Origin of the sequence: Acidocella sp., from assembly GCF_050253495.1 — a bacterium.
Lineage (GTDB): Bacteria > Pseudomonadota > Alphaproteobacteria > Acetobacterales > Acetobacteraceae > Acidocella.
Genome location: NZ_JBFWIX010000008.1, coordinates 1 through 56,549, shown reverse-complemented (window position 1 = coordinate 56,549; position 56,549 = coordinate 1). Strand labels below are relative to the sequence as shown.

The following is a 56,549-nucleotide window of genomic DNA, read 5'->3' as shown; positions in this document are numbered from 1 at the left end:
CGGAAAAGAACATGCCTGGAATCAACTGGAATGTCCGCCAGGCTCTTGCGCCGTGTCAGCCAGAAGCCGAATCGCTTCACCGGGCTCAAAATGTCCAGCATCGAGCCGACGATGAGATGATCGAGCGAACCATCCGCCACGATCGGCGCGAACTTCCGGTACAGCTCCTCCACATCCAGCGTCACCGCGATCCGCGCGCCGCTATCCTGCAAGAAATGCCGCAGCTCGCTTTCCACATAAAGCGGGCTGAGATTCACCACCACGCCGCCAGCACGCAAAATCGCGTAATAGAAAATGACGTAATAAGGCGTGTTCGGCAGACACAAAGCCACGCGCGTGCCTTTCTCCACCCCCAATACCTGCAACCCGGCCGCCGCGCGCGCCACCAACAGGCCCAACTCCGCATAGCTCGTCCGCCTGCCGAAAAAATCCATGACCGGCACAGACGGAAACCGCGCCACCGCATTGGCCAGCAATTCATGCACCGGCAAGGCTGGAATCGCGGCTTTGCTTTCACCCGCGTTCATCGTCATCCCTCCGTGCACGGTGTTAGCTTCGTGGCCGGGCGTGTCCAGACTTCCGAACGGCCCAGCAAGGGAATCCCGATATAACCACGCACATGCAGCGTACCGTCCGCCGCCATGTGCATCACGGATTTATAAGTCTTGCCGCCCTCGGGATCGTAAATCCATCCTCCTTTCCAACCGCCATCTCCGTCCGGTGAAAAATCACCTAGAATCGAAAGCCCGCAGAGCTTCCTGCCGCGCAGTGCCACGTCCTCGTTATGAATATCGGTCTTTGGCTTACCAGTCGATGAATCCAGCGGCGTTTTCAGCCATTCGATTTTCCCGCATAAATCGGCACCGCATTTGGAAATGAGGATTCCAGCCTTGCCGGTCTGATCCTCCCACCAGCCCAACGGGCTGCTATCCGCCACGGCCGGCGCCGCGAACCCCATGAACGCCACGATGGCCAGGATAAATTTTCCTTGGCGCTTGGAACCATTCCCTTGCATTTTCATCCCTATTTGGTATTTGTCATACACAATACGTTAGGTTACCCCCCTATTCAATAGAAAAGAAGGACAGCAACGTCCGAGGGGACCATAAACCGGCTGAGGAGGAGACCAGGAATTATGAAAAAGACCAATTTATATAAAACCCACCTTCTGGCGGCGACGGCATGCGGCGCCCTGGCGGCGCTCAGCCTCGGGCAGACCGCGCGGGCCTCGGGCTTTGGCCTGCGCGAGGGCGCGGCCGACTGGCTGGGCAACGCCTTCGTCGGCGGGGAAGCCAAGGCTTACGACGCCAGCACCGCCTGGACCAATCCAGCCGGCATGGCGTTGCTCGATCAGAGCCAGGTCGATGACAATATCAGCTTTATCGCGCCATCCGCCAATTTTTCCGGCTACAATACCAACCCGCTCACCGGCGGCACGGTCAGCGGCACACAAGGCGGCAACGCGGTCACGCCAGCCGCGTCCGGCGCCCTGTTCGGCGTTTTCGCCCTCGCGCCGAATTGGCGGCTGGGGTTCAGCGTCACCAACCCCTATGGTGAGCGCACCTCCTATCCGGGCGATTTCGTCGGCCGTTATCAGAGCCTTGTGTCCAGCATCACCGGCATCGATTTCGGCCTTGCCCTGTCATACAAGGTGAACAACCATTTCTCCGTTGGCGGCGGCCCGGTCATTGAATATTTCCAGGCCCGCCTCACCCAGGCGCTGAACGTGCCGGTGCTGAGCGCCGCCACCGGCCAGGACCCGTTCGCGGACGTTCATGGCAGCAATGTCGGTGTCGGCTACAATCTCGGCATGCTCTATAGATTCGACAACGCGACACGCATCGGCGTCGATTATCATTCCCGTATCCGCCACGACATCAACGGCACGCAGCGCATCACCGTACCGGGCATCTATTCGGCCCTCAGCCCCTCCACCGCGGCGCTGCTGAACGAGGGCAACAGCAGCGCCACCACCACCGTCACCATGCCGGATTCGGTGGGCATCGGCATCTATCATCAAATCACCCCGGCCTGGGCGGTCATGGGCAGCCTGCAATGGACCCATTGGGCCCTGTTCAACAGCCTGCACGTCACCCCCACCAACGGCTTCCCCGGCACTGTCCTTAACGAGAATTGGCGCAACACCTGGTTCGCGGGCATCGGCACCAATTACTGGCTCACCGACAAGCTGATGCTGCAAGCCGGTTTCGCCTACGACGAATCCCCCGTGACCGATTCCAACCGCACATCGCGCGTGCCGGATGCAGACCATTACGACCTCGGCGTCGGCATGCAGTACAAGATCACCCCGGCCGCCACGTTCCAGCTTGCCTATGGCCATGTCTTCACACCGGGCGGCAGCGTCAACAGCACCGCCTCCACCTCCTCCCTGACCCCCAGCGGCACGCTCATTGGCAACTACTCCGCCTCGGACAACTCCGTCACGGCGGGCGTGACCATGAAGTTCTGATCCGGCCAGATCCCGCGCCCCCACATGCAAAGGTAAATAAAATGACCTAATAGTGACCCAAGACACAGGCCTCAGGAGTTTCCATGCCGCCCGACGACACACTTTATACCGTCACGCAGCTCGGCGCAGAGCTGGGGATCACCGTGCGGACCTTGCATTTCTATGAAGCGCAGGGCCTCATCACCCCCCGCCGCGCGGGCAACACGCGGGTCTATTCCCAGCGTGACCGCGCCCGGATGATCCTGATTTTGCGTGGCAAGAGGCTCGGCTTCTCCATTAAGGAGATCAAGGAATATCTTGAGCTTTACGACACAGACCCCACCCACGGGCAGCAGACGCGCGCGCTGCTGAAAGCGGCGCGCAACCGCATCCACAAGCTGGAGGAACAACGCTTGGCCGTGGAACAGACCCTCACCGAACTGCGCAGCATCGCGGTGCAGTGCGAGGAAGCACTTAAAAACCTGGCGTCCTCACCGGCTCCAGCATCCAACCCCAAAACCGGCCAGGCGAAAAAAGCCGCCGCCAAACCGATCGGGAGATCACCGTGACCCAAGCCGTTATCGCGGGCTATGCCCGTTCCCCCTTCACCCTCGCCAGCAAGGGCGCTCTCGCCCGCACCCGTCCCGACGATATCGCCGCCGAGCTGATTGCCGCCCTCCTCGCCCGCACCGGCGTCAACCCGTCCGATCTTGAAGCCGTCATTCTCGGCTGCGCCTTCCCCGAGGGTGAGCAGGGCCTCAACCTCGCCCGCCTCGTCGCCCTTCATGCCGGGCTGCCGCAATCCGTCGGCGGCTACACCGTGAATCATTTCTGCGGCTCCTCCATGCAGTCCATCCACATCGCCGCCGGGCATATCGCCACCGGCTCTGGCGAGGCGTTCATCGCCGCGGGTGTCGAGAGCATGAGCCGCGTGCCGATGATGGGCTTCAACCCGCTGCCCAACCCCGCCCTCTACGCCAAAATTCCCGCCGCCTATATGGGCATGGGCGAAACCGCCGAGAACGTGGCCGCGAAATGGAACATCTCCCGCGCCGCGCAGGAGACCTTCGCCGTGGAAAGCCAGCGCCGCGCCGGCGCCGCCATCAAGGCCGGGCATTTCAAGGATGAAATCGTTCCCATCACCACCAAGTCAGGCAAAGTCGAAGCCGATGGCTGCCCCCGGGCCGAAACCACCGCCGAGGGCCTGGCCGGCCTGAAACCCGCCTTCAGCACCGACGGTTCCGTCACCGCCGGCACCTCCTCCCCGCTCACGGACGGTGCCTCCGCCGTGCTGGTCTGCTCCGAGGATTACGCCACCAGGCACGGCCTGAAGCCGCTGGCCCGCATCGTCGCCTCCGCCACGGCGGGCTGCGCGCCGGAGATCATGGGCATCGGCCCCGTCGCCGCCACCAGAAAAGCCCTCGCCCGCGCCGGGCTCAGCGCGGCCGATCTCGACGTTGTGGAGCTGAACGAAGCTTTCGCCTCCCAGTCCCTCGCCTGCATCCACGATCTCGGGCTGGACGCCGCGAAGGTGAATATCGATGGCGGCGCCATCGCGCTTGGCCATCCGCTGGGCGCCACAGGCGCGCGCATCACCGGCAAGGCCGCCAGCCTGCTGGCCCGCACCGGCGGGCGCTACGCGCTGGCCACCCAATGCATCGGCGGCGGCCAGGGCATCGCCACCATTCTGGAGCGCGTGTGATGGAGACCATCCGCAAGGCTGCCGTCATCGGCGCCGGAACCATGGGGGCGGCCATCGCCGCGCAATTCGCCAATGCGGGCGTGCCGGTACTGTTGCTGGACATCGTGAAGCCCGGGGCCCCCAGCCGCAACGCGCTGGCCGAGGGCGCCATCGCCAAGATGCTCAAAACCGATCCCGCGCCCTTCATGTCCACGCGCGCCGCCAAGCTGGTCACCCCGGGCAATATCGAGGATGACCTCCCCCAGCTCGCCAGTTGCGACTGGGTGGTGGAAGCCATCATCGAGCGTCTGGATCTCAAGCAGGATCTCTACCGCAAGATCGACGCGGTGCGCCGCCCCGGCATGGCGGTGTCCTCCAACACCTCCACCATCCCTCTGGCCAAGCTCACCGAGGGCCTGCCGGAGAGCTTCAAGCGCGACTTCCTGATCACCCATTTCTTCAACCCGCCGCGCTATATGCGCCTGCTGGAGCTGGTGACCGGCCCCGAGACCGACCCGGCCCTCGCCGCCAAGGTGGAAGCCTTCTCCGACATCGCGCTCGGCAAGAGCGTGGTGAAGGCCAAGGACTCACCGGGCTTCATCGCCAACCGCCTCGGCGTGTTCTGGCTGCAAACCGGTGTGATCGAGGCCATGGATGCGGGCCTCACGGTCGAGGAAGCCGACGCCATCATGGGCCGCCCCTTCGGCATCCCCAAAACCGGCGTGTTCGGCCTCATCGACCTCGTGGGGCTGGACCTCATGCCCCACATCAATGCCAGCCTCGCGGGCGCCCTGCCCACCGGCGACGCCTTCCACGCCACCAACCGCGATTTACCGCTCATCGAGAAGATGATCGCGGAGGGCTATACCGGCCGCAAGGGCAAAGGCGGCTTCTACCGCAAAGGCGCCAAGGGCCGCGAGGCCATCGACCTTGTCAGCGGCGATTACCGCCCGGTACGCAAGCCCCCCGCGCCGGATGGGCGCGATATGCGCAAGCTGCTCAGCCAATCCCCCTATGCATGGCGGGTGATGGGCCAGACCCTGGCCTATGCCGCCTCCCTGATACCGGAAGCCGCCGAGGACATCCACGCCATCGATGAAGCGATGCGCCTTGGCTATAACTGGAAATTCGGCCCCTTCGAGCTGATCGACAAAATCGGCGCGGACTGGCTGGCCGAAAAGCTGGCGGCGGATCATCTTCCCGTCCCCGCCTTGCTCGCCGCCGCCAAGGGCAAGAGCTTCTACCGGCTGGAGGGGGCAAACCGCGACTATCTCGGCACGGATGGCGCCTATCATAAGCTCACCCGCCCGGGTGGCGTGCTGATGCTGGAAGACATCAAACGCGCCGCCAAACCGGTGCTGAAAAACGCCTCGGCCGCGGTGTGGGACATTGGCGACGGCGTGCTCTGCTTCGAGCTGACCTCCAAGAGCAATAGCTGGGACCAGCAAAATCTCGAACTCCTCGCCAAAACCATCGAACTGGTGCCGCAGAACCACAAGGCGCTTGTCATCTATAACGAAGGCTCGCATTTCTCCGTCGGCGCCAATCTCGGCCTCGCCCTCTTCGCCGCCAACATCGCGGCCTGGAGCGAGATTGAGAAACTCGTCGCCTCCGGCCAGCAGATTTTCAAGAAGCTGAAATACGCGCCCTTCCCCAGCATCGCCGCGCCGTTCGGCATGGCGCTTGGCGGCGGCTGCGAAATTCTGCTGCACAGCTCCGCCATCCAGGCCCATGCGGAAGCCTATATCGGGCTGGTGGAATGCGGTGTCGGCCTCGTGCCCGCCTGGGGCGGCTGCTCGGAAATGCTCCTCCGCTGGGCCGCCAACAAATCCATGCCGCGCGGCCCCATGCCCGCCGCATCAAAAGTGTTCGAGATGGTCAGCACCGCCACGGTCAGCAAATCCGCCGCCAACGCCAAGGAACTTCTCTTCCTGCGTGAACCCGACGGCATCACCATGAACCGCTACCGCCTGCTGGCGGATGCCAAAGCCAAGGCCCTGTCCCTGGCCGAATCCTACGCCCCACCCGAGGCCCCCACATACCAGCTTCCCGGCGAGGATGGGCGCGTGGGCTTTGCCATGGCGGTGAAGGACTTCCGCAAGAAAGGCCTGGCCACACCGTACGATGAAGTCGTGGCGGGTGAACTCGCCACCGTCCTGTCCGGCGGCGCGGCGGACATCATCGACCGCCCGACCGAGCAGGACATCCTCACCCTCGAACGCGCCGCCTTCACGCGGCTCATCAAACAGGACGGCACGCTGGCGCGCATCGAAACAATGCTCACCACCGGCAAGCCGCTTCGCAATTAAGGAGAAAAGCCATGCAAACCTATACCGCGCCCCTGCGGGACATGCGCTTTGTTCTACACGAGCTGCACCAAAGCCCCCCCTTGCCCGGCACCGAGGAGTTCACCCCCGAATTGCTGGACACCGTGCTGGAGGAAGCCGGCAAATTCTGCACGGAAGTTCTGCTGCCCATCAACGCCAGCGGCGATGAGGAAGGCTGCCATTACGAGAACGGCATCGTACGCACCCCGAAAGGCTTCAAGGAGGCTTACAAGGCCTTCTCCGAAGCCGGCTGGGGCGCGCTGAACGCCGACCCGAAATATGGCGGCCAGGGCCTGCCGGAAACCGTGGCGAAGCTGGTGGAGGAAATGATCTGCGCCAGCAACATCTCCTTCGGGCTATATCCCGGCCTCTCTCACGGCGCTTATGTGGCCCTGAAGAGCCATGGCTCGGAGGAGTTGAAGGATTTCTACCTGCCCAAGCTCGTCTCCGGCGAATGGTCCGGCACCATGTGCCTCACCGAGCCCCATTGCGGCACGGATCTCGGCCTGCTCCGCACCAAGGCGGTGCCGCAGGGCGATGGCAGCTACAAACTCACCGGCTCGAAAATCTTCATCTCCGCCGGCGAGCACGACATGTCCGAGAACATCATCCACCTCGTGCTCGCCCGCTTGCCGGACGCACCGGCGGGCGTGAAGGGCATCTCCCTCTTCCTGGTGCCGAAATTCCTGCCGGATGAAAACGGCCGGCCCGGGGCGGGCAACGGTGTCTCCTGTGCCGCCATCGAGCACAAAATGGGCATCAAGGCCTCCGCCACCTGCCAGATGAATTTCGACGACGCGACAGGCTGGCTGGTCGGCGCGCCCCACAAGGGCATGCAGGCCATGTTCGTGATGATGAATTCCGAGCGCCTCTCCGTCGGAACACAAGGTCTGGGCATTGGCGAGGCCGCCTATCAAGGGGCTGTCGCCTATGCCAGGGACCGGCTCCAGGGCCGCTCACTGGCAGGGGCCAAATATCCGGACAAACCAGCCGACCCGATCATCGTCCACCCGGATATCCGCCGCAACCTCATGACCATCCGTGCCTATAACGAGGGCTGCCGTGCCCTTGGCATCTGGGTCGCGGGCATCATGGACGTGGCCGAGCGCAGCGAAAATCCGAAGGAAAAAGCCGAGGCGGAAGAATTCATCGCCGTGCTGACCCCGGTGGTGAAGGCCCTCTTCACCGATCTTGGCTTCGAGAGCGCCAATCTCGCCGTGCAGACCTATGGCGGCCATGGCTATATCCGCGACCACGGCATGGAGCAGCTGGTGCGCGATTCACGCATCGCCATGATCTATGAAGGCACCAACGGTATCCAGGCGCTGGATCTGGTGGGCCGCAAGATACCCGCCAACATGGGGCGCGGCCTGCGCCGCTTCTTCCACCCGGTGGCGGCATTCATCGAGGAAAACCAGAACGACCCGGCCATCGGCAAGCTGGTGCAGGGCTTCGCCCGCGCCTTCGGGGCCTTGCAGCTCGCCACCGGCTTCGTCGCCGAAAAAGCCCTGAAGGACGCCGAGGAAGCCGGCGCCGCCGCCACCGATTATCTGCGCCTGTTCGGGCTGGTGGCGTTGGGTTTCATGTGGATGCGCACCGCCAAGATCGCCGCGCGGAAAGCCATGTTGCCCGGTCCGGACCATGAGTTCTACAAAGCCAAGCTCGCCACCGCGCGCTTCTTTGCCGAGCGTATCCTGCCCCAGGCGGGCGCGCTGCTGTTCACCATCAAGTCCGGCAAGGCCTCGCTGATGGCCCTTGAGGACGACGCCTTCTAAACCTTTCCCCTTGGCTCACCTTCAGGCCCGGTGGCAATGTCCGCCGGGCTTTTTTTGTCGAATAGGCAAAGGGCCCTCATGCGGTTTTGCGGCACCCGCCGGAGCGTCGTTTTGTTATTCGAAAACATGATAACCAGCCCGCTGCCATTCCTTTTTCAGATGACCCTAATATGGCTCGCCATCTTCGTGCCACCCGCCGCGCTTGCCGGGCGGCGTAAAATCCGGCCTTTGAACAGCATGACCACCCCGCCCGCCATTACCCACCGCGCCATTCTCGCCATCGCCGTGCCGATGATGTTTGCCTATCTCAGCACGGCGCTGGAGGGCAGCATCGCCACCTCCGCCATTGGCCAGTTGGGCGTGGCCTCACTGTCGGCGGGTATCGCCATCGCCGCCATTCTGTTCGATATTTTGCTCGTCAGCCTGAATTTTCTGCGCAGCACGGCCTTGGGCCTGTCCGCCATCGCGCTGGGGGCCGGCAAAATTCAGGAAGCCCGCGCTGTCATCCAACGCTCCCTGGTCTTGGCCTTTCTGCTCGGGCTGGTCATTGCCCTTTTTCGTGGGCCGGAGGCGCGATACGGGCTGAGCTGGTTGGGCGGACAGGGACCCGTATTGCAGGCCGCGGTCGATTATGCGCTCATCCGCGCGCTCTCAGCCCCCTTCGCGCTGGGCAATTACGCCATCCTCGGCGCGCTGCTGGGGCATGGCAAGGCCATGGCCGGGCTGGCACTGCAATTGCTGCTCAACGCCGTGAATATCGCCGTCTGCCTGAGCGCCGTGCTGGTGCTGCATTGGGGCATAAAGGGAGCGGCATGGGCATCCGTCGCCGGGGAAAGCACCGCCTTTTTGGCGGGCATCGTCTGGCTGCATTGCCTCGCGGGGCCGCTATATCGGGGATTCTCCGATGCCCTGCGCCATGGATGGGGCTGGCGGCAGATGGGCCGGCTGAACCGGGACACGCTGATCCGCACAGTGGCGCTGCTTTTTTCCTTCGCCTTCTTCACCCGCCAGGGGGCCAGCTTGGGCACGGCGGTACTGGCGGCCAATGCCATTCATCTGCAATTTTTCGCCTTGGCCTCGAACGGGCTGGATGGTTTCGCCGCCGCCGCCGAGCAGTTTGCCGGGCGGATGCTGGGGGCGGGCAACGCACGAGGGTTCAGGCGCGCCGTGCGGCTGACGCTGGGGTGGAGCCTCGCCATGGGGGCGCTGCTGAGCTTGGTCTATTTAAGATTCGGCCGGGATTTCATCGCTTTGCTCTCGCAGGTGCCGCAAATACGCGCCGCCGCCGCCGCCAGCCTGGTCTGGGCGGCTCTGGTGCCGTTGATCGCCGCGCCGGCCTTCCAGCTGGACGGCGTGTTTATCGGCGCCACATGGTCCCGGGACATGCGCAACATGATGCTGCTGTCGCTGGCCATTTTCATCGCGGGCTGGGCCTTGCTGATGCCGCGCCTCGGCAATGCCGGGCTGTGGCTCGCCTTTCTGATCTTCCTTGGCGCGCGGGGGCTCACGCTGGGGGCTGTTCTCCCCGCCCGTCTGCGGCTGCATTTTCAGACCCTGGGCGCATGAAAAAACCCGGAGCACCAAGGATGCTCCGGGTTTTTAAACCAAATCGCGGTCCGGTTACTGCAACAGCGTCGGCTGCTGGAAGGTCGTGGTTTGCAGCATGGTGCGCTGATCGAGCGACTGGAACATCCACACCGTCATTCCGACGGTAATGATGAACAGCGGCACGGTGAGGATGAGCGACACGCTCTTCCAGATCTGCGCCCGGGAAATATCCAGCCCGTAATACAGAACCGCCTGGGAAAGCAACGCCAGAAAGGCCAGCCCACCCACCATTTCCACATAGGACTGGTAGGCCATGTCATGGCGCATGGTCACGATGAGGGCCGCGCCCATGAGCGCCACGGTGCTGATAAAGCCGGCGATATAGCGCAGCGCCCCGCCCATCCTGACTTCCGGATGCGCCAACGGATCGGAATGAGAACCGGCCATCTTCAGGCTCCAATCATGTAAACATAGATATATACGCAGACCCAGACGGTCGCCTGGAACTGCCAGAACATGCGCAGGTTCAAAAGCCGCGCCACCACCATCTCGTTGAAACCGTAGCGCGGGATCTGCACCAGCATCACCAACATCCAGAGAATGCCAAAGAGCATATGAACCGCATGCGTCAGGATCAGCACGAAATAAGCGGAAAGATAGCCTGAGCGGTCCATGCCGTCGCCATGGGCGGCGAGCACGGACAGATCGTTGAACCCGAAGGCCAGGAACACCGCCCCCAGCACGATGGCCCCCACGATTCCCAGCGTCGCGCCGGAGCGATTGCCGTTCTTCATGGCCACGGTCGCGAGGCTGTAGGAGGTCACGGAGGCCAGCACCGCGATGGTCTGCCAGAACCCCTCGACCGGATCGACGATCTGCGAGGCGATCGGCCCGCCCGCCGCGTTCATCGGCGTGTCCAGCACCGCATAGGCGGCGAAGAGAGCCGTGAACAACAGCGCATCGCTGAGCATATAGAGCCAGAAGCCCAGCGTGCGGGCGGAGATCTGGCTATGCCCCTCGAAGCCCGGGTGGAAAAGGCGCGTGCCCGCGCCAGGTGCAGCTTGGTGGGCCATCAATGCGCCTCCGCGTGGGTTGCGTGATTATGAGAACGGTCAGGCTGCTCGGACGTGATCATGCCGATGGCCAGATCGCGCTCCATCGCCTCGACCTCACCCGGCTGGAGATGATAGCCCTCGTTCTTGTCGAAGGAGCGGATGATCACGCACACGACGATCGCCACGATGGAGATGGCGGCGAGCCACCAGATGCGCCAGATCATCGCGAAACCCCACACTGCGGCCAGCCCGCCGATGATCACCGGCAGAGCGGAATTGCTCGGCATGTGAATCGCCTCGTAATGGTCGGGCTTGGCGTTTTCCAGCCCGTATTTGCGCCGCCATGCCAGCTCGTCGCGGGTGTTCACCTGCGGGGTCACCGCGAAGTTGTAGAACGGCACCGGAGACGGGGTGAGCCATTCCAATGTGCGGGCCGTACCCCACGGATCCGCCCCGACACGATTGTGTGCGCGGTTGCGGATGGACACGACCAGCATGATCGCAAAGGCCAGCAGGGAGAAACAATACAGGATCATCCCGAACTCCTCGACCATCAGCATCGGCTTCCAGGCGGGATCGAAGGTCCAGTCCAGACGCCTGGTTTCGCCTTCGAAGCCCAGCGCGAACATGGCGGCGAAGACGATCACCGTGGCCGAGGAGAACAGCCAGAAGAAGACCTTGCCCCAGGCCTCGCTCAGCTTGAAGCCGAACAGCTTGGGGAACCAGTAGGTGACACCGCAGAACGCGGCGGCCACCACCAGCAGCACCATGCAATGGAAATGCGCGATGACGAACACGCTGTCATGCACCGTGTAGTTCACCGCCGGAATGGCCAGCATCATGCCGGTGAGACCGCCCGCCAGCAGCAGGAACAGGCCGAACATCGCCCACAGCATCGGCACCGTGTAGGTGATGCGCGCGCGGTACATGGTGAAGGCCCAGTTGAACACCTTCACGCCGGTGGGAATGCCGACCAACATGGTGGCGACGGAGAAGAAGCCGTTAATGTCCGGCCCGGCCCCCATGGTGAAGAAGTGATGCAGCCACACCGCCCAGGACACGCCGGCAATGGCGAAGGTGGCCGCCACCATGGTCACATAGCCAAATAGCGGTTTCTCGCAGAAGGTCGGCACCACCTCGGAGAGGATGCCAAACACCGGCAGGATCAGGAAGTACACTTCGGGGTGACCCCAGATCCAGAACAGGTTGGTGTAGAGCATCAGGTTGCCGCCCATGCCGGCGGTGAAGAAATGCGTGCCCAGATAACGGTCCGCCCCCAGCAGCCCAAGCGCCACGCCCAGCACCGGAAACGCGGTAAGGCCGATGATGTTGGTGGACAGCGTGGTCCAACTGAAAATCGGCATGCGGAACCAGCTCATGCCGGGCGCGCGCATCTCCACGATGGTCACGATCATGTTGATCGCGTTCAGCGTGGTGCCGATGGAGGAGATCTGAATGGCCCACATCCAGTAATCCACCCCCACGCTCGGAGAGTAGGGCAGCTCGGTGAGCGGGATCAGCCCGACCCAGCCCGCCGCCGAGAAATCGCCGACGAACAGCGAGATCATGACCAGCACGGCCCCGGCCGTGGTCAACCACAGGCTGAGCGCGTTCATATAGGGGAAGGCCATGTCGCGCGCGCCGAGTTGCAGCGGCACCACGATATTCTGGAAGCCCGTGAGGATCGGGGTCGCGGCGAACAAGATCATGATGGTCCCGTGCGCGGAATAGACCTGATCGAAATGGAAGGGCGGCAGGAAGCCGTGCTGGGCGCCCAGCACGCCCGGGGCGTTGGGGCCGTTGGCCATCACCTGCTGCGTGCGCATCATCAGCCCGTCCACGAAACCGCGGAACAGCATCACGAGGCCGACGACGATATACATCACGCCGATCTTCTTGTGATCGACACTGGTCAGCCATTCACGCCAGAAATAGCCGATTTTCTTGAAATAAAGCACGCTGCCGACCACCAGCAGGGCGATGACCGCGGCGCCGACGAACGTGCCCTGAAGAATCGGGTTGGTGTAGGGAATCGCCTCCAGCGTGAGCCTGCCAAGGAGCGGCGACCAGGGCCCGGGAACTTGTAATTGCATGATCTAACCTTCCTTCGCTCTATTTCTCGTCCGAGCCGATGCTCTTGGTCAGTTCCTGAGACACGGGATAGACCACGCCGGCCTGCGCCGCGGCCACGACCTTCTCGAAAAGCTGAGGATCAGGGTTGGAGAAATATGAAACCTTGGCACCGAAATTCACGTAGGGCTGCGCCACTTTCTGGAAAGCCGCGTAGCTGAGCTGAGCCGGGCTGGCGGCGGCGGTCCGCACCCAGGCATCGAAATCGGCCTGCGGAACGATCTTGGTGGCGAACTGCATCCAGGAGAAGCCCGCGCCGGAGAAATCCGCGCCGAAACCGGTATAGGTGCCAAGAGTGGGAACATCGAACGTATCGATGGTGCGCATGCCGGGCATCACGGCGATCATCGGCGCGAGCTGGGGCACATAGAAATCATTGGCGACGGAGGTGGAGGTCATGCGCAGCTTGACCACACTGCCCTGCGGGGCGACCAGCTCGTCGATCGTGGCGATATGCTGATCGGGGTAGACGAACACCCATTGCCAGTCGGTCGCTATGACATCGACATTCAGCACCTTTTGTGGATCGGCCGCCATCTGCTTCTGCAACAGACCGGGATCGTAGGGCTCCACGGCATAGATGGTCTTGATCGAGTAATAGCCAAGCCCCGCCACGACCAGGAACGGCACGCCCCAGACCAGGAGCTCAAGCACCGTATTGTGGGACCAGTCAGGATCGTAGGCGGCGTTGGCCCCCTTGCGGTAGCGCCAGCCGAACAGGGCGATGACCAGCAGCACCGGCAGAATGATCAGCATCATCACGGTCGTGTCGATGATCGTGGCGTGCCATTCCTGGGCGGCGATCATGTTGAGGGGGTGGAAAAGCCGGTAATCTCCGCTTGAACAGGCGGCCAGCGCCAGCATCGGTAGCAGAACGAGATAGGGTTTCAGTCTCAAGGCTGCCTCGCGTCAAAATGCCAGCACCAGGACGCAGCCCAAAACCACCCCCCGGTGCCAATTTCTTATCACGGCCGCGCGACACCAGGGCATCGCGCGATCCGCTTCCAAGAAGCCTTTAGAGGTATTGTGTCCAAACGGAAAGCTATTGTCACATTTTGACATGAACTTATCTGTAATTCGGTCCGTCTGAACCACGCACCATCTTAAAACAAGGCAGAACCGCAACAAACCCATCTAATATCCAGATATAAGGCGCCGATATAGATGCCAGCTCGCATGGCCGAGGATCGGGATCGTCACAGCCAGCCCCAGTAAGCCCGGCAGGGCGCCGACCAACAACCCAGCCACGATCACGCCACCCCATAAGAGGGCGACCCCAGGGTTGGCCAAACTGGCGCGCACAGAAACCAAGACCGCCTCGCGGGCGCTGATTTCACGGTCCAGCGCCAGCTGGAACCCAACTAACCCTACCGCTAAAGCGAACAATGCGAAAACCGCGCCCGCGAGCACGCCAAAAAAGATCATCTCGTGGCCGGCCGGGGTTGCGAACACACGCGAAAAGAAACCGCCCTTCGCGGGGGCCGTGCCCAGCGTGACCGCATGAATATAGGCCGCCGTGACGATCCAGAGCGCGAACAGGCCGATGAGCAGCAGCCCCAAACGCTTGATGGAGCCCCGGCGGGACGAATCGAAAATCGCGCCGGCCGAATCGGCGGTCGCCACCCCGTCTCTCTCACGTTGACGGCTTAGCGCCGCGAACCAGATCGTGGCCAGCGGGCCAAGCAGCGCCAGGCCCGCGCAAACGGGAAACGCGAAAGGCAGCAGGTCTTGATCGATCACGACACCGATCAGCAGCAGGGCGGCCAAGGGATAGATCACCGCCAGCACCAATATGTCGGTCCGGCAGGCGAGCCAGTCCTTGGTGCCTTCGGCCAAGACGGCGAAAACATCGCCAAGCCGCGCATGCCTGATCGTGAACGGACCCGAGACGGGCTCTGGATGGATGATCTGAGGGTAAGGATCGCCGCCTGGATAAATGCGGGCGGACTCACTGAAACTAGTGGTCACGGTTTTTCTCCCACTTTAATCGCGCCCCGTTCCGGCGGGCATCTTGTCGTTTCGCTCAGTTAAGCCGTTTTTCCGGCTCAAAACCAGAAAAAACGCCATATTGTCCCAGAAACCCGGCATAACCGCCCGGCATGAAAACCATGCCTGGACGCCCCGCCCCCGCCGGGCGCAGCCTGCGCCGCGTTCCGCCAAATTTATAGGAGCGTTCAATGTGTAAAATCCGTCTTGCTGGCCTGCTGATGGCGCTTGCCCTTGGACGCGCGGCATGGGCGGCTCCGGCCGTGCCGCCGCCGGCCTACGACCCGCCCGCACCCGGCGCCAGCGAAACCGCCATACTCTCCGGCGGGTGCTTCTGGGGCGTTCAGGGTGTTTATGAGCATGTGAAGGGCGTGCGCCAAGCCATCGCCGGCTATACGGGCGGTGCGCGGGCCAGCGCCCATTATGAAACCGTGAGCACCGGCGCCACCGGCCATGCGGAGTCGGTGAAGATTATTTTCGATCCGCGCGTGATCACCTACGGACAGATCCTGCGGATCTACTTCGCCGTCACCGCCAATCCCACGGAGCTAAATGCTCAGGGCCCCGACCATGGCCCGCAATATCGCGGTGAAATCTGGGCTGTCACACCCAGGCAGAAAGACATCGCCACGCGTTATATCGCCCAACTTGACGCGGCGCGCGTTTTCCCCGCTCCCATCGTGACCCATGTGGACACGGCCATGCCCTTTTACGAGGCGGAGCGCCACCACCAGGATTTTCTGGTCAGGCATCCGGGCAACCCGTACATCGTCTCTAACGACATCCAAAAAATAACGGCGCTGCGGGCCCAATTTCCCGGCCTGTACCGGGCCGAGCCCGTTACCGTCCTGAAAGGTCAGACACCATGAGACGCCGCCTCTTGCTGGCTTGCACCGGCTTTGCCGCCCTAGGCGGGCGCGCTTTCGCCACCCCCTATAAGGTCACCCGCACCGATGCCGAATGGCACGCACTGCTGACCCCGGCGCAATACGAGATATTGCGCCGGGCGGGCACGGAACCGCCCTTTAGCTCGGCCTTGCTGAACGAGCACCGCCAGGGGGTTTTTCATTGTGCGGGCTGTGCCCTGCCTTTGTTCTCCTCCACCACGAAATTCGACAGCTTCACCGGCTGGCCGAGCTTTTATGCGCCCCTGCCCCATGCCGTGAACGAGCAAGCGGATCGTTCATTCGCCATGACGCGCACCGAGGTGCATTGCAGCCAGTGCGGCGGGCATCTGGGCCATGTCTTTCACGATGGCCCGCCGCCAACCGGCCTGCGCTATTGCATGAACGGGCTGGCGCTGCGCTTCGCCCCCGCCTGATGCAGGCCGCCAGGATCAATTGCATAGACAAATCCCTTGACCGGCACCCGCCGCGTTTTTATCACAACGCCATGAAAATGGCGGGTTTCCCCGGACGACGAGACATTGTGCCTGCTCACGCGGCGGCTGGCCGGCCATGCTGCTGACCGTGGCGGACGCCAGAGCCGAGGCACAAAGGCGGCTGCCGAAAATCTTTTTCGATTATATCGATGGCGGCGCCGCCTCGGAGGCGACAATGCGCGCCAACGAGAGCGACTTCGCCCGGTACAGGCTTGAGCAGCGGGTGCTGACCGGCATCACCGCCCCCGCGCTGAAAACAAAATTCCTGGGCAAGACCCATGCCATGCCCTTCATGCTGGGGCCCGTGGGATTTTTGGGGCTGTATGCCGGAAATGGCGAGATCAAGGCCGCCAGCGCCGCCGCCAAGGCGGGGATCCCTTTCTGCCTCTCCAGCTTTTCCATCGCCTCCATCACCCGGCTGGCCAAGCAGGTGGCCGCTCCCCCCATGTTCCAGCTTTACGTGCTGAAGGATCGCGGGTTGGCGCTGGACATGATGGGAGCGGCGCGCGCGGCCGGGGTGGAGACATTGTTCGTGACCGTGGACTGCGCCATTACCGGAATTCGAGAGCGCGATGTGCGCAACGGCTTCCGCGCGCTCACGCGCGTCACACCCGGGCTGGCGCTGAAACTGGCCCGAAGGCCAGGCTGGTGCCTGGACATGCTGCGCCATGGCAAATTGCGGGTGGAAGCCCTGGAGGGACGCAAGGAATTCGGGCGCGGCGTGCTGGCCCAGGCCTCCGCCCTTTCGGCGCGGATCGATGCCGGGCTGGCCTGGAAGGACCTGGCCTGGGTCCGCGCGCAATGGCCCGGCAAGATCGTCCTGAAGGGCATCATGCACCCGGAGGACGCCAATTGGGCTCAGCAACTGGGCATGGACGGCGTCGTGGTTTCCAACCATGGCGGGCGCCAGCTTGACGGGGCGAGTTCCACCATCTCCCGCCTGGCCGAGATCGCGGCGGCGGCGCCCGAGATCGAGGTGCTGGTGGATGGCGGATTCCGGCGCGGCGCGGATATTGTGAAGGCGCTGGCCCTGGGGGCCTCCGGCGTGATGCTGGGACGCGCCACGGCCTATGCGCTGGCCGCCGGCGGAGAAGCCGGGGTGGGCAGCATCATCGCCAATCTGGCCAAGGAGATCGAGATCGCCATGGCGTTGATGGGCTGCCCGGACATTGCGACCCTGCGCGCCGAGGGAGCGCGGTTTGTGACAGCGCTGTGATGGACATCTTTCCCGCCGCCGCGCGGCCCGAGAGCCCCTGGAAGAATGGCGGCGGCATCACCCGGCCGGTGGCCAGCGCGCCGGGCGGGCGCCGGGAATTCGGCTGGCGGCTGAGCCTGGCGGATGTGGAGCAAGCCGGGCCGTTCTCGGTGTTTCCGGGCATTTCACGGCTGATGGGGATTTTGGAGGGACGGCTGCGGCTGGAGGTTGCGGGGCTGGAGATTGTGGAACTCACTCCGGGCGGCCCGGCCTTTGCCTTTCCCGGCGATGCCCCGACCCACGGCGCGCCGCTGGCTGGAAAGGTGCGGGACATCAACCTGATGTTCGACCCGGACTGCTACGAGGCGGCGCTGGATCATGCGCCGGCAGGTTTGGAACGCCCGGCGGGAAAGGCGGCGCATCTGGTGCTGGCTTTGGCGCCGCTGCGGCTGAACGGCACGGCCCTTGGCGCGCTGGATGCGGCGCTGGTTCCCGCGGGCGAGGCGGTGAACGCATATGGCGGCGCGCTATGGATAGCCACGCTGACAAGGATATAATCCGCCGGAACCGGCATCTGAACGAAACGGCCGTCCAAGGGTTCATTCCGCCCATGAATATCATCCCATGTATATCATCCCATGAACTTCACCCCATGAATTTCATCTGGCGGATTGTGGCGGCGCGAACCCGACAAGACCGCTCCCCGGCGGACATCACCCCGCAATGACGCGAGGGCGAATCTGACTGATCCCGCCAGCGCCGCGTGGGTACGAGGGTTAAAAATTCGATTTGAGGATCGGCATCGCGGGCCGCGCCGCAAGCGGAACATGGCGTGGGATGCCTGAATGGAACATCAGGATCTCTCCTTGACCCCGCGCCCACACATGACAAAGCCCCAGAAAAGCCAAATGCTTTCCTGGGGCTTTGCGTTGGTTTTTACCGGCCAAGGCGCGGTTCAAAACCGCGCCAGAGGGCGGGTGTTAGAACGCCAGATTGGTCGCCTGCATCACCAGCGGCAAGGCGCGGACTTTCTCCAGCACCGCCTCGGGGGTTTCCCCGTCGGTGGAAACAAGGCAGATCGCATCCTCGCCCTCGGCGGCGCGGCCCAGATGGAAGGTCGCGATGTTCACGCCCGCATCCGCCAGCGTGATGCCGAACCGGCCGATGAAGCCGGGCTTGTCCTTGTTGGTGACATAGAGCATGTGCGGGGCAAAATCGGCCTCCACCTTGATGCCCTTGATCTCGACCAGGCGCGGCCGGCCATTGCCGATCAAGGTGCCCGCCACGGCGCGCGTGCCTTTCTCCGTCGTCACGGAAATCCGCAGGAGCGTCTGGTAATCCCCCGTGCGGTCGTGCGAAGCCTCGGAAACCTCGATGCCATGATCGCGCGCCAGCACCGGGGCGTTCACCATGTTCACACCCTCCATCACCGGGCCGAGCAGCCCCGCCAGGGCCGCGGCGTTGAGCGGGCGATGATTGAGCGGCGCGGCCGCCCCCTCATACTCGATGAGGATGCGCTGAATGGTGCCATCCTGCGCATGGGTAAGCTGCCCGGCAAACCCGCCCAGCAGGCGGGCCAGCTCCATATAAGGCCGCAGGCGCGGGGCTTCCTCCGCGGAGACGCTCGGCATGTTCAGCGCGTTCACCACGGAGCCTGTCAGCAGGAAATCGGAAATCTGCTCGGCCACCTGCAACGCCACGTTTTCCTGCGCCTCGTTGGTGGAGGCCCCCAGATGCGGCGTGCAGACCACATTTTCCAGCGCGAACAATTTGTTCTCCTTGGCGGGTTCGACCTCGAACACATCCAGGGCCGCTCCGGCCACATGGCCCGCCTCGATGGCATCGTACAAGGCCGCCTCGTCAACCAGCCCGCCGCGCGCGCAATTGATGATGCGCACGCCTTTTTTCATTTTCGCGATCGCCTCACGCGAGATGATGTTGCGTGTCGCCTCGATCAAGGGCGTGTGCAGGGTGATGAAATCGGCCTTGGCGAAGATGGTGTCCAGATCCGCCTTCTCCACCCCCAGCTCCACGGCACGGGCCTCGGTGAGGAAGGGGTCATAGGCCAGCACCTTCATCTTCAGGCCCACGGCGCGGTCCGCCACGATGGAACCGATATTGCCGCAGCCGATCAAACCCAGCGTCTTGGCGTAAAGCTCCACGCCCATGAAGCGGTTCTTCTCCCACTTGCCGGCCTTGGTGGAGGCGGAGGCTTCGGGAATTTGGCGCGCCAGGGCAAACATCATCGCAATTGCGTGCTCGGCGGTGGTGATGGCGTTGCCGTGCGGGGTGTTCATCACCACCACGCCGCGCGAGGTGGCGGATTTCACATCCACATTATCCACGCCGATGCCGGCACGACCGACAACCTTGAGGTTGGTCGCCACATCCAGCAATTCCTTCGTCACCTTGGTGGCGGAACGGATGGCCAGCCCGTCATACTGGCCGATAATCTCGCGCAGCTCAGCCGGGGTGAGACCGGGTTTCACATCGACGTCGACGCCGCGATTTTTGAAAATTTCGATGGCGGCGGGCGACAGCTTGTCGCTAATCAGAACCTTGACCATTTAGGGAATCCTTGTTGGGTTTCTCGCCGCTTTTTGAAAAAAGCGGCACCAAAGCTTTTGGAGGTTTGAGCCGGGGCGCGTGGTGGCGCCCCGGTATGGGCTTTAAGCCTGGGCGAGCGCGTCGATGGCGTAATCGATCCAGGGCAGCAAAGCCGCGATATCGGAGGTTTCGACCGTGGCCCCACCCCAGATGCGCAGGCCCGCGGGCGCGTCGCGGTACGCGCCGGCATCCAACGCCACGGCCTCTTTCTCCAGCAAAGCCGCGACCGCCTTGGCGGCCTTGGCCTGGCCCTCGGCATCCAGCGCCTTGAACCAGGGCGCGTCGATGGCGAGGCAGATGGAAGTGCAGGAACGGGTTTCCTGCGTTTCGGCCAGAAAGCGCACGCGCTCATTCCCCTCGACCCAATCGGCGATCGCCTTCAGATTCGCTTCGGAACGGGCAATGAGCCCCTTCAAGCCGCCCACGCTCTCGGCCCAGCGCAGGCCATCCAGCGCGTCCTCGACACAGAGCATGGAGGGGGTGTTAATCGTCTCGCCGACAAAAATGCCCTCGGTCAGCTTGCCCTTGCCCGTGAGGCGGAAGATCTTCGGCAGTGGCCAGGCGGGGGTGTAGGTGAGCAGACGCTCCACCGCGCGCGGAGAGAGGGCCAGCATGCCATGCCCGGCCTCGCCGCCCAGCACTTTCTGCCAGGACCAGGTGACGACATCCAGCTTGTCCCAGGGCAGGTCCATGGCGAAGGCGGCGGAGGTCGCATCCGCGATCACCAGCCCCTCCCGCTCAGCGGGAATGAAATCGCCATTGGGGAAACGCACGCCGGAAGTGGTGCCATTCCAGGCCAGAACGACATCATGGGTGAAATCGATCTGCGTCAGATCTGGCAGCTTGCCATAGCCGGCCTCGATGACACGGGCATCCTTCAGCTTGAGCTGCTTGACCACGTCGGTCGCCCAGGCGGAGGAGAAGCTTTCATGCGCCAGCACGTCCACCGGGCGGGCCCCCAGCAGGGACCAGAGCGCCATCTCGACCGCACCCGTATCGGAAGCGGGAACAATGCCCAGGCGCCAGCCTTCCGGCATGCCGAGGATCTGCTTGGACAGGGTGATCACCTCGGCCAGCTTGGCCTTGGGGCCCTTGGCGCGGTGGGAACGGCCCAGCAGCGCGCCCTCAAGGGCGGCCAGCGTGAAGCCCGGGCGCTTGGCGCAAGGGCCAGAGGAGAAATTGGGGTTTTGCGGACGCACCGCAGGCTTGGCGGCTGGAGAAAAATCTGCCATAAAAACTCTCCCTTACAGAAGAAAAGCGCTCCGGTGGGGGAGCGTGACCCGGAGAGCCCTCTAACCCTTTTTGCCCGCCGCTGCAATACTCGTTTCGCAACCCTTCCTCGCTGGTGGAATATGACCGACCTGGACCAAATAGACCGTTCCATCCTGCGCCTGCTGGCGGCGGATGCCTCGCTCTCGCTCAACGACATCGCCGAAAAAGTGGGGCTGACGGCCACGCCGTGCTGGAAGCGCATCAAGCGGATGGAGGAAAACGGCATCATCAAGGGCCGGGTGGCGGTGCTGGACGCGGACAGGCTCGGGCTGCCGGTTTCGGTGTTCGTCTCGGTGGAAACCGGGGACCATTCCGCCGCATGGCTCGGCAAATTTCACGAAGCTGTCAAAAATACACCCGAGATCGTGGGGGCGTGGCGAATGAGCGGGGATGTGGATTATCTGCTGCACGTGGTGGTGGCGGACATTGCCGCTTACGATTCGTTCTATCGCAAGCTGATCGAGATGGTGCCGCTGCGGAATGTGTCTTCGCGATTCGCCATGGAGAGGATGAAGGAAGGGGCGTTGCCGATTTGATTTAGATCGGTTTCAATCATGGTAGAAAATAATTACGCCATACCACGCCTCGAGCACCGACCGTACCAGAGATTTCAGAAAGAAACGTGAGAAACAGTGTAAACCCAACACTAGGGTTATCAAAACGCACATAATTGTCGTGAGAGCGCTGTTGCACTAGAAGCCCATGGTTGCGTATCAAAAGCCCTTTTGACAGATCAAAGATTAGGTCGGGACGCTCTGTGTCATCCATTGAAGCCAGGACAGCTAACAACGCGTCAAAACTTGATCCCTTATAAGTTACGACAACACTTAATATTTTATCCGAAGGCCAGCTATGGCTTTTTCCCATTTCTACATTCCCCCAGATTGAGGGAGTCAGGCTTTTTACACTCTTAATTCCATCGCCTATTTGTTTAAGGACAGGAGCGCTTAAGCTACTTTTTACCTCAATCGTGGAAACAACACCTTCAATGAAAATCAGGTCAATACCACTAGCAAATGGCAACCTTGGGACACTTTTAAGTACGAGAACTGCATCTTGCTGTGTTGATCTCCGATCTTTGGAATCAAAAATCTGTCCCGAAACTATATTAACCATCTCAGGCAAATGACTCTGTAGGAAGTCACGAATGATTTGTTCTCGCACAGAACCCAGCGAAGCCCCATGCGTTAAAACGCTCGAAGCTCCATACTGAGCCTCAAAAACCTTTAATGCGTTTTCGCAGTAATTTCTTAGAACTGTTGCCATATTGCCACCCCTATGACTCTAATGCGCCTTCCCCCAATCCTTCCCCACACCAGTCTCAACCACCAGCGGCACTGACAGGGCCGCCGCGTTCTGCATCACCTCTTGCGCCAGCTTCGCGGCTTTCTCGGTCTCGTCGTCTGGCGCCTCGAACAGCAATTCGTCATGCACCTGAAGCAGAAGCCTTGCCGAAAGCCCAGCTTCCTTCAAGGCCTTTGGCAATTTCACCATGGCGCGCTTGATGATGTCCGCCGCTCCGCCTTGCAGCGGCGCGTTGATGGCCTGGCGTTCGGCATAGGCGCGTAAAGCGGGAATTTTATCCTTGATGCGCGGCACCCAGCAGCGCCGCCCGAACGGCGTTAAAACAAACCCGTCCGCGCGGGCCTGTTCCTTCGTGCTGTCCATATAGGCGCGGATTTCCGGGTAGCGCTTGAAATAGGCATCGATATAGCTCTTGGCCTCGCCAGCGGAAATGCCAAGCTGGCGGGCCAGCCCAAAGGCGGAAATGCCGTAGATGATGCCGAAATTAATCGCCTTGGCGCGCCGCCTCGTGGCGCTGTCCATTTCCCGCATCGGCACGCCGAACACTTCGGAGGCGGTGCGGGCGTGAATATCCTCACCCTTCTCAAAACTCTGCTTCAGTGCTGGAATATCCGCCACATGCGCCAAAAGCCGCAGCTCGATCTGCGAATAATCCGCCGAGATCAAACTATGCCCAGCCGCGGCGATGAAGGTTTTTCTGATCCGCCCGCCTTCCTCGGTTCTGATGGGAATATTCTGCAAGTTTGGATCGGTGGAGGAAAGCCGCCCGGTGGTGGTGGCCGCCATCTGGAAGTTGGTATGCACGCGCCCGGTCCTGGGGTCGATCTGCTCGACCAGCGCATCGGCATAGGTGGATTTCAGCTTGGAAAGCTGGCGCCAATCCATCACCCGCGCCGCGATCTCCTCCCCCTGCTCGGCCAGATTTTCCAGCACCGAGGAATCCGTGCCCCAGGCGCCGTTTTTGCCTTTCTTGCCGCCCGGCAGCTTCATTTCCTCAAACAGCACCTCGCCCAACTGCTTCGGGCTGCCGACATTGAAATCATGCCCGGCGAGCTTGTGGATCTGCGCCTCGAACGCGCCCATGCGGCGTTCAAATTCGGTGGACATGGCCAAGAGATCCTCCCTGTCCACCAGCACGCCCTCTTTTTCCATCTCCGCCAGCACGGGAATGAGTTTTTTCTCCAGCAACTCATAGAGCACCAGGGATTTATGCACGCGCAGCGCCGGCTTGAGCTGCCCCCAGAGGCGCAAGCTCACATCCGCCGCCTCGCCCGCATAGGCCGTGGCCTTCTCCACCGGGGCCTCGGCGAAATTCACGCGGTTGCGGCCCGTGCCGGTGACATCGTCGGCGGATTTCACGCTGTGGGAGAGATGCACGCGCGCCAAGGTGGCGAGATCCTGCGCGAAATTTCCAGCATCCTGGGCGTAGGAGATGAGCATGGCATCATCCAGCGGCGCCACGGGCGCGAGACCGGCACGGCCCAGGACCTCCATGGAAAATTTCGCATCGTGGAAGATTTTCAGCACCGAGACATCGGTAAAGACCGCGTTCAGTACCCCAAGCGCATCATCCCAGGAAAGCTGCGGCTCGGCATCCAGCGTGACATGGTGCTTCAGCGGCAGATACGCCCCCTGCCCCGGCTTGGCCGCCAGCCCCAGCCCGACCAGATTGCCATGCAAGCCGTTTGGATCGTCCGTCTGCACGGAGAGGGCGAGCAGCCCGGTCTCGCGCGCCGCGCCGGCGATCTCGCGCAGCTCTTCCAGCTTGTGAATGGGCTTGTAGGGGCCGAAGGGGGCGCTGCTGTGCTCCACCTCCACGCTCTCCTCGGCGGCGCCATCCTCCAGCCCCAGGCGATGGCGGATGGAGCGGAAATTATTCTCGGCCAGGAAGGCACGCAGCACGGCGGCGTCCCACGCCCTCACCCCCAGCTCGCCCACCGGCAGGGGCAAGGGCGCATCCGCGCGCAGCGTGACAAGCTGTTTGGAAAGACGCGCGGCCTCGGCATGCTCGATCAGCGAATCACGGCGCTTGGAGGGTTTCATGGAGGGGGCTGCCTCCAGCACTTTTTCCAACGTGCCATATTCGTTGATCAGCGCCGCCGCCCCCTTGGGGCCGATGCCCGGCACACCCGGCACATTATCCACCGAGTCGCCGATGAGGGACTGCACCTCGATCACCTTGTCCGGCGTGACGCCGAATTTTTTTTCAACCTCATCCAGGCCGATGGGGGTATTCTTCATCGGGTCCAGCATTTCCACGCCGTCGCGCAAAAGCTGCATCAAATCCTTATCGGAGGAGACGATGACAACCTCTCCCCCTTCCTCGCGCGCCTGACGGGCATAAGCGGCGATGAGATCGTCCGCCTCCCAATCCTCAAGCTCGATGGAGGGCACGCCGAAAGCCTTCGTCGCCTCGCGGATGAGCGCGAATTGCGGCACCAGCTCAGGCGGCGGAGGCGGGCGATGGGCCTTGTACTGGTCGTAGATGCGATCCCGAAAGGTCTTTCGCCCGGCATCGAAGATCACCGCCAGATGGGTGCCGGTATGGTCCTTCAGCAACCGCGCCAGCATGTTGCAGAAGCCGAAAACCGCGTTCACATGCACGCCATCCGCGCGCTGCATGTCGGGGATCGCATGAAAGGCCCGGAAGATGAAACCCGAGCCGTCGACCAGGACGAGCTTCAATGGCTCTCGTCCGCGCCGTCGCCGTCCAGGATGAAAATGCGCGAGCAATAGGGGCAAGCGATTTGCTTGTCGAGAATACGCAGGTAAACCTTGGGATGGCCGAGCGTCCCCACGCCGCCATCGCAGGAGACGGAGCGGGTTTTGACATGAATGATTTCGGAATGGTTGATCGAGTCCGTTTGTACGCTCATGGGGCCCTTCTCCGCTGTAAAGCTTTAACCGCTCCCCTCTTAGCTTCATTCCGCGCCATACCCAAGCTGGGGACGGCATTGGTGCTATCCGGTTGCGCCACCGTCCCGTTCGGCGTGCCAAGGGCCACGCCTGGGCACCCGATCGTCACCTCGGGCTATTTTGAGCTGAAGGACGGTGCCCGGCAGCCATACCGGCTCTACCCGGCGCAAGGGAACGTCAAGGAAGTGGTGCTGGCGCTGCATGGCTATACGGACAGCCGGGATGGCTGGGCGATCCTGGCCGGCTATCTGAACCCACGAGGCGTTGAGATTTACGCGCCGGATCTTTCCTCCTTCGGCGCGACGAAAAACCGGGGCATATGGCCCGGCACCGGCGTGCTGGTGGAGGAAGCGCGGGAGGAAGCGGAGCAGTTGCGCGCCCGTTACCCGCATACGCCGCTCTATATCATGGGCGAAAGCATGGGCGGGGCTATTGGCATATTGCTTGGCGCCTCGCCCAATCCGCCGCCGGTGAATGGCTATGTGCTTTCAGCCCCCGCCGTGTGGGGCGGCCCAGCCATGGACCCTCTCTACAAGGCAACGCTGCGCGTGGCGGATTTCTTCGCTCCCGCCAAGCGGCTTTCCGGGCAATCCGTGCATGTCAAGGCCTCCGACAACAAGGCGGCGCTGATCGCCTTCGGGGAGGATCCGCTGACCATCCATGCGCCGCGCATCGACAATATCGCCGGGCTGGTGGAGCTGATGGGCCAGGCCCAGGCCGCGTGCGGGCATTTCGACCAAAAGGCGCTGTTTCTGTATGGCGGGCATGACGAACTGATTCCAAAGGAGGCGATGCGCGCCTGCTGGCGGTCGATTCCCGCCCAGGCGCCCGTGACCCTGGCATATTACCCGCCGGATTATCACCTGATCCCGCGCGACCTGGAGCGGGCGGTACCAAGCGCGGACATGCTGGCGTTTCTGGAAGGGCGCGGCCTGCCCTCCGATGCGCCAAGCCAGGCCACGGTGTTTCTGGCGACAGGCGATTGAAAAAGCGGGTGAAAAAGTCCCGCAAAAAAGTCCGGGGGTGACGCGTTCCACAAACGGCGCCCCCAAACCCACGTAAAATTTTCAGTTACTTCAATCTGATACTTGGCCGCGCTGTGGAAACGGCCGCTCAAACCTTGCCGGGCAACGGGCGCGGCCGGCCGGTGGAGTCGATGGCCACGAACTTGAACACCGCCTTGGTCACCCGCTCGTCATTCTGCTCGGCGCGCTCACGCCGCCAAGCCTCGACGGAAATATTCATCGAGGTCCGGCCGGTGGACAGCAACTCGCAATAGACACTGACCTCATCGCCCACCTTCACCGGGCGAATGAAGCTCATGGCCTCAACGGAAACGGTCACACAACGCCCATGCGCCGCGCGCTGGGCAAGGTTACCCGCCGCCAGATCCATCTGGCTCATGAGCCAGCCGCCGAAAATATCGCCATTGGCGTTCGCGTCGGCTGGCATGGCGATCGTGCGGATCATCGGCATGACATCCGGCGGGGTCTCACGATCGGGCATTAGAGATTCTTTTCGACCCAGGCCTTGAGAACGGATTTTGGCGCGGCCCCCACCTGCTGGGCGGCCACCTTGCCATCCTTGAAGATGAGCAGCGTCGGAATACCGCGCACGCCATACTGGGTGGGGGTCATCGGATTCTCGTCGATATTCACCTTCACCACATCCAGCTTGCCCTCATATTCCTTGGACAGATCCTCCAGGGAGGGGGCGATGGACCTGCACGGACCACACCATTCAGCCCAGAAATCCACCAAAACGGGCTTACCGGATTTCAGCACATCCGTTGCGAAGGTTTCGTCGGTTACGGCTTTACTCATGCGACACCCAATGAAAAAGTTTTCCGTAACATGGCCGCGAATGGCGGGGGGATCAAGCCAGCCCGGCTTTCTCCAGCGCCGCGTCCGGCACGGGCATGGCCGTGGCGGACGCGGTCCAGACCAACAGGCAGCGCACGGGCAGGCCCGGATGGATCTGCCGCAGCACGGCCCGGTAAGCGGCAAGCTGAAGAAGATATTTTTCTGGAATTCCGGCGGGAAGCGCTGGCGGATTTCTATCCGTCTTGTAGTCCGCGACAATGATTTCCGTGGCACCGATAAACACCCGGTCGGCCACGCCGCCCATTTCACGCCCGGCGACAATTCCCGCCAGCGGCATTTCGGCGATGGAGCCGGGGCCAAAAAGCGCTTCAAGGGCGGGATCATGCAGAATTCTCAGCACCGAATCGCAAATTTCCGCCGCCTCGCCGGCCAAGGCGGGTTGCGCCGCCAGATACGCCAGAGCGGCGCGCTCGCGCTCCGCCTCGGCCAAGCCCGGCAGATGCTGCAACAAGGCATGCACGCAAATGCCGCGCGCCATGGCCGCCGCGCGCCGGGCGGCGGGCGCTTGCGGCCCGGCCAGCGGACTGACGGCCAGGACCATGCGGGGATTTTCCTCCGTCACCCGGCTGGGAACGATTCGCTCCAGGCCCGGCGGGTCTTTCGGCGCGGGGACAGCCCGCCAGTCCGGCGCGTGCCCGGCCCAGTCGGGCAATGCGGCGTGGCGCGTCTCGCGCGGCTGGGCCATGCCATCCGGCTTGGCCTCTTGCGGGCACTCATGGACCAGATCGCCATTTTCCTCTTGCCGGGCGGGCAGACGCGCGAACCCGGCCCGCACCGCCTCATACCAGCAATTGGCGGGAAGAGCCCGGCGCCCGGCGGCCCCGCAGATGAGAATTTCATCCTCCGCGCGGGTGAGCGCCACATAAAGCAGGCGGTTATATTCCTCGATCTGCGCGCTGCGCTGGGCCGCCTGCTCCATGGCCAGCAGCTTGGGGCGCAATTCCGCGCGGGGGCAGAAAATGGGCAGTTTTCCACCGCTCTGGGGCACATCCATCCAGAGCAGCCCGGTTTCCGCCTGGGGCAGACCCACCGTATCCGGCAAAATGACGATGGGGGCCTGCAAGCCCTTGGCGCCGTGCACGGTCATGATCCGGACTTCATCGCCGCCCGCCTCGGCCTCGCGTTTGATGGCCATCGCGAGGTGACGCAGGCGATGGACGAAACCTTGCAGGCTGCCCGGCTCGGCGGCGGAGAAATGCAGCGCCTCCGCCAAAAACTCATCCAGAGGCTCCGCCGCTTCCGGGCCGAAGCGCGCAAGCAGACGCGCGCGGCCACCCAGCACGCCCAACGCATCGGAAAGCAGCGCGAAGGGTGTGTCGAAATCCGCCCGGGCGCGCAAAGCCTCGTAGAATTGCTTGGGGGCCCGCCATTCGGCACGCTCCTCCGCCCGGGCGTAAAGCGCTCCCACCAGGGAGCCAGGGCGGTCCATGGCAAGCGCCATCAGGCTCTCATCGGACAGACCGCCCAGCGGGGAGACGAGAAATTGCGCGAAGGCGAGGTCGTCCTCCGGCAGCAGCAGCGCGTCGCATAAAGCCAGCATGTCCGACACCGCCGGCTGTTCGGGCAGCACCATGCGGTCCAGCCCGGCGACATCGATGCCGCGCGATTTCAGTTCCGAGGTGATGGCCCCGACAATGGCGCCGCGAGAGCGCACCAGAATGAGAAAATCCCCCGGCCGTGCCCCCCGGCCCTTGGCGGGCAAGGGCTGGGCGAGACGCGTCTCGATATAATCGCCGAGCTTGCGCGCGAGAAGAACGATGGAGGAGTCCGCGCGCTGATAATCCTCCGGCAGATCCCAGGCTGGGATCTCACCGGCTTGCGCGGCTTCCACCAAGGGCCACAGCGTGGCCCTGCCCGCTTGCCCAGCGCGGCTGACACCATGGCGCAGCGTTTCCCCCGGCGCGACGACACCGCCGCGGGCGGGGCCTTCGGCGAATACGGCATCGGTGAGCGCCAACACCGGCGCGGTGGAGCGAAAGGAAACGGAGAGCGTGCCATCCAGCCAGCCCCGCCCGGCGGACATGGCGGAGGATTTGAATTTATCCTTGTAGAATTCAAAACTTTTCAGATCAGCGCCCTGAAATGAGAAGATGGATTGCTTCGGGTCACCCACCGCGAAGATGCTGCGCGGCTCCTCCCGCGCGCCAAGACCCGCGAAGAATTCCGCGGCGATGGCATTGGCGATTTCCCATTGGGCGGGGGCGGTGTCCTGCACCTCATCCAGCAGCAGATGCTCGATACCGCCATCCAGCTTGTAAAGCACCCAGGCCGCGCCAGGGTCGATGAGAAGTTCCGAGGTCTGGTTGATGAGGTCTCCATAGGACAGTTCCGAAGCGAGGCTTTTGGCCGCGCGCTCCGCCATGGCGACGGGGGTGAGGATTTCCAGCAGCGCTTGATTGATATTCACAAGACGGATGAGCTTCAGCCGGTCCTGGAGAGTCTGGATACGCTCTGCTTCCTTGACGATTTCGGCCTTGATCGCGGCTTCCTCCGCCGCCAGCTTCTTGCCGCAGAAACCGCGCAATGTAAGGGGTTCGCCTTCCTTGGTCAGGCAGGTTTTCGTCCAGACCTCACGCCCGGAAAGACGCCGCCCAAGCGGCAAGGCCAGCCAATCGAGCGCCAAACAGGCCCATTTCTGACCGCTGGCATTGCCGCGCTCGGCAACCAGCCGCAAGACATCGCGCAAGATCGTCTCGCGGGGCGGGGAGACGAAACGATGCAGCAAGATCTCCTCATCCTCATCCGCCGCCGCCAAGACGGCGCGCAGCAGGGCCTCCCTGGCATCCCGTGTCAGGTTGAAAAAATCCTTGTCCACGCCATCGACGAACTTGCCGCTCAGATCAGAGAAACGCGTCTCGTCGATCTCCGCCGCCAGCAACCCCACCGCCGCGCGCGCTTGCGGGCTGGCCAGCACATGCTCGCGCGCCTCGCGCAAGCGTTGACCCGCCGTCTCGTCGTCCGCCACGCTGAAATGCGGAGAGAGCCGGGCTTCCAGCGGGAAGCGTCGCAACAGCGACTGGCAAAAAGCATGGATGGTCTCGATCCGCATGCCGCCTGGAAGATCCAGAACATCGGCAAAGAGCTTGCGCGCGCGCGCAAGCGTCGCCTCGTCCGGTTCCACGTTCAACGCGCTCAGCCTGGCGCGCAAAGTCTCTTGGCGCATCGCCACCCATTCGCCCAGGCGCTTGTTCAGGCGGATGCGCATCTCCGCCGCCGCCGCCTTGGTGTAGGTAAGGCAGAGAATTTTCTCCGGCGCCGTGCCCGCCAGCATCAAACGCAAGAGCCGGTCGGTGAGCAGCTTGGTCTTGCCGCTGCCGGCCGAGGCCGCGACAAAGGCGGAAACATCGGGATCGGAGGCCCGCAATTGCTCCCGGTTGGCATCCTCAATCGCTGGCATCTTCATCCTCCCCGCCCCATTCGGCGCGGCGTGAAATGCCCGCGTAATCGTCATACCGGTTTTCCCGCCCCGGATGCGGGGAGGCCAAAAAAGGTTTGTCTGGATCGGCATATTTCGCCAGCAGACCCGCCACCCCCGCCGCGCGCTCCACCACCTCGCGCAGCTCTTCCGGTTTTTTTAAAATCGTCGTTTCGGCACCCGCTTCCGCGCGGCCGGAGAGAGCGACATAGATCAGTTCCTTCGCCTGAGCGATGAATATATCGCCAAAGGCGCCGTTTTCGGCCATCGCCGCCTCCAGCGGCAATTGCGGCGCCGTGCCCGCCTTCACTTTTGTCTCGGCGGGCACGGTGCCGGTCTTGTAGTCGATGATGCGCAACTTGCCATCCGCGTCGCGCTCGATCCGGTCGGCGCGGCCTTTCAACAGAAACCCTCCGGGAAGCCGCCATTCCCCCTTATGCTCCAGGGCACGGGCGACGGGCACGCCGCTGGCGGCCAGGCGGGCCCGCTCGGTATCCACCAGCCAATCCGCGATGCGCTCCAGCCGCGCGCTCCACCATTGCGCCAAGGCTTCGCGCGGGCGGGAGTCACGCATGGCCACTTCCAACGCAAGGCGCAGACGGGCGGGGGCATCCGGAGCGTTCACCTCCGAACCGGCGAAGAACGCCGCCAGCCCCGCATGCACCACATCGCCGAACTGGCTGGCGTCGCTCTCCTCGTCCAGCGGGTCGAGCGGGGAAAGCTTCAGCACCTTTCGGGCATAAATGGCATAGGGGTCGGCCATCAGGGTGGCGATGTCGGAAATGGAATAAACGCGCGGGCGCTTGTCAGAGGGCGGAGTGGGGCGCGGGCGCGCCCGCCTGGCTCGCGCCACCGGCAGGTCGAGCCGCCCGGCCCAGAGCGCGGCCTCATGCTGGGGCAGCTCCCCCCCCTGCCCCGCCAGCATCGCCGAAAGGCGTGTCAGCCAGCGCGCGGGCACGGCGGGCGCGCGCTCACGCCGCTTCGGCGTGGCCAGGATCACGCCCGGGCAGGCGCTGGCCAAAGAGAAAAACCCATGCGCCGCCTGGCCGATTTTCAATTCCGGACTCGGCAGGCCAGCCTGCTTGCGCATTGGACGGGAAAGCCAGGGGCCAGGCTCCTCCGGCGCGGGCCACACACCTTCCACCAGCCCGCCCAGCACCGCCACATCCACGCTTTGCAGCGCCGCCTCCTGGATACCCCATATGGCGATCCGCGGATGCCCGTCCTTGGCACGGGGGCGGCGCACCACCTGCCCCGCCATCAGCGCGTCCAGAAGCGCGGGTAAGTCGGCGGGGGCCATGTCCGGCATATCCTCCAGGGCCAGGAGACTCTCGGCCAGCAGGCCCGAGAGGGCATTGCCCGCCTCCCCCGCCCAAAGCCGTTCCGGGCCCGGCACGCCAGGCGTGGCGGCGAGGCTTTCCCCAGCCTCGATCAGCGCTGTCAACGCCGCCACCGGCGACACCGCCACCGGCAATGCCAGCGGCGCCAGCATGCGTTCCAATTGGGTGAGAAAATCCGTTTCGGCCTGGTGCTCTTCCCTTAGCCGAAAACGCAACCCCTCCAGCCCCGGTGGCGGGCGCGGCCCGCGCAAGGCGTGTTTTTCCAGCCGTCTGGCCATGTCCCGGAAGGATTGCGGGGGTAGATTCCCCGTGGCGAGCGGGTGCTTCAGCAGGGCGAGCAGCGGCAGCGGCGCATAATTCTCCCGCGCGGCGCGGGCCAGCAACCGCAGGAATATGGCCGGCGGCGTGACGGCCAGATTCTCGCCCGCGCTGTCATCCGCCGTAATGCCAAAACGCTTCAGCGCCGCGCCCACCCGCGCGGCGAGGGCACGGTCCGGCGTGATGAGCGCCGCGCTTTTGCCTGGCGTTTGCAGGGCCTGACGCAAAACCATGGCGATGGCCAGGGCGTTTTGCGCCTCGTCTCCGGTTTCCAGGCGGGTGAGGCCATCGAGGTTCAGGGGCGCGGGGTTTTGCCAGTCCGACAATGCGGCCGCGGGCAGCAAGGCACGGGAGAGCACTTCACTCCGCCCCGCCGGCACAAGGCCGGGCGGCGCGGGCAGCACCTCCACCTCCTCCAGCCGCGCGCCAATATCCGCAAGCAGCCTGGCGATGCCGCCCTGGGCATGGGACTCTTCGATACCGGCCCAGGCCTCCGCGCGAAGATGCGTGTCGAACCCGGGCAGGATCAGCCGGCCGCGCGGCAACCCGGCCACCATCTCCGCCATGCGGGCAATGGCGGGCGTGCCCTCCGCCGCCACCATCCAGACCGGGCCGGGGGGCGGATTGTCTTCCCAGGCCCTGGCCTGCGCCTCGATCAGCAAGGCCAGGCGCCGGGCGGGGTTCATCGCGCCCTCGGCCTGGAGAATATCCGGCCAATGCCTGGTGACGATGGTGAGAAATTCCAGCGTTTTCTGCCAATGCTCAGCGAAATCCTCGCGCACCAGACCTGGCAGGGTTCGCGCCAGATCCACCCCGGCATGGTCCGCCTCGTCCAGCAATGTGGCGAATTCAGCCGCCAGTTCCCAGGCGGCGGGGAGCGTCTGCGGCGCGCCGCTGTCCCGGGGTTTTTGCAGAATCAGCTTGGCCAGCAGCGCTTGCCGCCGCGCGGGCGCCATGGCGGGCGGCAGGGAAAACCCGGCCGAGAGCAGCAACCCCGCCTCGTCGATATTGCCCAGAGCCACGATGCGCGGCAGCAGCAGGGCCTTGCCGCCATTGGCCTCCAGAAACGCCCCCGACAAGGCCTGGGCGGCGCGGCGGCTGGGCAAGACGATCAGCCCTTCATGCGCCCCGCCCTCGGCCAGCCATAGCCGCGCCAGCGCGGGCAGGAACGCGGCTTCCGGCGGGAAGGCGCCAATACGCGGACGGCGCGCCATCAGGTGGAATTGCCCACTTCCCGCGCCCGCAGCAAGGCTTCCGCGCGCACGATATCCGACGGGGTGGAGAGGTGAAACCAGACTCCATCGTGGATCACCGCGTTCAGCCGCGCCGCCGCCAGCGCCTCGTCCCAAAGCCGGTTCAGCGAGAAACGTTCAGGCTGGGCGCCATGCAGCAGCGCCTTGGTGGCGATCTGGATGCCTGAATAAAGATAGGGCGCCACCTCCCGCTCCAGCCGGCGGCGCAATTCGCCATCGCGGGCCCAGATGAAATCGCCATAAAGCGTCTCGGCGATGGTGCCGGCGGAACGGGCGAGCAGCAGCGCCGCATCCTCGCGCGCCGGGTCGAAGGCGGCGGCCAAGCGCGGCAAGGCGGCGGAAGGACCATCCACCCAGTAGGAATCGCCATTGATTATATAAAAAGGCCCATCGGGCAACACGCCCTTGCTGGCCATCGCGGCCAGGGCGCCGCCGGTTTCCAGCAGCTCATCCTCGTGCATGACGCTCACCCCCTCATACTGGGAGAAGAACGTCTCGATCTGATCCGCGAGATGGAAGGCATTGACGATCACGCGTGTCACGCCCGCCGCCCGCAACCTTTCCATCGTGTGCGCCAGGATCGGCTGCCCCGCCAGATACAGCAGCGGCTTGGGGGTGTTGAGACTGAGCGGGCGCATCCTTTCACCCAGCCCCGCGCATAAAATCACCGCCGTGTCAGGTTGCATCGAAACCTCTCAAATCCCCTTCAATCTCAACCATGCGCCCCGTCCCCGCGAATGAGAGTGTGAGCCGCCACGCCGCCCGCGGCGCCAGCGCGCCCAGCCGGTCCGGCCATTCCACCAGCGCGATGCCGGCCAGCGCCTCGTCCCAGCCCAGCTCTTCCATCGCGGCCGCGCCGTCCAGCCGCCATAGATCGTAATGCCAGATCCGCCCGCCATCCGGCGTTTCATAGCATTGAACCAGCGTGAAGCTGGGGCTGGGCACGTTCAAGCGCGCATCGCCCAGCCTGGCGCGGATAAAGGCCCGCGCCAGGCTGCTTTTTCCCGCGCCGAGCGGGCCTTCCAGCAACAGCACGTCGCCTGGCCGGGCAATGGCGGCCAGCCTCTCCCCCAGGCGCTGTGTGTCCGACTCGTCATTCAGGTGAAGGCGCATGGATATGTTTTGGGGCCGGACGCTTGATTGTGAAAGGGGGTCGGGGCAAAGCATGCGGCATGGAAACGCTGTCCGCCGATGTGGCGATCATAGGCGCCGGCCCCGCCGGCATGTTCGCGGTATTCGAATGCGGGATGCTGAAACTGTCCTGCGTGCTGATCGATGCCCTGGATGAGCTGGGCGGCCAATGTGTCGCGCTCTATCCGGAAAAACCGATCTATGACATTCCCGCCCATCCGGCCATCGAGGGCGGCGCGCTGATCGCCCGGCTGGAAGAGCAGATCGCGCCGTTCGACTGCCCCAAGCTGCTCGGGCGGCAGGTGACGGGACTGTCCGGGCGAGCAGGGGATTTTACCCTGGCCACCAGCGCGGGGGATGCCATCAAGGCCAAGACCGTCCTCCTCGCCGCCGGCGCTGGCGCCTTTGGCCCCAACCGCCCGCCCCTGGAAGGGCTGGCGGCCTATGAAGCCAGCGGCGCCGTGCGCTATTATGTCAGGAAGCGCGAGGATCTGCGGGGCAAGCGCGTGGTTATCGCCGGGGGCGGTGATTCGGCGGTGGACTGGGCGCTGGCCCTGCAGGGCATCGCCGCCAGCATCGCCGTGGTGCATCGCCGTCCGAAATTCCGCGCCGCCCCCGAAAGCAGCGCGCAGCTCGACGCGCTGGCGGCGGCGGGAAAGGTGGAGATGGCGATCCCCTACCAGCTTCATGCCCTGCATGGCGCGGGCGGAAAACTGGAAGCCGTGGAAGTGGCCGACCTGGACGGCGCCACCAAAAAGCTCGGCGCCGATGTCCTGCTGCCTTTCTTCGGCTTGGCGATGGATCTGGGGCCGATCGCCGAATGGGGGCTGGATCTGGCACAGGGCCGCGTGACCGTGGACCCGGCCACGATGCAAAGCTCCCTGCCAGGCCTGTTCGCGGTGGGGGACATCGCCGCCTATCCCGGCAAGCTGAAACTGATCCTGCAAGGCTTCGCCGAGGGCGCGGTGGCCGCGCATGCCGCCTATGGGGTCGTGAACCCCGACAAAGCGCTGCATTTCGAATACTCGACCACGAAAGGCGTGCCGGGCTGAGCACCGCCCCCAGCCCATAGCCGATTTGATCCCGGCACGTATATGCCGCGCCGCAACAGCGGGCTATAAGGCCGCCACCCAAACATTACGCATGGAGCGAGTTCATGACAGCCGATGCCACCACGACCCCGAAAACCAAAGTCACAGCTTTGCCGGGGGACGGTATCGGCCCAGAGGTCATGGACGCCACCATCAAGATCCTGACCGCCGCCGAAGCGCCCATCGAATGGGAGTTCGCCGAGGCGGGGGCCAAGGCCTTCGAGCGCGGCGTGGTGACGGGCGTGCCGCGCGAGACGCTTGATTCCATCGGCACCAACAAGCTGGCGCTCAAGTCCCCGCTCGAAACCCCCATCGGCTATGGCGGCAAATCCGCCAATGTGACGATGCGCAAATATTTCGAGCTTTACGCCAACATCCGCCCGGTGCGCGAACTGCCCGGCATCCAGACGCCATTTTCCGGCCGGGGCATCGACATGGTGATCGTCCGTGAAAACGTGGAGGATGTTTATGCCGGCATCGAGCATATGCAGACCACCACCGTCGCGCAGTGCCTGAAACTGATGACCGCCGCCGGGTGCGAACGCATCATCCGCGCCGCTTACGGCGTGGCCCTGGCCGAGGAGCGCCAGGCCGTGACCGTGGCCCACAAGGCGAACATCATGAAACTCACCGAGGGCATGATGAAGCGCATGGGCGAGAAAGTGGCCCGTGAATATCCCGGCATCAAGGCCGGGCAGGTGATCATCGATAATTGCGCCCACCAGCTCGTCATCCGCCCCGAGGCGTATGACGTCATCGTCACCTCCAACATGAACGGCGACATCATTTCCGATCTCGCGGCCGGGCTGGTTGGCGGGCTGGGCATCGCGCCTTCCGCCAACCTCGGCGACCAAGTGGCGATGTTCGAGGCCGTGCATGGTTCCGCCCCGGACATCGCGGGCAAGGACATGGCCAACCCCACCGCCCTGCTCTCCGCCTCCATCATGCTGCTGCGCCATATCGGCGCCTTCGACGTGGCCGAGAAGGTGGAGCAGGCCTTGTTCGTGACCCTGGCCGAGGGCCGCAACCTCACCGGGGACCTCGCCCCGCGCGGCCATGGGGTGGGCACCAAGGCCTATACGGATCAGGTGATCGCCAATCTGGGCCGCAACTCGGCGATGAAGTCCCGCACCTACAAGAAGCTGGAACTCACCGCCTGGCCGAAACTGACCGCGCATATGGAACCCGCCACCCGCGAACTGGTGGGCATCGACGTGTTCCTGGAAACCGATCTGGACGCCGAGACGCTGGGCAAGCAGCTTGAAGCACTGTCCGAATACAGCCCCTTCACCCTCACCGGCATTTCCAACCGCGGTGTCACCGTCTACCCGCCGACGGGCGGCCAGACCTTCCTGGTCGACCATTTCGCCGCGCGCTTCATGCTGAAGCATCCGATCTCCCTGGCGGGCGACACCGCCGAGGGGCAGCCGGAAATTTCCTATCTGGTGCAGCGCATCGGCGCGAAATTCACCTGGATGCATATCGAAAAGCTGCAACGCTTCGATGGCAAGGACGCTTTCGAGCGCCCGCAGGGCGAAGGCTAAGCTCCAAGCCCGAACGAAACACGCCGTTATCCCAGGGCGAAGGCTCCGGGATAACGGCGTGAACGGCTTATCCGGCCAGGGCGCTGAGGGCGCTCAGATCAACTGGGCCGAAAGCAGATCCTCAAGATCCTTGGTGTGCGTCTCCTCATCGGTGAGGATATCCTCCAAGATCGCATGGGTCTGGGGATCGCGCCCCGCGAAATGCCCGGCAAGTTCACGATATAGCTCGATCACCGCCTGCTCCGCGGCGAGGTTTTCCGAGAACAGACGCGGCAGGCATCCTTGCGAGGCTTCCGGGGCCAGGCGGCGCGTGGCGAGATCCGCCGAGAAATAATCCGGCTTGCCGCCCAGCGTGAGAATCCGCTCGGCCAGGCGAATCATGTGGCTGCGCTCATCGGCGGCCTGGGCGGCGCACTCGGTCGCCACCCATTCATTCTCCAGCCCGTCGGCGGAAACGGCGATCATGCTGTAGCGCAGCACACAGGCGATCTCCGCCGACATGGCGGTCTGCAATAGAATCGCGGGCTCGGCCTTCTCGGCCATCATGGCCTGGGCGGTGGCGTGCAAACGCTGTACATCCGCCAGAAAATGATTTTCTCCGACCGCACCTTGCTCAAACATCGCCATCCTCTTTCACCAAACAAATGAGAATCGTTCTCATTTACTGAATCATTGGTAGCGTGATCGACCTTTTCGATCAAGCACGAAAACATCCAGGCGACTCACGACTTCGCGAATTCCGGCCGGCCGGGAGGCTGAAACTTCCGCATGCAGCCTCTCGCGCTGCTTTATCCCGCCGCGTCGCTGCGCTAGAAACGCGGGATGAACGACCTCACCCCCAACAGCCTGCGCGCCTGGCCGGATGCGCGCGGCCGCTTCGGCGAATTTGGCGGCCGCTTTGTCGCCGAAACGCTGATGCCGCTGATTCTGGAGCTGGAAGACGCCTACCGCGCCGCCAAGGCCGACCCGCAATTCCAGTCCGAGCTTGATTATTACCTCAAGCATTATGTCGGGCGGCCGAGTCCGCTCTGGCATGCGCAACGGCTGAGCGATCACCTCGGAGGGGCGAAGATCTATTTCAAGCGCGAGGAGCTGAACCATACCGGCGCGCACAAGATCAATAATTGCGTCGGTCAGATTCTGCTGGCCAAGCGCATGGGCAAGACCCGCATCATCGCGGAAACCGGCGCGGGGCAGCATGGCGTCGCCACCGCCACGGTCTGTGCGCTCTTTGGCCTGCCTTGCACCGTTTACATGGGAGCCACGGACGTTGAGCGGCAGAAGCCGAACGTCTTTCGCATGAAGCTACTGGGCGCGGAGGTGGTGCCCGTCTCCTCGGGTGCCGCCACGCTGAAAGACGCGATGAACGACGCGCTGCGCGACTGGGTGGCGAATGTGCGCGACACATTCTACATCATCGGCACCGCCGCCGGGCCGCACCCCTACCCCGAACTGGTCCGCGATTTCCAATGCGTCATCGGCAATGAGGCGCGCGCCCAACTGATGGAGGCCGAGGGCCGCTTGCCGGACGTGGCCGTGGCGGCCGTCGGCGGCGGCTCCAACGCCATTGGGCTATTTCATCCTTTTCTGGACGAGGCGGCGGTCAAGCTCGTTGGCGTGGAAGCGGCGGGCAAGGGCATGGACACGCATGAGCATGCCGCCAGCCTCAATCGCGGCCGCCCCGGCGTGCTGCATGGCAACCGCACCTATCTGCTACAGGACGACGACGGGCAGATCCTGGAAGCGCATTCCATCTCCGCCGGGCTGGATTATCCCGGCATCGGACCCGAACATAGCTGGCTGCACGACATCAAGCGTGTCGAATATGTCGGGGTGACGGATGACGAGGCGCTGGAGGCGTTCCAGCTTTGCTCGAAACTGGAAGGGATCATCCCGGCGCTGGAATCCGCTCACGCCATCGCGCATGTTCTTAAAATCGCCCCGAAGATGAGCAAGGAAGAGATCATTCTGATGAATCTCTCCGGCCGGGGAGACAAGGATATTTTCTCCGTCGCCAAATATTTGGGAACCGAGCTATGAGCCGCATCGCTGGCGTGTTCGCCACCTTGCGCCGGAAAGGAAACGGCGCGCTGATTCCCTTCGTGGAAGCCTACGACCCCGACCGCGCCACCTCCCTGACCCTGCTGAAGGGCATGGCGGAGAATGGAGCGGACATCATTGAGATCGGCATGCCCTTCACCGACCCGATGGCCGATGGCCCCACGATTCAAGCCGCGGGGCGGCGTGGATTGCTGGCCGGGGCCACGCTGAAGGGGGTGCTGGGGCTGGTGCGCGAATTCCGCGTGGACAATGACCACACCCCGCTGGTGCTGATGGGATATCTGAATCCCATCCTCTCGCACGGTGTGAAAGCCTTCTGCAAGGATGCCGCGGAGGCGGGGGTGGACGGGCTGATCATCGTCGATCTTCCCCCCGAGGAGGCGGATCTGATGCTGCCGGAAGCCACGGCCAACGGTCTGGACATCATCCGTCTCATCGCCCCCACCACCTCGGATGCACGGCTGAAACAGGTGCTCGCGGGGTCTTCCGGCTTTGTCTATTACGTCTCCATCACCGGTATCACGGGCACCCGCACGGCCACGGCCGCGGATCTGGCGCGGGATATTCCACGCATCCGCGCGGCAACGGATCTGCCGATCGCCGTCGGCTTTGGCGTGCGCACCCCCGAACAGGCCGCCACCGTGGTGGCGCACGCGGACGCCGCGATCGTCGCCTCGGCGCTGATCGACACATTGTGCAAGGAAAATGCCGAGGCGGTGCTGCGCGATGTCAGAGCCCTGTCCGAGGGGGTGAAGGGGGCGCCCCAGGCCGCCTAAAACCCCGGCGCGCCCGCACCCGCCAGCTTAGATTTGCCTTGAGCCTGAGTCAGGCTCAAGCTGGCCCTTCATTCCCCGCACGCCTCGCCCAGGTGCTTTTTTCTCAGGTGCTTTTTTCCCAGGCGCCTCTTTCATTGCCCTGGGTTTTGCGCGGGCGGCGGATTCTGTCCCGGCGGCAAGGCAGCCGCGCCATAGCGATAAGGCTGGCCTTCGGGCCCACCCGCCCGGCCATACATGACGCAGCCCGACAGCCCCGTCAGCAGAAGCAACACCGCCACGAAACGCCCGCGGGTCATGATCGATTTCCTTCAAGTAAGGCAGGGCCGCCTTGCGGACGACCCGAGAAGCGCTGCGCGCTGGCACAATGGCGCGGTGTCATCCACAGGGTCAAGGATGCATGCCGGGTCCGCCGCCACCACGGCCGCCGCCACCGGGGGGCGAACCGCCGCCACCACCATGACCGCCGCCACCGGGAGGCGAACCACCTCCACCATGACCGCCGCCACCGGGTGGCGAACCGCCGCCACCATGACCGCCACCACCGGGAGGCGGACCGCCACCACCATGACCGCCACCACCGGGAGGCGGACCGCCACCACCATGACCGCCGCCACCGGGAGGCGGGCCACCGCCACCATGCCAGCCGCCAGGGGGCGGACCGCCGCCACCGCCATGCCAGCCGCCAATCACCAAGGTCGTGCTGGGGGCGCCATAATAATATCCGCCCGCGGGAGCGTAATAGCCGGAAGAATACCCGCCATAGCCATAACCGGACGGGCCGTAGACACAGCCCGTCAGCGTCGCGGCAAGCAGCACGGGAGCAAATAATACAGGTTTCATACAGCCTATATAGGGTCGATGAGGTGGCTGCATTAGGGCGGGATTAAAGCAGCCCCCGGGCAAAGAAATCCGGGTTCTCCCAGCCTGGCTTGCCATAGCGCAAAGGGGTGCCCGCCATGGTCAGCACCGTGCCGCCCGCGGCTTCCAGCACCGCTTGCGGAGCCGCCGTATCCCATTCCATGGTGCGGCCCAGGCGCGGGTAGAAATCCGCGGCCCCTTCCGCCAGCCTCAGGAATTTCAGCGCCGAACCAATATTGACGAGACGCGCCACCCGATATTGCGCGAGGCAGTCCTTCAACTCCGGCGCATCCCGGTAATGGCGGGAGGCAAACACGGTGAGCCCTTCCGGCGGAGCGCGGCGCACGGCGATTTTTTCGTCCATGTTCCCCCGGCGGCGCCAAGCCCCCTGCCCCACCGCGCCGAAATGCAGCTCGTGAAAAGCCGGAGACGCCACCGCGCCCACCACCGGCGCGCCTTTCTCGATGAGCCCGACACAGACGGCGAATTCATCCCGCCCGGCGGCGAATTCCCGTGTGCCATCCAGAGGATCCACCAGCCAGTAACGCCCGCTGGGCGCGGCGATGCGCCCGGCGGCAACCTCTTCCTCCGCCACCACCTGAATATCCGGCATGGCGGCGCGCAGCCCGGCGGTGATCAGCGCCTCGGCCTGACGGTCCGCCAGCGTCACCGGGGTGGAGTCGGATTTGGTCTCGACGGTGAAACCCGCCGCGCGGATGGTTCTGATGGCGCTGGCGGCTTCCTCGGCCAGACGCACGGCGAGGGTAAGAAACTCCTGCATGGCTCGTCTGTAGACCCACCCTTCCGGCTGGCCAAGACGTAAGGCGGTGATATGGTTGTGACCAGCAGATGACGGAGTGAACGCATGGTCGAGATTTTGTTCGGAAAACTGGCGCTGCCGAAGGATGGGGTGCTGGTTCTGCCGGTGGGCGAGGAGCTGCCTTTGACCGGCGAGGCCGCCATGTTGGATGAAACGCTCGGCGGCACGCTGAGCCAGGCAATGCAGGCGGCGGAATTCAAGGGCAAGGCCGGGCAGAGTCTGAACATCTATCATGCCGGCCCCTATAAGCGCGTGGTGCTGACCGGCGCGGGCAAGGAAGACGCCCCCCGCCGCGCGTTATTGCTGGGCGCGGCCATTGTCAGCGCGCTGGGCAAAGAGAGCGAAGCGGCGATTCTCACCCATGGCTTCACCTCGAAAGAGGCGGCGGAAATCGGCCTGGGGGCGCGGCTGCGCGGCTATAAGTTCGACAAATACCGCACCACCCAGAAGCCGGAAGAGAAAGCCAAGCTGAAAAAGCTGAAACTGCTCACCGCCTCGCCGAAAGAGGCCGAAACCGCCTGGGAGAGCGCCGAGGCGGTGGCGAAGGGCGTGGAGTTCACCCGCGATCTGGTGACTGAGCCCGCCAACCAGCTTTACCCGGCGGAGTTCGCCGAAAGGCTGGAAGGGCTCAAAAAGCTGGGCGTGAAGGTCGAGGTGTTCGGCCAGAAAGAGCTGGAGAAGCTGGGCTTTGGCACCATGCTCTCCGTGAGCCAGGGCAGCGTGCGCGAGCCGCGCATGGTGGTGATGCAGTGGCTGGGTGCCTGCGGCCATGGCGATGACAAAAAGGCGAAGAAGCCAAGGGACCCGCTGGTGTTCGTGGGCAAGGGCGTCACCTTCGACACGGGCGGCATCTCGCTGAAGCCCGCCGCGGGCATGGAGGACATGAAGTGGGACATGGCCGGTGCCGGCACGGTCTCGGGCCTGATGGCGGCGCTGGCCGGGCGCAAGGCCAAGGTGGATGCGATCGGCCTGGTGGGGCTGGTGGAGAACATGCCCTCCGGTTCCGCCACCCGCCCTGGCGACGTGGTGAAAAGCTATGCGGGCAAGACCGTTGAAATTCTCAACACCGACGCCGAGGGGCGGCTGGTGCTGGCGGATGTGCTCTATTACGCGCAGGAGCGTTTCGCGCCGAAATTCATGGTGAATTTGGCCACGCTGACCGGCGCCATCATTGTCGGGCTGGGGCATGAATATGCCGGGCTCTTCTCCAACAGCGACGAGCTGGTGGGCAAGCTCGTCGACTCCGGCGAGGCGGTGGGCGAAAAGCTCTGGCGCATGCCGCTCGCCAAGGAAGGCGAGGCTTACGATAAAGAGCTGGATTCCGCCATCGCCGATGTGAAGAATATCGGCGGTGGGCGCGCGGGCGGCTCCATCACCGCCGCGCAATTCCTGCAACGTTTCGTGAATGGCACGCCCTGGGCGCATCTGGACATCGCGGGCATGGCCTGGGGTGCCAAGGATGCGGGGGTGAATCCGAAGGGCGCCACGGCCTTCGGCGTGCGGCTGCTGGACAATTTCGCGCGTGGGTTTGAGGGCTGAAATGTCCGAATTGCTGCTCGACAAAATCCTGGGCGACCGGAACGAAGCCAGCCTGGCCAGGAAACTTCACGATCTTGGCCATCATGGCGGGCATGTGGAAACGCTGGTGGTGAGCGCGGAGGATCTTCCGCGCCGGCGCTTCCACGCACGGACCGACCATGGCACGGCCTGCTTCGTGGCGCTGCCGCGCGATGTTGCCCTGACTGACGGGGCGGTATTGCACCTGACAGACCGCACCGCCGTGGTGCTGAAGGTGGGCGCGCAGGACTGGCTGAAGCTGCAACCGCAAAACGGTGGCGGCCTGGAGCTTGGCTACATGGCGGGCAACCTGCATTGGCGCGTGCGTTTCGAGGAGGATTGCCTGCTGGTGGCGGTGGACCATCCGCGCGAGACCTACCTCGCCCGGCTGCATGAGCTTGAGCACGAGGGCAAGGTGAAGATACTGGGATGAGCGCCAACACCCTGGCCCTGCTGCGCGGGCTGCAATTCGCCGACGGGCAATTCCCCTCTGGCGGGTTCGCCTTTTCCTGGGGGGTGGAGAGCCTCGCGGCGGACGGGCTGCTGACCCGCTCGGACTGGGAAGCCTTTCTGGCCGGGCAGATGGAACATCGCTGGGCGCCGCATGACCGCCCCCTGGTGGCGCACGCGTTTCAATCCTGGCGGGATCATGCGGCATTGATGGAGTTGGATGAGCTGACGGAGGCGCTTGCCATCGCCGCCGCCGCGCGGGAAGGCTCACGCCGCGCCGGGACCGCCTTGCTCGGCACCCATGCGCGGCTCGGCACGCCGGGAGCAGCGCAATACCGGGCATTGGTCATGGCGGGAAAAACCCCCGGCCATCTGCCGGTGGTGACGGGGCTGGTGCTGGCGGGCGCCGGGCTGGACCTGACGACGGCGCTGGCGGTTTGCGCCCATTCCACCGCGCAGTCCCTCGGCTCGGCGGCGGTGCGACTGGGGATCATCGGCGCGCTGGACGCACAGGCCGCGTTGCAAAAAATTCAGCCTCAGCTTGCGGACTTGCTGGCGGCACCGATTCCGCCGGTGGATGATATCGGCAGTTTCACGCCGCTGACGGATATCGCGATGATGCGCCACCCGTTCCAGGAACAGCAGCTTTTTTCGAATTAGGCTTTTTGCCGCTTTTTGAAAAAAGCCGCGCCAAAAACCTTTAGTCATTTTTGGAGGCCGCGATGAACCTCTCTCCCACCGAGCTTGAACGTCTGGTTATTTTCACGGCGGCCGAACATGCGCGAAGATTGAAGGCGCGCGGTGTGAAACTGTCCCACCCGGAGGCGGTGGCGCTGATCGCGGATGAAATGCTCCTCGCCGCGCGGTGCGGACAAGCCTATGAAGACATCGTGAACATGGCGGCGACGCTGCTGACACAAGCCGATGTCGAGCCCGGCGTGCCGACACTTGCTGAATTCGTCGCCGTGGAGGCGAGTTTTCCCGAAGGCACCAAGCTGGTGATCGTCTTCCGCCCCATCTCGGATGGCGCGGAGGATGGAGAGAGTCCCGGTGGCATTATCGCGGCGGACGGCGAGATCGAGCTGAATGAAGGCCGCGAGCGCGTGGAGATCGATGTGTTGAACACGGGCGACCGCGACATCCAGGTGCGCAGCCACGCACATTTCTTTGAAACCAATCCTGCCTTGCAGTTCGACCGGCGTGCCGCCTTCGGGTTCCGGCTGGATGTCGCCTCGGGTTCCGGCGTGCGCTTTGAGCCTGGCATTTCCCGCAAGGTTACGCTGGTGGCAATGGCGGGAGACCGGATCGTTCATGGCCAGGGCGGGCTCACGCGCGGGCGGCTGGATGATCCGGAGATCGCGGCGGCGGCACTCGAAGCGGCCCGTAGACGCGGCTATAAGGGAGCCTGAGCCATGGTGAAGATGACACGCGCCGATTATGCCGCCACCTTCGGCCCCACCAAGGGCGACATGGTGCGCCTGGGCGATACCGGGTTGCTCGCCGAAATTGAGCATGATTACACGGTTTATGGCGACGAGCTGACCACGGGTGCCGGCAAGGCGATGCGCGATGGCGAAGGTTTCCAGACCACCGGCACCCGTGCCAGTGGCGCGCTGGACGCGGTGGTGCAGAACGCCACCATCCTCGACCCCGTGCTCGGCGTCGTGAAGGGCGATATCGGCATCCGCGATGGACGGATTGCCGGCATCGGCAAGGCGGGGAATCCGGACATCATGGCGGGGGTTCATCCGCAGCTTCGCACCGGCCCCAACACCGCCGTGCATCATGCCGAACATTACATCGTCACCGCCGGCGCCATTGAAAGCCACGCGCATTTCCTCTGCCCGCAGCAGAGCGAGCATGCGCTGGCGGGCGGCACCACCACCATGATCGGCATGTCGCCGGGGCCGTATTTCGATGTCTCCTGCTCGGGGCCTGAGATTCTCGGGCAGATCATCCAGGCGGCGGAGTTCTCGCCGTTGAATTTCGGTTTTCTGGGGCGCGGTTGTTCCGACCCCGGAGCGGTGGAGGAGAGCGTGTCCGGCGGCGCGCTGGGCGTGAAGATCCATGAGGATTTCGGCGCGTCGGGCGCGGTGATCGATGGTTGCCTGACCGCCGCCGACCGTCATGATTTCAGCGTGTGCCTGCACACGGACACGATCAACGAATTTGGTTTCTGCGAGGATACGATCCGCGCCATCGATGGCCGCTCCATCCATATGTTCCATACGGAGGGCGCTGGCGGCGGGCACGCGCCGGACCTGCTGCGCGTCAACGGTCTTGCCAACGTGGTGCCCGGTTCCACCAACCCCACCAACCCCTTCACCGCCTATGCGCTGAATGAAGGGCTGCCGATGACCATGCTGGCGCATGCGATGAACTGGCGCCTGGCCGAAGACCTCGCCTTCGCGGAATCGCGCGTGCGCCCGCAAACCATGGCGGCGGAGGATCTGCTGCACGATATGGGGGCGATTTCCATTTTCTCGACCGACAGCCAGGGCATGGGACGCCTGGCGGAAAACGTCGCCAAATGCTGGCAGCTTGCCAGCGTGATGAAAAAACGCCTGGGCCGTTTGCCGGAGGAGGCAACCGCGCGGGCGGATAATGAGCGCATCAAGCGCTATCTCGCCAAGCTCACCATCAACCCGGCCATCGCGGCGGGGATCGATGCGCATGTCGGCTCCATCCAGCCCGGGCGCATGGCGGATCTGGTGTTCTGGCCGCGCGCCAGCTTCGGCATCAAGCCCCGGGGGGTGATGAAGAGCGGCTTCATCGTCTGGGCCACATGCGGCGATGGCAATGGCTCCATGATGGATAGCGAACCGAATATCCAGCGCCCGATGTGGGGCAGCAAGGGAGCTTCGCCCGCGAAGCTCGGCGTCACCTTCGTCTCCCGGCTTGCCATCGAGGCGGACCGGCAACGCAAGCTGGGTGTGCAAAAAGCCTTCCTGCCCATCGGCGTCACCCGCCATCTCGGCAAGACGCACATGCTGCATAATGACGCCTTGCCAAAGATCGAGGTGGATAGTGAAACATTCGAGGTCCGCGCGGATGGAAGATTGCTGGCGGGCGAGCCCGCCAGGCAGGTGCCGCTAAGTCGCAGCTATATGCTGCGATGACACAGCTCGAACTGTGTTTCGCGCCCAATGGGGCGGGGCGCACCCTGCTTGCGCAACGCAGGTCGGCATATCCTTACAGCATCACCGCCCCCATCGCACGGCCCAACGGCACGGCATCGCTCACGCTGCAATCCATCTCGGGCGGGCTGTATGGCGGCGAGCAGGTGGCCCAGCATATTCGCCTGCGCGCCGGTGCCCGCGCCCGGCTGGTGCAGCCCGCCGCCACCACCGTGCGCCGCAAGGTTGAGGCCGGCCCGGCCCGGCAAAGCATCAAGCTCGAAGTCCAGGCCGGTGCCAGCCTGATTTATGAAGCCCGGCCGCTGATCATGCTGCCCGGCGCGGCCTTGATCCAAGATTGGGAGATCAGGCTATCCCCCGGCGCGCGCGTGATAGTCTGGGACGGTTTTCTCAGCCATAGCCCACATGGCGAAGCGCCAGACTGGCGCCTTGCGTCCCGCGTCAGCATCCGCGCTCCCGAAGGGCGCTTGCTGGCGGGCGAGCGCATGAACGCGCAGGGCATGGAACACGCGCCCTTCACCGCTTTCGGCAAAATCTGGTGTCTGGGCTTGCCGCCGGAACAGGAGGGCGGGCAGCCTTCGTTTTCCGGGCAAGGTTGCATCCTGGCCGGGTTCACCCGGCTGCCTGGGGAAACCGGCTTCACCCTCGCACTCGCGGCCAGGAATGGCGGCGCCCTGAGCGAAGCCATGGCACAGACGCAGGCATGGTTGGAGCAGACTTGCCTGAAGGGAGATATGATATGATCCGGTATGTCGTCGCATGTGTGGCGTCCTGTCTGGCATTGGCTCATCCCGCCCTGGCCGCGCCCCTGCCGGTCTGCCAGCAGGCGCAACTCTCCCTGGGCTTCGATTCCGAAAATGGCAATTTCGATGGCATGTCGCATTCCGGCACGCTGCTGGTGCTGCGCAATCTTGGCCCCACCCCTTGCACCCTGCCGGCTTTTCCCAAGCTCGTCTTTTGGACTTCCGGGCAGCAAGTGCTGACGATCGAGACGCGGCCGCAAGGCACATCGCCCTCACCTCGTCTTGCCGTGGGTGCCGAGGCCACCGCCGCGCTCCGCTGGGTTTCCTCTCCGGTTTTCGATGACAGCGCCTGCCCGCGCGTGACCAGCCTCTCGGTCAGTTGGCCTGGCGGGCAGGCGGCGCAGGGGCTGGTGGCGACAATCTGCGGTCCGGCTGGCGAGCCCGCGCGGGTCGCGCAAGCGCCACTGGCCACGGACCCCACGCTTCCGGATTAGACCACGGGGCATAGCGTAATCCGCCGCCCCTCCCCGGCGACGCTGGCGAGGCGCCCCCCTTCGGCGGCGGAGAGCATCACCATGTCCCCTTCCGCCATCAGGTCCGCGGCATCGGCGAAGTAGCCGGGATTCACCGCCTCGGCCAGATGATCCTTACCGGCCTTGTAATGCCAGAGGGTGAAACCGTTGGCATAGGCGAGCACGGAAAGATTGCGCAACGTGAACGACATGGAGTTAAATATCCTTTCATGATTACTTAAAGTTGTGCTTAGGTTTCTATTCCTATTTTAGGAACAAAACAAGAACAAACATGACCCCAAGCAAAATTTTTTGCAGAAAATTCGGACAAAATTCCTATTTTGCCTTTTTTCCGCCAAGAACTCCACATAGGCTTCTGAACTTACGGGATTCACTTGGTCACCCATGCGACATGATGAAATTTGGCGGGCGATCGATACTCTGGCGGCGGAGCGCGGGCTCTCTCCGTCCGCTCTCGCGCGTCAGGCCGGGCTCGACCCAACCAGCTTCAACCCGTCCAAGCGCCATGCCGGGGGCGGTAAACTGCGCTGGCCCTCGACGGAAAGCATTTCGAAAATCCTGACCACGACCGGCACCAAGCTGGAAGATTTCGCGGCTTTGGTGAATGGCGCCCGCGCCATCCCGGAAGCACGGCTGAAAGGCCGGTACAGGCTGCCGCTCATCGGCATGGCGCAGGCCGGCGCTGAGGGTTTTTTCGACGATGGCGGCTACCCCGCCGGAGCCGGCTGGGACGATGTGGAATTGCCCAGCGTGGCCGACGCGAATGCTTATGCCCTCAGCATCACCGGCGATTCGATGCTGCCGGTCTATCGCCCCGGCGACACGGTCATCGTCTCTCCCGCCGCGCCCATCCGCCAGGGCGACAGGGTGGTGACCCGCATCCGGGACGGCGCGGTCATGGCCAAGCAGCTTTTGCGGCGCACGGCGGGGCGGGTGGAACTGGGCAGCCTGAACCCGGAATTTCCGGAATTGCGCTTCCCGGTCAAGGATGTCTTATGGATGCACCGGATCATCTGGGCCAGCCAGTAGTCATCCGCCATCAGCGCCAGTGGCCATGGCCGCCGCCCCAGCCACCACCCCACCCCCACCAGCCACCCACCATGACCGGCGCGGGCTGCACCACCACGGCGGGGGCGGCATAATAACCTGGGCCGTAACCATATCCGTAACCCGACGGATAATAGACACATCCCGCGAGGCTGGTGGCCGCCAGGCTCAGCAGCACAATGACACGCGGCGTTATCCGCGGCTTGAATGAGGTTATTTTCATCATCATGAGGATCCTCTGGCGCGTCCACGGCATATGTCCGGAATGTTGAACCACATGTTCCAACGTCATGTTCCAGTCGGCAAATTGCCCTGATCGCTGGATTTATGCGGGAAGTTTGCGGCGCCATTGCGGCGGCGACCATGCGGCCATGTAATACAAAGCAACATTCGCCACCGCATTTAGGACACAGCTTTCTCCTAAGTCTGATGTCCGGCCCGCCCGGATAGGCAGGCCCGTGAAGTAAAAGAAGGATTCTCAAACATGGTTGCACTCCCCCGCAAAGCCCCGCGCTTACTGACTCTGGGTTGCGCATTGGCCCTCGGCCTTGCAGGCTTTGCTCAGGCTCAGCAGCAAGCCCCCTCCAACCAGCAACAGTCTCACACAGCGCCCACGCATCGGCCGATGACGAAGAAGAGCGAAACCCACCATACACAAACAGAGCATCATACAACGGCGGCGCATAAGAAAACCCCGCCGCACAACACGGCGCAGCATGTTTCCAGCCCGCACAAGGCAACTTCCGGCGGCATGAAACCGGCGCCCAGCAAGCCCCAGACAGCCCCCAAGCCCCAGACGCAGACGGCTCCCAAGCCCTGACACACTTGCCCGCCCGGATGGCGGCTGCGAGAATGAGATATGGACGCTCCCGCCCTGCATCTCGCCAAGGCCGATCCCCATCTGGGCGCCGCGATCAAACGGCTCGGACCGCTCAAACGCGCCCGGCCTGAACATACGGAACTTTATCACGCGCTGCTCTCCGCCATTGCGCACCAGCAGCTCCACGCCAATGCCGCCCTGGCGATTTTAGGGCGGTTGAAAACCATCGGCGGCGGTGAGTTTCCCGCCCCTGAAGCGCTTTTGGCCATGCCGGACGACCCATTGCGCGCCTGCGGCTTTTCCGCGTCCAAAATGGCGGCGATCCGCGATGTGGCGGCCAAGGCGGGCGATGGCACAATTCCCAGCCGAGCGCGGGCACGGCGTTTGTCCGACGACATATTGATAGACCGCCTGACCTCCATTCGCGGCGTTGGCCGCTGGACGGTGGAGATGCTGCTGATCTTCACGCTAGGCCGCCAGGATGTGTTTCCGGTGGATGATTTTGGCGTGCGCGAAGGCTACCGCCTGCTGCATGGGCTGGAGGCGCAGCCAAAGCCGAAAGCCTTCGGGCAGATCGGCGAGGCTTATGCGCCTTACCGTACCCTGGCCTCGCGTTATCTGTGGCGCGTGGCGGATGAAATGAAAACGCCCAGCGCGAGGCTGAGCAAAGCGTAACATCAGCGGCCTGGGCACGGCCCTTTGAAACATGAGCCGGGCCCAGGCAATCTGTAACCGGCCCGCGTTACCTGGGCAGGTGCTTGGCAATGTAAGGCGGCAGCCAGAAGCTCGCCACATGCACGCGCGGACTCCAATATTCGCTCTTTTCCGCGATCCCGCCAGCCGCCTCGGCGCGCTTGGCGATCTCCTCGACGCTCACTTCCGTCTGCTTCGGATCCTTGCCCGCCCAGCCCAGCGTCATATACCCGCCCACATAGGTCGGCACCGCCGCGACATAAGCCGAGACGAAGGGGAAGAATTTCTTCCGCCGCACGGAGGTTTCATACAGCTCATCCGCCTGCATGAAGGGCACGCCACATTGATTCACGATCAACCCGTCATCGCGCAGGATACGCGCGGCGTGCTCATAAAAATCGTCCGTGAACAGAACCTCGCCCACACCGATCGGATCCGTGGAGTCCACGATGATCACATCGAAGGATCCTGTTGGCGCCTTCTTCACGAAATCGATGCCATCGCCCACGATCACCTCGGCGCGCGGGCTGGTCCAGGCATCGCCGCCAATGCCGGGCAGGAACTCCTTGGAGAGACGGATGACCTCACCGTCGATTTCCGCCATCACCGCGCGCTCGACACCTTTATGCATCAGCACGTGCTTCAGCACACCGCCATCGCCCGCGCCGATGATCAGCACATCCTTGGCGTTGCCATGCGCCAGCAGCGGCACATGGACGAGCATTTCCTGATAGACGAACTCGTCGCGCTCGGTGATCTGGATCACGCCATCCAGCGTCAGCACCCGGCCATGGCTGGTGGTTTCAAAAACTCCAATGTCCTGAAACGCGCTTTTCACCCGCGCCAGTTCGCGCGCGGTTTTGAAGCGCTGGCCCCAATCGGGATAAAGTGTCTCGTTCAACCAGGTCTCGGCCATGGGCACACCTCTTCTGTCCGGGCCGAGGCTGGAGGCGCTAGCCCCTCCAGCCAACAGGCCAGATTAAAATATTGCGGGAAAGATCGGGCAAGGCGGCACCGCCGCCGGGCATTACGCGATCAGGCCGCGCTTCTGCTCATTGATCTGAATATGGCTGGGGCTGAACGCTTCCTTCAGGAAGGGGATCAGCTTGTACGGATCACAGCAACCGCACATGAACACATCCAGGGCGGCAAAATCGCGCTCTGGCCAGCTATGGATGGAAATATGGCTTTCCGCCAGCACCACGACGCCGGAAACACCGCCATTCGGCTCGAAATGATGGAAATGGTGGTGCAGAATCGTGGCCCCGGCGGCGCGCGCGCCATCGCACAGCGTCTGGTCGATCAGGTCCGGGCTGTCCAGATTGGACGCGCCCCACAAATCGATGATCAGGTGCATACCGGCATATTTCACGCCGTCTTTCTCGACGTAATAATCCTTCTGCGGCTCCTGGGAGAGCGGAGAAATCGTCTGGTTTTCGCTCGGAGACTCCGAGACCATCCCCAGTCGGGCAAGTGCGTTCATTGCGAACCCCCTCAACTAGTAGACAGCCTGTAGAACACGGCACCGCGCCGCGCCCCCCTGGGCCAGTGGGGGGGGCTTATGAGGCCATCCCCCCCTGGATGCAAGTGATATTTTTGTACAAACCTTGAAATTTTTCAGCGCCGCGCGCCCCCCAAGCGGCCCTCGCCCCCGCCGCCGCTCTTCATGAAAGCTTCAAGATCAGGGCTGGCGATTTTTGTTACCCTGGCGCGTCCTGGTAGGCTTCCAGCGGCGCGCAGGAGCAGACAAGGTTGCGGTCGCCATACACATTGTCCACCCGCTTGACGGGCGGCCAGTATTTTCGCGCCGCCACGTAAGGCAACGGGAAGGCCGCGACCTGGCGCGAATAGGCGTGCGCCCACGCCTCGCCCATCGCCTCGGCGGCGGTATGGGGGGCATTCTTCAGCGGATTGTCGTCCTTGGGCCAGTCGCCGGAGGCGATCAAGGCAATCTCCCCGGCGATGCTCAGCAGCGCGTCGCAAAAGCGATCCAGCTCCCCCTGATCCTCGCTCTCCGTGGGTTCGATCATCAAGGTTCCCGCCACGGGCCAGGACATTGTGGGCGCATGGAAACCATAATCGGCCAGGCGCTTGGCGATATCCTCCACCTGCACGCCGGAACTGGCGGCAAATCCCCGGCAATCGACAATGCATTCATGCGCCACGCGCCCCCGTTCGCCGCGATACAGGATGGGATAAGCCCCCCGCAGCCGCGCGGCGACGTAATTGGCGTTCAAAATGGCGATTTTGGTGGCCTGGGTGATGCCCTCCGGGCCCATCAGCCGGATATAGGCATAGGGAATGGGCAAAATCAGCGCCGAACCGAAAGGCGCCGCCGCAACCGGGCCATAGCCGGTGGCGGGCCCGGCATCGGCGCGGAATGGATGGGTGGGCAGATGCGGCGCCAGATGCGCGGCCACGCCGATGGGCCCCACGCCCGGTCCGCCGCCGCCATGCGGAATGCAGAAGGTCTTATGCAGGTTCAAATGGCAGACATCCGCGCCAATATTGGCAGGGCTGGTCAGCCCCACCTGGGCGTTCATATTGGCGCCATCCATGTAAACTTGCCCGCCCGCCGCGTGCACGGCCTGGCAGATGTCGCGGATCGCCGTCTCATACACGCCATGGGTGCTGGGGTAGGTGATCATCAAGGCCGCCAGGCGCTCGCCATGCTCCTCGATCTTCTTGTGCAGGTCCGCCACGTCCACATTGCCCAGCCTGTCGCAGGCCACCACCACGACCTTGTAGCCCGCCATGGCGGCGGAGGCCGGGTTGGTGCCATGGGCGGAAGCGGGGATCAGGCAGATCGTCCGCTCTCCCTCGCCCCGCGCCTCATGGAAGGCGCGAATGGCCAGCAGCCCGGAATATTCACCCTGCGCGCCAGAATTGGGCTGCAAGGACACCGCCGCGAACCCCGTCACCTCACAAAGCAGGGCCGCCAGCTCGTCGACGAGCTGCTTGAAGCCCCGGGTCTGACTCTCCGGCGCGAAGGGGTGGAGATCGGCGAATTCCGGCCAGGTGATCGCCGCCATCTCCACGGCGGCGTTGAGTTTCATCGTGCAGGAGCCCAGCGGGATCATGGAGCGGTTGAGCGCCACATCCTTATCCTCCAGCCGCTTGAGATAACGCAGCATCAGATGTTCGGAGCGATGGGCGCTGAACACCTCCTCGGCGCAGAACCCGCTCTGGCGGACCAGCGCGGCGGGAATCGACTCCCGCGCCTCGGCCAGACTCACCCCGAAGAGCTTGGCCAGGGCCTCAAGCTCGGCCCGCGTCACGGTTTCGTCCAGCGCGATGCCGATGCCCGTGGCATCGATCCGGCGCAGATTGAACCCTGCTTGTTCCGCCGCCTGGCACAGTGCCCCGGCCTTGGCCCCCGCCTCAATCGCCAGCGTGTCGAAGAACGCCGCGTGACGCAGGCCAAATCCCGCCTTGCGCGCCGCCTCGGCCAGCAGCCGCGCCTGCAAATTCACCCGGCGGGCGATGACCTTCAGCCCCCGCGGCCCATGCCATGCGGCGTAAAGCCCAGCCATCACCGCCAGCAGCACCTGGGCGGTGCAGATATTGCTGGTGGCCTTCTCGCGGCGGATATGCTGCTCGCGCGTCTGCAAGGCGAGCCGCATGGCCGGCCGCCCGGCGGCATCCACGGACACGCCGACAAGCCGCCCAGGCATGGAACGCTTGAAAGCATCCCGCGTGGCGAAGAACCCGGCATGCGGGCCGCCAAACCCCATCGGCACGCCAAAACGCTGGGCGGAGCCCACGGCGATGTCCGCGCCCATCTCACCCGGCGGGGTCAGCAGCGCCAGCGCCAGCAGATCCGCGCAGACAATGCTCATCGCCCCAACCGCCTTGGCGGCTTCGATCTCGGCGGAAAGGTCGCGCACCGCCCCGGTGGAGCCGGGATAATTCAGCACCAGCGCGAAGGGCTTGGCGGCCTCGATGCCGGCCACATCCCCCGGCGCCACGTCGATGATCTCCCAGCCATGCGGCCAGGCACGGGTGGCGATCACGGCGCGGGTCTGCGGATGCACGTCCTGGGCGATGGCGATCAGCTTGCCGCCGCTCTTGCTGAGCGCATGCGCCATGGCCACCCCTTCCGCCGCCGCCGTCGCTTCGTCCAGCAGCGAGGCATTGGCGATTTCCATGCCCGTGAGCGAGGCGATCATGGTCTGAAAGTTCAATATGGCTTCCAGCCGGCCTTGGGAAATCTCCGCCTGATAGGGCGTGTAGGCGGTGTACCAGCCCGGATTCTCCAGCACATTGCGCTGAATGACCGGCGGGGTGACGGTGCCATGATAACCAAGCCCGATGAGCGATTTCTTCACCACATTGCGGCTGGCGAGGCCGCGCAGCCTGGCCAGCACCGCCGCCTCGTCCTCCGCCGCCGGCAAGGCCAGCGCCGCGTTGGTGCGGATGCTCTCGGGGATGGTCTCGGCGACCAGCCCCTCCAGGCTCGGCGCGCCCACCACCTTCAGCATGACCTCGATCTGCGCCTCGTCCGGCCCGACATGACGGGCGACGAAACCATCCGGCTGCTCAAGCGCCGCCAATTCCGCCAATGCGTTCACGCCAATGTCCCCAAAAACGCGTCATAGGCCGCGCGGTCCAGCAATTCGCTCACCGCCGCGGGATTTTCCAGGCGCAGCTTGAAGAACCAGCCATCGCCCTCGGCGGCCTCGTTCACCTTGGCGGGTTCGCCCAGAATGGTCTGGTTCACATCCGCCACCGTGCCTGAAAGCGGCGCATACACATCGGACGCCGCCTTCACGCTTTCCACCACCGCGCAGGCCTCGCCCTTGGCGACATTGCGCCCCATATCCGGCAGTTCCACGAACACGATATCGCCCAGCGCGGCCTGAGCATGATCGGTGATGCCAATGGTGGCCAGCCCGTCCGCGCCGACGCAAACCCATTCGTGATCCTTGGAATAAAAAATCTGGGACATGAAAGCCTTCCTTTCAGCGGACATAATGATGAGGAACGAAGGGCAAGGGCACCACCTGCCCGGAAAGCGGTTTGCCACGCACGATCAGGTCAAGCGCGGTGCCGGGGCTGGCGCAATCATCGCGGACATAACCCAGCGCGATGGGCACGTTCAGCGTCGGGGAAAACACGCCCGAGGTGACACACCCGACCTCGCCGCCCCCCGGCAGACATATTCCCGCGCCCGCGCGGGCCGGCGCGCGGCCTTCCAGCCTGATGCCCACCAGCCTTTGCGCCGGACCCACCGCCAGCGCCTCGTTCACCGCCTTGGCGCCCAGGAAATGCCCCCCGGCCAGGCGTTTCCTGGACAGCGCGAAACCCAGCCCGGCGGCGACGGGATTGGTGGTATCGTCGATATCGTTGCCATAGAGGCAGAGGCCCGCTTCCAGCCGCAATGAATCACGCGCCCCCAGCCCCGCCGGAACAGCCCCCCGGGCCAACAGCGCCTCGGCCAGCGCGGTTCCAT

At 63.9% G+C, this 56,549-nt stretch carries 54 protein-coding genes (1 of these 54 running past the window's edge); 25 read left to right on the top strand and 29 right to left on the bottom strand.

All coding sequences use genetic code 11. From position 1 onward, the window contains the following. A protein-coding gene (locus AB7D48_RS08245) for a long-chain-fatty-acid--CoA ligase (protein ID WP_427977573.1) crosses the window boundary here: on the bottom strand, positions 1–527 show its 5' portion. The gene continues 1,114 nt to the left of window position 1, outside the view; only the first 527 of its 1,641 coding nucleotides appear in the window; it begins with the start codon at positions 525–527; the stop codon falls past the left edge of the window. 2 nt (positions 528–529) lie between these two features. Beyond that, complete coding sequence (locus AB7D48_RS08240; protein WP_427977571.1) at positions 530–1,021, bottom strand: DUF2147 domain-containing protein; 492 nt, start codon at positions 1,019–1,021, stop codon at positions 530–532. A 114-nt stretch (positions 1,022–1,135) separates the two neighbouring features. Between AB7D48_RS08240 and AB7D48_RS08235 the strand changes: the two genes are divergently transcribed. The 6 genes from AB7D48_RS08235 to AB7D48_RS08210 all read left to right on the top strand — a co-directional run bounded on the left by AB7D48_RS08235 (position 1,136) and on the right by AB7D48_RS08210 (position 9,798). Beyond that, on the top strand, positions 1,136–2,470 hold the full coding sequence (locus tag AB7D48_RS08235) for an OmpP1/FadL family transporter (RefSeq protein ID WP_427977568.1): 1,335 nt from the start codon (positions 1,136–1,138) through the stop codon (positions 2,468–2,470). 83 nt (positions 2,471–2,553) lie between these two features. Then, complete coding sequence (locus tag AB7D48_RS08230; protein WP_427977566.1) at positions 2,554–3,018, top strand: MerR family transcriptional regulator; 465 nt, start codon at positions 2,554–2,556, stop codon at positions 3,016–3,018. Continuing rightward, a complete protein-coding gene (locus AB7D48_RS08225; RefSeq protein ID WP_427977563.1) occupies positions 3,015–4,151 on the top strand; it encodes a thiolase family protein in 1,137 nt (378 codons plus the stop codon). Before AB7D48_RS08230 ends, AB7D48_RS08225 begins: the two co-directional genes overlap by 4 nt. Then, positions 4,151–6,439, top strand: coding sequence for a 3-hydroxyacyl-CoA dehydrogenase NAD-binding domain-containing protein (locus tag AB7D48_RS08220; RefSeq protein WP_427977560.1), 2,289 nt, complete (start codon positions 4,151–4,153; stop codon positions 6,437–6,439). Before AB7D48_RS08225 ends, AB7D48_RS08220 begins: the two co-directional genes overlap by 1 nt. Positions 6,440–6,450: 11 nt before the next feature. Then, the gene (locus AB7D48_RS08215) at positions 6,451–8,232 is read left to right on the top strand and encodes an acyl-CoA dehydrogenase C-terminal domain-containing protein (protein WP_427977557.1); all 1,782 of its coding nucleotides are present in this window, start codon (positions 6,451–6,453) and stop codon (positions 8,230–8,232) included. Between the two features lie 159 nt (positions 8,233–8,391). Next, positions 8,392–9,798, top strand: coding sequence for an MATE family efflux transporter (locus AB7D48_RS08210; protein WP_427977554.1), 1,407 nt, complete (start codon positions 8,392–8,394; stop codon positions 9,796–9,798). Positions 9,799–9,852: 54 nt separating this feature from the next. On the opposite strand, the gene AB7D48_RS08205 is transcribed toward AB7D48_RS08210, so the two are convergent. From AB7D48_RS08205 to AB7D48_RS08185, 5 genes are all read right to left on the bottom strand, one after another. Then, a complete protein-coding gene (locus tag AB7D48_RS08205) occupies positions 9,853–10,227 on the bottom strand; it encodes a hypothetical protein (RefSeq protein WP_427977552.1) in 375 nt (124 codons plus the stop codon). A 2-nt stretch (positions 10,228–10,229) separates the two neighbouring features. Then, positions 10,230–10,853, bottom strand: a complete 624-nt coding sequence (locus AB7D48_RS08200; protein ID WP_427977549.1) for a cytochrome c oxidase subunit 3 — start codon at positions 10,851–10,853, stop codon at positions 10,230–10,232. Then, a complete protein-coding gene (locus AB7D48_RS08195; RefSeq protein ID WP_427977546.1) occupies positions 10,853–12,928 on the bottom strand; it encodes a cbb3-type cytochrome c oxidase subunit I in 2,076 nt (691 codons plus the stop codon). The genes AB7D48_RS08200 and AB7D48_RS08195 overlap by 1 nt, the downstream gene beginning before the upstream one ends. Before the next feature lie 19 nt (positions 12,929–12,947). Next, entirely contained in the window at positions 12,948–13,862 is a 915-nt protein-coding gene (locus AB7D48_RS08190; protein WP_427977543.1) for a ubiquinol oxidase subunit II, read from the bottom strand. 237 nt (positions 13,863–14,099) lie between these two features. After that, complete coding sequence (locus AB7D48_RS08185) at positions 14,100–14,933, bottom strand: DUF2189 domain-containing protein (RefSeq protein ID WP_427977541.1); 834 nt, start codon at positions 14,931–14,933, stop codon at positions 14,100–14,102. Positions 14,934–15,142: 209 nt separating this feature from the next. On the opposite strand from AB7D48_RS08185, the gene msrA reads away from it, so the two are divergent. From msrA to AB7D48_RS08165, 4 genes are all read left to right on the top strand, one after another. Then, on the top strand, positions 15,143–15,820 hold the full coding sequence (msrA, locus tag AB7D48_RS08180; RefSeq protein WP_427977540.1) for a peptide-methionine (S)-S-oxide reductase MsrA: 678 nt from the start codon (positions 15,143–15,145) through the stop codon (positions 15,818–15,820). Further along, positions 15,817–16,272 (top strand): peptide-methionine (R)-S-oxide reductase MsrB, encoded by a 456-nt coding sequence (msrB, locus tag AB7D48_RS08175; RefSeq protein ID WP_427977539.1) that lies wholly within the window; start codon positions 15,817–15,819, stop codon positions 16,270–16,272. The genes msrA and msrB overlap by 4 nt, the downstream gene beginning before the upstream one ends. Before the next feature lie 136 nt (positions 16,273–16,408). Then, positions 16,409–17,548 carry an alpha-hydroxy acid oxidase gene (locus AB7D48_RS08170; protein ID WP_427977537.1) on the top strand — a complete coding sequence of 380 codons (1,140 nt, stop codon included), beginning with the start codon at positions 16,409–16,411 and terminating at the stop codon, positions 17,546–17,548. Then, entirely contained in the window at positions 17,548–18,084 is a 537-nt protein-coding gene (locus AB7D48_RS08165) for a HutD/Ves family protein (RefSeq protein ID WP_427977534.1), read from the top strand. The genes AB7D48_RS08170 and AB7D48_RS08165 overlap by 1 nt, the downstream gene beginning before the upstream one ends. Positions 18,085–18,507: 423 nt before the next feature. On the opposite strand, the gene serA is transcribed toward AB7D48_RS08165, so the two are convergent. Both serA and AB7D48_RS08155 read right to left on the bottom strand, forming a co-directional pair. Next, complete coding sequence (gene serA, locus AB7D48_RS08160) at positions 18,508–20,094, bottom strand: phosphoglycerate dehydrogenase (RefSeq protein ID WP_427977532.1); 1,587 nt, start codon at positions 20,092–20,094, stop codon at positions 18,508–18,510. A gap of 102 nt (positions 20,095–20,196) precedes the next feature. Then, positions 20,197–21,366: a phosphoserine transaminase gene (locus tag AB7D48_RS08155; RefSeq protein WP_427977529.1), complete on the bottom strand. Its 1,170-nt coding sequence runs from the start codon at positions 21,364–21,366 to the stop codon at positions 20,197–20,199. A 120-nt stretch (positions 21,367–21,486) separates the two neighbouring features. On the opposite strand from AB7D48_RS08155, the gene AB7D48_RS08150 reads away from it, so the two are divergent. Next, a complete protein-coding gene (locus AB7D48_RS08150; protein ID WP_427977526.1) occupies positions 21,487–21,942 on the top strand; it encodes an Lrp/AsnC family transcriptional regulator in 456 nt (151 codons plus the stop codon). Positions 21,943–21,958: 16 nt separating this feature from the next. Here AB7D48_RS08150 and AB7D48_RS08145 read toward each other — a convergent pair whose 3' ends face one another. The 3 genes from AB7D48_RS08145 to AB7D48_RS08135 are packed head-to-tail and all read right to left on the bottom strand — an operon-like array spanning position 21,959 to position 25,587. Further along, entirely contained in the window at positions 21,959–22,672 is a 714-nt protein-coding gene (locus AB7D48_RS08145) for a DUF6602 domain-containing protein (RefSeq protein ID WP_427977523.1), read from the bottom strand. 18 nt (positions 22,673–22,690) lie between these two features. Next, a complete protein-coding gene (gene polA, locus AB7D48_RS08140) occupies positions 22,691–25,396 on the bottom strand; it encodes a DNA polymerase I (RefSeq protein ID WP_427977520.1) in 2,706 nt (901 codons plus the stop codon). Then, on the bottom strand, positions 25,393–25,587 hold the full coding sequence (locus AB7D48_RS08135; RefSeq protein ID WP_427977517.1) for a zinc-finger domain-containing protein: 195 nt from the start codon (positions 25,585–25,587) through the stop codon (positions 25,393–25,395). The genes polA and AB7D48_RS08135 overlap by 4 nt, the downstream gene beginning before the upstream one ends. 114 nt (positions 25,588–25,701) lie before the next feature. Between AB7D48_RS08135 and AB7D48_RS08130 the strand changes: the two genes are divergently transcribed. Further along, positions 25,702–26,613, top strand: coding sequence for an alpha/beta fold hydrolase (locus AB7D48_RS08130; protein ID WP_427977515.1), 912 nt, complete (start codon positions 25,702–25,704; stop codon positions 26,611–26,613). A gap of 127 nt (positions 26,614–26,740) precedes the next feature. Here the strand turns inward: AB7D48_RS08130 and AB7D48_RS08125 are convergent, their stop codons facing one another. The 6 genes from AB7D48_RS08125 to tsaE are packed head-to-tail and all read right to left on the bottom strand — an operon-like array spanning position 26,741 to position 34,949. Continuing rightward, entirely contained in the window at positions 26,741–27,133 is a 393-nt protein-coding gene (locus AB7D48_RS08125; RefSeq protein ID WP_427977513.1) for an acyl-CoA thioesterase, read from the bottom strand. After that, positions 27,133–27,450 (bottom strand): thioredoxin, encoded by a 318-nt coding sequence (gene trxA / locus AB7D48_RS08120; RefSeq protein ID WP_427977510.1) that lies wholly within the window; start codon positions 27,448–27,450, stop codon positions 27,133–27,135. The genes AB7D48_RS08125 and trxA overlap by 1 nt, the downstream gene beginning before the upstream one ends. Positions 27,451–27,502: 52 nt before the next feature. Continuing rightward, entirely contained in the window at positions 27,503–30,907 is a 3,405-nt protein-coding gene (gene addA / locus AB7D48_RS08115; protein WP_427977507.1) for a double-strand break repair helicase AddA, read from the bottom strand. Beyond that, the gene (gene addB / locus AB7D48_RS08110) at positions 30,894–33,797 is read right to left on the bottom strand and encodes a double-strand break repair protein AddB (protein WP_427977504.1); all 2,904 of its coding nucleotides are present in this window, start codon (positions 33,795–33,797) and stop codon (positions 30,894–30,896) included. Before addB ends, addA begins: the two co-directional genes overlap by 14 nt. Further along, positions 33,797–34,522 carry a nucleotidyltransferase family protein gene (locus tag AB7D48_RS08105; protein ID WP_427977501.1) on the bottom strand — a complete coding sequence of 242 codons (726 nt, stop codon included), beginning with the start codon at positions 34,520–34,522 and terminating at the stop codon, positions 33,797–33,799. The genes addB and AB7D48_RS08105 overlap by 1 nt, the downstream gene beginning before the upstream one ends. Beyond that, positions 34,512–34,949, bottom strand: coding sequence for a tRNA (adenosine(37)-N6)-threonylcarbamoyltransferase complex ATPase subunit type 1 TsaE (gene tsaE / locus AB7D48_RS08100; protein ID WP_427977499.1), 438 nt, complete (start codon positions 34,947–34,949; stop codon positions 34,512–34,514). Before tsaE ends, AB7D48_RS08105 begins: the two co-directional genes overlap by 11 nt. Positions 34,950–35,008: 59 nt before the next feature. Between tsaE and AB7D48_RS08095 the strand changes: the two genes are divergently transcribed. Then, positions 35,009–36,019, top strand: a complete 1,011-nt coding sequence (locus tag AB7D48_RS08095; RefSeq protein WP_427977496.1) for an NAD(P)/FAD-dependent oxidoreductase — start codon at positions 35,009–35,011, stop codon at positions 36,017–36,019. A gap of 104 nt (positions 36,020–36,123) precedes the next feature. Beyond that, a complete protein-coding gene (locus tag AB7D48_RS08090; protein WP_427977493.1) occupies positions 36,124–37,602 on the top strand; it encodes an NADP-dependent isocitrate dehydrogenase in 1,479 nt (492 codons plus the stop codon). 93 nt (positions 37,603–37,695) lie between these two features. On the opposite strand, the gene AB7D48_RS08085 is transcribed toward AB7D48_RS08090, so the two are convergent. After that, a complete protein-coding gene (locus AB7D48_RS08085; protein ID WP_427977491.1) occupies positions 37,696–38,223 on the bottom strand; it encodes a ferritin-like domain-containing protein in 528 nt (175 codons plus the stop codon). A 201-nt stretch (positions 38,224–38,424) separates the two neighbouring features. Between AB7D48_RS08085 and trpB the strand changes: the two genes are divergently transcribed. Both trpB and trpA read left to right on the top strand, forming a co-directional pair. Further along, positions 38,425–39,642, top strand: coding sequence for a tryptophan synthase subunit beta (gene trpB / locus AB7D48_RS08080; protein ID WP_427977489.1), 1,218 nt, complete (start codon positions 38,425–38,427; stop codon positions 39,640–39,642). Next, positions 39,639–40,439 carry a tryptophan synthase subunit alpha gene (gene trpA / locus AB7D48_RS08075; protein WP_427977487.1) on the top strand — a complete coding sequence of 267 codons (801 nt, stop codon included), beginning with the start codon at positions 39,639–39,641 and terminating at the stop codon, positions 40,437–40,439. The genes trpB and trpA overlap by 4 nt, the downstream gene beginning before the upstream one ends. A 131-nt stretch (positions 40,440–40,570) precedes the next feature. On the opposite strand, the gene AB7D48_RS08070 is transcribed toward trpA, so the two are convergent. The 3 genes from AB7D48_RS08070 to cysQ form a co-directional block, all read right to left on the bottom strand. Further along, the gene (locus AB7D48_RS08070; RefSeq protein ID WP_427977485.1) at positions 40,571–40,735 is read right to left on the bottom strand and encodes a hypothetical protein; all 165 of its coding nucleotides are present in this window, start codon (positions 40,733–40,735) and stop codon (positions 40,571–40,573) included. A gap of 12 nt (positions 40,736–40,747) precedes the next feature. Next, on the bottom strand, positions 40,748–41,113 hold the full coding sequence (locus AB7D48_RS08065; RefSeq protein ID WP_427977482.1) for a hypothetical protein: 366 nt from the start codon (positions 41,111–41,113) through the stop codon (positions 40,748–40,750). A gap of 209 nt (positions 41,114–41,322) precedes the next feature. Continuing rightward, the gene (gene cysQ, locus AB7D48_RS08060; RefSeq protein ID WP_427977480.1) at positions 41,323–42,078 is read right to left on the bottom strand and encodes a 3'(2'),5'-bisphosphate nucleotidase CysQ; all 756 of its coding nucleotides are present in this window, start codon (positions 42,076–42,078) and stop codon (positions 41,323–41,325) included. Positions 42,079–42,162: 84 nt separating this feature from the next. Between cysQ and AB7D48_RS08055 the strand changes: the two genes are divergently transcribed. From AB7D48_RS08055 to AB7D48_RS08025, 7 genes are all read left to right on the top strand, one after another. Then, a complete protein-coding gene (locus tag AB7D48_RS08055; protein ID WP_427977477.1) occupies positions 42,163–43,656 on the top strand; it encodes a leucyl aminopeptidase in 1,494 nt (497 codons plus the stop codon). A 1-nt stretch (position 43,657) separates the two neighbouring features. Further along, the gene (locus AB7D48_RS08050) at positions 43,658–44,107 is read left to right on the top strand and encodes an urease accessory protein UreE (RefSeq protein ID WP_427977475.1); all 450 of its coding nucleotides are present in this window, start codon (positions 43,658–43,660) and stop codon (positions 44,105–44,107) included. Next, complete coding sequence (locus tag AB7D48_RS08045) at positions 44,104–44,784, top strand: urease accessory protein UreF (RefSeq protein WP_427977473.1); 681 nt, start codon at positions 44,104–44,106, stop codon at positions 44,782–44,784. Before AB7D48_RS08050 ends, AB7D48_RS08045 begins: the two co-directional genes overlap by 4 nt. 62 nt (positions 44,785–44,846) lie before the next feature. Next, positions 44,847–45,533, top strand: a complete 687-nt coding sequence (locus tag AB7D48_RS08040; protein WP_427977471.1) for an urease subunit beta — start codon at positions 44,847–44,849, stop codon at positions 45,531–45,533. Positions 45,534–45,536: 3 nt separating this feature from the next. After that, positions 45,537–47,243, top strand: coding sequence for an urease subunit alpha (gene ureC, locus AB7D48_RS08035; protein ID WP_427977468.1), 1,707 nt, complete (start codon positions 45,537–45,539; stop codon positions 47,241–47,243). Further along, positions 47,240–48,004, top strand: a complete 765-nt coding sequence (locus tag AB7D48_RS08030; RefSeq protein ID WP_427977466.1) for an urease accessory protein UreD — start codon at positions 47,240–47,242, stop codon at positions 48,002–48,004. Before ureC ends, AB7D48_RS08030 begins: the two co-directional genes overlap by 4 nt. Next, positions 48,001–48,498, top strand: a complete 498-nt coding sequence (locus AB7D48_RS08025) for a DUF4232 domain-containing protein (RefSeq protein WP_427977463.1) — start codon at positions 48,001–48,003, stop codon at positions 48,496–48,498. The genes AB7D48_RS08030 and AB7D48_RS08025 overlap by 4 nt, the downstream gene beginning before the upstream one ends. On the opposite strand, the gene AB7D48_RS08020 is transcribed toward AB7D48_RS08025, so the two are convergent. After that, positions 48,495–48,728, bottom strand: coding sequence for a hypothetical protein (locus AB7D48_RS08020; protein ID WP_427977460.1), 234 nt, complete (start codon positions 48,726–48,728; stop codon positions 48,495–48,497). The two genes, AB7D48_RS08025 and AB7D48_RS08020, sit on opposite strands and share 4 nt — an antisense overlap. Positions 48,729–48,921: 193 nt before the next feature. On the opposite strand from AB7D48_RS08020, the gene AB7D48_RS08015 reads away from it, so the two are divergent. Next, on the top strand, positions 48,922–49,566 hold the full coding sequence (locus tag AB7D48_RS08015) for a S24 family peptidase (protein ID WP_427977458.1): 645 nt from the start codon (positions 48,922–48,924) through the stop codon (positions 49,564–49,566). Between the two features lie 10 nt (positions 49,567–49,576). On the opposite strand, the gene AB7D48_RS08010 is transcribed toward AB7D48_RS08015, so the two are convergent. After that, positions 49,577–49,807 (bottom strand): hypothetical protein, encoded by a 231-nt coding sequence (locus tag AB7D48_RS08010; protein ID WP_427977456.1) that lies wholly within the window; start codon positions 49,805–49,807, stop codon positions 49,577–49,579. A 636-nt stretch (positions 49,808–50,443) separates the two neighbouring features. Between AB7D48_RS08010 and AB7D48_RS08005 the strand changes: the two genes are divergently transcribed. Next, positions 50,444–51,079 carry a DNA-3-methyladenine glycosylase family protein gene (locus AB7D48_RS08005; RefSeq protein WP_427977454.1) on the top strand — a complete coding sequence of 212 codons (636 nt, stop codon included), beginning with the start codon at positions 50,444–50,446 and terminating at the stop codon, positions 51,077–51,079. Positions 51,080–51,146: 67 nt separating this feature from the next. On the opposite strand, the gene speE is transcribed toward AB7D48_RS08005, so the two are convergent. From speE to AB7D48_RS07980, 5 genes are all read right to left on the bottom strand, one after another. After that, positions 51,147–52,013, bottom strand: coding sequence for a polyamine aminopropyltransferase (speE, locus tag AB7D48_RS08000; RefSeq protein ID WP_427977452.1), 867 nt, complete (start codon positions 52,011–52,013; stop codon positions 51,147–51,149). A 111-nt stretch (positions 52,014–52,124) separates the two neighbouring features. Then, complete coding sequence (gene speD / locus AB7D48_RS07995; RefSeq protein WP_427977450.1) at positions 52,125–52,580, bottom strand: adenosylmethionine decarboxylase; 456 nt, start codon at positions 52,578–52,580, stop codon at positions 52,125–52,127. A 217-nt stretch (positions 52,581–52,797) separates the two neighbouring features. After that, positions 52,798–55,668: an aminomethyl-transferring glycine dehydrogenase gene (gene gcvP / locus AB7D48_RS07990; RefSeq protein ID WP_427977447.1), complete on the bottom strand. Its 2,871-nt coding sequence runs from the start codon at positions 55,666–55,668 to the stop codon at positions 52,798–52,800. Continuing rightward, positions 55,665–56,045 (bottom strand): glycine cleavage system protein GcvH, encoded by a 381-nt coding sequence (gene gcvH / locus AB7D48_RS07985; RefSeq protein WP_427977444.1) that lies wholly within the window; start codon positions 56,043–56,045, stop codon positions 55,665–55,667. Before gcvH ends, gcvP begins: the two co-directional genes overlap by 4 nt. Before the next feature lie 13 nt (positions 56,046–56,058). Continuing rightward, a partial coding sequence (locus AB7D48_RS07980; protein WP_427977442.1) for a glycine cleavage T C-terminal barrel domain-containing protein occupies positions 56,059–56,549 on the bottom strand: 491 nt, incomplete at its 5' end.

Bases quoted from the DNA above. Each gene is read 5' to 3' on its own strand.
- AB7D48_RS08145 (WP_427977523.1), bottom strand. From the start codon at position 22,672: ATGGCAACAGTTCTAAGAAATTACTGCGAAAACGCATTAAAGGTTTTT.
- AB7D48_RS08050 (WP_427977475.1), top strand. From the start codon at position 43,658: ATGTCCGAATTGCTGCTCGACAAAATCCTGGGCGACCGGAACGAAGCC.
- msrB (WP_427977539.1), top strand. From the start codon at position 15,817: ATGAGACGCCGCCTCTTGCTGGCTTGCACCGGCTTTGCCGCCCTAGGC.
- ureC (WP_427977468.1), top strand. From the start codon at position 45,537: ATGGTGAAGATGACACGCGCCGATTATGCCGCCACCTTCGGCCCCACC.
- AB7D48_RS08240 (WP_427977571.1), bottom strand. From the start codon at position 1,021: ATGAAAATGCAAGGGAATGGTTCCAAGCGCCAAGGAAAATTTATCCTG.
- AB7D48_RS08195 (WP_427977546.1), bottom strand. From the start codon at position 12,928: ATGCAATTACAAGTTCCCGGGCCCTGGTCGCCGCTCCTTGGCAGGCTC.
- AB7D48_RS08070 (WP_427977485.1), bottom strand. From the start codon at position 40,735: ATGACCCGCGGGCGTTTCGTGGCGGTGTTGCTTCTGCTGACGGGGCTG.
- trpA (WP_427977487.1), top strand. From the start codon at position 39,639: ATGAGCCGCATCGCTGGCGTGTTCGCCACCTTGCGCCGGAAAGGAAAC.
- AB7D48_RS08210 (WP_427977554.1), top strand. From the start codon at position 8,392: ATGACCCTAATATGGCTCGCCATCTTCGTGCCACCCGCCGCGCTTGCC.
- AB7D48_RS08020 (WP_427977460.1), bottom strand. From the start codon at position 48,728: ATGTCGTTCACGTTGCGCAATCTTTCCGTGCTCGCCTATGCCAACGGT.
- AB7D48_RS08205 (WP_427977552.1), bottom strand. From the start codon at position 10,227: ATGGCCGGTTCTCATTCCGATCCGTTGGCGCATCCGGAAGTCAGGATG.
- AB7D48_RS08170 (WP_427977537.1), top strand. From the start codon at position 16,409: ATGCTGCTGACCGTGGCGGACGCCAGAGCCGAGGCACAAAGGCGGCTG.
- addA (WP_427977507.1), bottom strand. From the start codon at position 30,907: ATGCCAGCGATTGAGGATGCCAACCGGGAGCAATTGCGGGCCTCCGAT.
- AB7D48_RS08220 (WP_427977560.1), top strand. From the start codon at position 4,151: ATGGAGACCATCCGCAAGGCTGCCGTCATCGGCGCCGGAACCATGGGG.
- AB7D48_RS08215 (WP_427977557.1), top strand. From the start codon at position 6,451: ATGCAAACCTATACCGCGCCCCTGCGGGACATGCGCTTTGTTCTACAC.
- AB7D48_RS08125 (WP_427977513.1), bottom strand. From the start codon at position 27,133: ATGCCCGATCGTGAGACCCCGCCGGATGTCATGCCGATGATCCGCACG.
- AB7D48_RS08150 (WP_427977526.1), top strand. From the start codon at position 21,487: ATGACCGACCTGGACCAAATAGACCGTTCCATCCTGCGCCTGCTGGCG.
- AB7D48_RS08015 (WP_427977458.1), top strand. From the start codon at position 48,922: ATGCGACATGATGAAATTTGGCGGGCGATCGATACTCTGGCGGCGGAG.
- gcvH (WP_427977444.1), bottom strand. From the start codon at position 56,045: ATGTCCCAGATTTTTTATTCCAAGGATCACGAATGGGTTTGCGTCGGC.
- AB7D48_RS08230 (WP_427977566.1), top strand. From the start codon at position 2,554: ATGCCGCCCGACGACACACTTTATACCGTCACGCAGCTCGGCGCAGAG.
- trxA (WP_427977510.1), bottom strand. From the start codon at position 27,450: ATGAGTAAAGCCGTAACCGACGAAACCTTCGCAACGGATGTGCTGAAA.
- msrA (WP_427977540.1), top strand. From the start codon at position 15,143: ATGTGTAAAATCCGTCTTGCTGGCCTGCTGATGGCGCTTGCCCTTGGA.
- speD (WP_427977450.1), bottom strand. From the start codon at position 52,580: ATGAACGCACTTGCCCGACTGGGGATGGTCTCGGAGTCTCCGAGCGAA.
- AB7D48_RS08055 (WP_427977477.1), top strand. From the start codon at position 42,163: ATGGTCGAGATTTTGTTCGGAAAACTGGCGCTGCCGAAGGATGGGGTG.
- AB7D48_RS08005 (WP_427977454.1), top strand. From the start codon at position 50,444: ATGGACGCTCCCGCCCTGCATCTCGCCAAGGCCGATCCCCATCTGGGC.
- AB7D48_RS08030 (WP_427977466.1), top strand. From the start codon at position 47,240: ATGACACAGCTCGAACTGTGTTTCGCGCCCAATGGGGCGGGGCGCACC.
- AB7D48_RS08095 (WP_427977496.1), top strand. From the start codon at position 35,009: ATGGAAACGCTGTCCGCCGATGTGGCGATCATAGGCGCCGGCCCCGCC.
- AB7D48_RS08040 (WP_427977471.1), top strand. From the start codon at position 44,847: ATGAACCTCTCTCCCACCGAGCTTGAACGTCTGGTTATTTTCACGGCG.
- tsaE (WP_427977499.1), bottom strand. From the start codon at position 34,949: ATGCGCCTTCACCTGAATGACGAGTCGGACACACAGCGCCTGGGGGAG.
- AB7D48_RS08165 (WP_427977534.1), top strand. From the start codon at position 17,548: ATGGACATCTTTCCCGCCGCCGCGCGGCCCGAGAGCCCCTGGAAGAAT.
- AB7D48_RS08105 (WP_427977501.1), bottom strand. From the start codon at position 34,522: ATGCAACCTGACACGGCGGTGATTTTATGCGCGGGGCTGGGTGAAAGG.
- AB7D48_RS08065 (WP_427977482.1), bottom strand. From the start codon at position 41,113: ATGGCGGTGGCGGCGGTCCGCCCCCTGGCGGCTGGCATGGTGGCGGTG.
- AB7D48_RS08085 (WP_427977491.1), bottom strand. From the start codon at position 38,223: ATGTTTGAGCAAGGTGCGGTCGGAGAAAATCATTTTCTGGCGGATGTA.
- cysQ (WP_427977480.1), bottom strand. From the start codon at position 42,078: ATGCAGGAGTTTCTTACCCTCGCCGTGCGTCTGGCCGAGGAAGCCGCC.
- AB7D48_RS08200 (WP_427977549.1), bottom strand. From the start codon at position 10,853: ATGGCCCACCAAGCTGCACCTGGCGCGGGCACGCGCCTTTTCCACCCG.
- AB7D48_RS08090 (WP_427977493.1), top strand. From the start codon at position 36,124: ATGACAGCCGATGCCACCACGACCCCGAAAACCAAAGTCACAGCTTTG.
- AB7D48_RS08010 (WP_427977456.1), bottom strand. From the start codon at position 49,807: ATGAAAATAACCTCATTCAAGCCGCGGATAACGCCGCGTGTCATTGTG.
- AB7D48_RS08025 (WP_427977463.1), top strand. From the start codon at position 48,001: ATGATCCGGTATGTCGTCGCATGTGTGGCGTCCTGTCTGGCATTGGCT.
- AB7D48_RS08045 (WP_427977473.1), top strand. From the start codon at position 44,104: ATGAGCGCCAACACCCTGGCCCTGCTGCGCGGGCTGCAATTCGCCGAC.
- AB7D48_RS08135 (WP_427977517.1), bottom strand. From the start codon at position 25,587: ATGAGCGTACAAACGGACTCGATCAACCATTCCGAAATCATTCATGTC.
- addB (WP_427977504.1), bottom strand. From the start codon at position 33,797: ATGGCGCGCCGTCCGCGTATTGGCGCCTTCCCGCCGGAAGCCGCGTTC.
- serA (WP_427977532.1), bottom strand. From the start codon at position 20,094: ATGGTCAAGGTTCTGATTAGCGACAAGCTGTCGCCCGCCGCCATCGAA.
- AB7D48_RS08235 (WP_427977568.1), top strand. From the start codon at position 1,136: ATGAAAAAGACCAATTTATATAAAACCCACCTTCTGGCGGCGACGGCA.
- trpB (WP_427977489.1), top strand. From the start codon at position 38,425: ATGAACGACCTCACCCCCAACAGCCTGCGCGCCTGGCCGGATGCGCGC.
- speE (WP_427977452.1), bottom strand. From the start codon at position 52,013: ATGGCCGAGACCTGGTTGAACGAGACACTTTATCCCGATTGGGGCCAG.
- AB7D48_RS08155 (WP_427977529.1), bottom strand. From the start codon at position 21,366: ATGGCAGATTTTTCTCCAGCCGCCAAGCCTGCGGTGCGTCCGCAAAAC.